The sequence below is a fragment of the Zooshikella ganghwensis genome, assembly GCF_018263875.1.
Taxonomy (GTDB): Bacteria; Pseudomonadota; Gammaproteobacteria; order Pseudomonadales; family Zooshikellaceae; genus Zooshikella; species Zooshikella ganghwensis.
This window is the reverse complement of record NZ_JAEVHG010000001.1, coordinates 1-57671: the sequence shown is the minus strand read 5'-3', so window position 1 is coordinate 57671 and position 57671 is coordinate 1. Positions and strand designations below refer to the sequence as shown.

At 40.7% G+C, this 57671-nt stretch carries 43 protein-coding genes (1 of these 43 running past the window's edge); 14 read left to right on the top strand and 29 right to left on the bottom strand.

Annotated elements, in window-relative coordinates:
• The 3 genes from KHS79_RS00215 to KHS79_RS00205 form a co-directional block, all read left to right on the top strand.
• Positions 1 to 641: the 3' portion of a phage tail protein gene (locus KHS79_RS00215; protein ID WP_212715641.1), read on the top strand. 520 nt of this gene lie to the left of the window's left edge; the window shows 641 of its 1161 coding nt (coding positions 521-1161); the start codon falls outside the window, past its left edge; its stop codon occupies positions 639 to 641.
• 588 nt (positions 642 to 1229) lie between these two features.
• Positions 1230 to 2483, top strand: a complete 1254-nt coding sequence (locus KHS79_RS00210) for an efflux RND transporter periplasmic adaptor subunit (RefSeq protein WP_212715639.1) — start codon at positions 1230 to 1232, stop codon at positions 2481 to 2483.
• 117 nt (positions 2484 to 2600) lie between these two features.
• Positions 2601 to 5735, top strand: coding sequence for an efflux RND transporter permease subunit (locus tag KHS79_RS00205; protein WP_212715637.1), 3135 nt, complete (start codon positions 2601 to 2603; stop codon positions 5733 to 5735).
• Positions 5736 to 5763: 28 nt separating this feature from the next.
• Here the strand turns inward: KHS79_RS00205 and KHS79_RS00200 are convergent, their stop codons facing one another.
• Positions 5764 to 6144 carry a VanZ family protein gene (locus KHS79_RS00200; protein ID WP_212715635.1) on the bottom strand — a complete coding sequence of 127 codons (381 nt, stop codon included), beginning with the start codon at positions 6142 to 6144 and terminating at the stop codon, positions 5764 to 5766.
• Between the two features lie 213 nt (positions 6145 to 6357).
• Here KHS79_RS00200 and KHS79_RS00195 point away from each other — a divergent pair, with 213 nt between their 5' ends.
• The 6 genes from KHS79_RS00195 (at position 6358) to KHS79_RS00170 (ending at position 14061) form a co-directional block, all read left to right on the top strand.
• Positions 6358 to 8412: a marine proteobacterial sortase target protein gene (locus KHS79_RS00195; RefSeq protein WP_212715633.1), complete on the top strand. Its 2055-nt coding sequence runs from the start codon at positions 6358 to 6360 to the stop codon at positions 8410 to 8412.
• Positions 8402 to 9016 carry a class GN sortase gene (locus KHS79_RS00190; RefSeq protein WP_094788450.1) on the top strand — a complete coding sequence of 205 codons (615 nt, stop codon included), beginning with the start codon at positions 8402 to 8404 and terminating at the stop codon, positions 9014 to 9016. Before KHS79_RS00195 ends, KHS79_RS00190 begins: the two co-directional genes overlap by 11 nt.
• A gap of 64 nt (positions 9017 to 9080) precedes the next feature.
• Positions 9081 to 9524, top strand: coding sequence for a hypothetical protein (locus KHS79_RS00185; protein ID WP_027707101.1), 444 nt, complete (start codon positions 9081 to 9083; stop codon positions 9522 to 9524).
• Between the two features lie 360 nt (positions 9525 to 9884).
• Positions 9885 to 11363, top strand: coding sequence for an ATP-dependent RNA helicase RhlB (gene rhlB / locus KHS79_RS00180; RefSeq protein WP_233468145.1), 1479 nt, complete (start codon positions 9885 to 9887; stop codon positions 11361 to 11363).
• Between the two features lie 526 nt (positions 11364 to 11889).
• Positions 11890 to 13290 (top strand): PhoH family protein, encoded by a 1401-nt coding sequence (locus KHS79_RS00175; RefSeq protein WP_212715631.1) that lies wholly within the window; start codon positions 11890 to 11892, stop codon positions 13288 to 13290.
• Positions 13291 to 13593: 303 nt separating this feature from the next.
• Positions 13594 to 14061, top strand: a complete 468-nt coding sequence (locus KHS79_RS00170) for a type IV pilin protein (protein WP_325167626.1) — start codon at positions 13594 to 13596, stop codon at positions 14059 to 14061.
• Positions 14062 to 14107: 46 nt separating this feature from the next.
• Here the strand turns inward: KHS79_RS00170 and KHS79_RS00165 are convergent, their stop codons facing one another.
• From KHS79_RS00165 to murJ, 19 genes are all read right to left on the bottom strand, one after another.
• Complete coding sequence (locus KHS79_RS00165; protein WP_212715629.1) at positions 14108 to 18709, bottom strand: VWA domain-containing protein; 4602 nt, start codon at positions 18707 to 18709, stop codon at positions 14108 to 14110.
• A gap of 14 nt (positions 18710 to 18723) precedes the next feature.
• On the bottom strand, positions 18724 to 19293 hold the full coding sequence (locus KHS79_RS00160; protein WP_212715627.1) for a hypothetical protein: 570 nt from the start codon (positions 19291 to 19293) through the stop codon (positions 18724 to 18726).
• The gene (locus KHS79_RS00155; protein WP_212715625.1) at positions 19290 to 20081 is read right to left on the bottom strand and encodes a PilW family protein; all 792 of its coding nucleotides are present in this window, start codon (positions 20079 to 20081) and stop codon (positions 19290 to 19292) included. The genes KHS79_RS00160 and KHS79_RS00155 overlap by 4 nt, the downstream gene beginning before the upstream one ends.
• 17 nt (positions 20082 to 20098) lie before the next feature.
• Positions 20099 to 20491 carry a type IV pilus modification protein PilV gene (gene pilV, locus KHS79_RS00150; RefSeq protein ID WP_212715615.1) on the bottom strand — a complete coding sequence of 131 codons (393 nt, stop codon included), beginning with the start codon at positions 20489 to 20491 and terminating at the stop codon, positions 20099 to 20101.
• A gap of 12 nt (positions 20492 to 20503) precedes the next feature.
• Positions 20504 to 20935 carry a pilus assembly FimT family protein gene (locus tag KHS79_RS26205; RefSeq protein WP_212715613.1) on the bottom strand — a complete coding sequence of 144 codons (432 nt, stop codon included), beginning with the start codon at positions 20933 to 20935 and terminating at the stop codon, positions 20504 to 20506.
• Between the two features lie 469 nt (positions 20936 to 21404).
• Positions 21405 to 23600 (bottom strand): selenide, water dikinase SelD, encoded by a 2196-nt coding sequence (gene selD / locus KHS79_RS00140; RefSeq protein WP_212715611.1) that lies wholly within the window; start codon positions 23598 to 23600, stop codon positions 21405 to 21407.
• Complete coding sequence (gene mnmH, locus KHS79_RS00135; RefSeq protein WP_212715609.1) at positions 23597 to 24721, bottom strand: tRNA 2-selenouridine(34) synthase MnmH; 1125 nt, start codon at positions 24719 to 24721, stop codon at positions 23597 to 23599. The genes selD and mnmH overlap by 4 nt, the downstream gene beginning before the upstream one ends.
• Before the next feature lie 68 nt (positions 24722 to 24789).
• Positions 24790 to 27927 carry a VWA domain-containing protein gene (locus KHS79_RS00130; protein WP_212715607.1) on the bottom strand — a complete coding sequence of 1046 codons (3138 nt, stop codon included), beginning with the start codon at positions 27925 to 27927 and terminating at the stop codon, positions 24790 to 24792.
• A 21-nt stretch (positions 27928 to 27948) separates the two neighbouring features.
• Positions 27949 to 28419, bottom strand: coding sequence for a PilX N-terminal domain-containing pilus assembly protein (locus tag KHS79_RS00125; protein ID WP_212715605.1), 471 nt, complete (start codon positions 28417 to 28419; stop codon positions 27949 to 27951).
• A 13-nt stretch (positions 28420 to 28432) separates the two neighbouring features.
• Positions 28433 to 29212 carry a PilW family protein gene (locus KHS79_RS00120; protein WP_212715603.1) on the bottom strand — a complete coding sequence of 260 codons (780 nt, stop codon included), beginning with the start codon at positions 29210 to 29212 and terminating at the stop codon, positions 28433 to 28435.
• 1 nt (position 29213) lies between these two features.
• Entirely contained in the window at positions 29214 to 29837 is a 624-nt protein-coding gene (pilV, locus tag KHS79_RS00115; protein ID WP_084611095.1) for a type IV pilus modification protein PilV, read from the bottom strand.
• Positions 29838 to 29887: 50 nt separating this feature from the next.
• Entirely contained in the window at positions 29888 to 30391 is a 504-nt protein-coding gene (locus tag KHS79_RS00110) for a GspH/FimT family pseudopilin (protein WP_051310875.1), read from the bottom strand.
• 561 nt (positions 30392 to 30952) lie between these two features.
• Positions 30953 to 31096, bottom strand: a complete 144-nt coding sequence (locus KHS79_RS00105; protein WP_212715601.1) for a hypothetical protein — start codon at positions 31094 to 31096, stop codon at positions 30953 to 30955.
• Positions 31096 to 32058, bottom strand: coding sequence for a 4-hydroxy-3-methylbut-2-enyl diphosphate reductase (ispH, locus tag KHS79_RS00100; protein ID WP_212715599.1), 963 nt, complete (start codon positions 32056 to 32058; stop codon positions 31096 to 31098). Before ispH ends, KHS79_RS00105 begins: the two co-directional genes overlap by 1 nt.
• A gap of 2 nt (positions 32059 to 32060) precedes the next feature.
• Positions 32061 to 32564, bottom strand: coding sequence for an FKBP-type peptidyl-prolyl cis-trans isomerase (gene fkpB, locus KHS79_RS00095; RefSeq protein WP_051310874.1), 504 nt, complete (start codon positions 32562 to 32564; stop codon positions 32061 to 32063).
• A 16-nt stretch (positions 32565 to 32580) separates the two neighbouring features.
• On the bottom strand, positions 32581 to 33090 hold the full coding sequence (gene lspA / locus KHS79_RS00090; RefSeq protein ID WP_051310872.1) for a signal peptidase II: 510 nt from the start codon (positions 33088 to 33090) through the stop codon (positions 32581 to 32583).
• Between the two features lie 114 nt (positions 33091 to 33204).
• On the bottom strand, positions 33205 to 36027 hold the full coding sequence (gene ileS, locus KHS79_RS00085) for an isoleucine--tRNA ligase (protein ID WP_212715597.1): 2823 nt from the start codon (positions 36025 to 36027) through the stop codon (positions 33205 to 33207).
• Positions 36028 to 36072: 45 nt separating this feature from the next.
• Entirely contained in the window at positions 36073 to 37008 is a 936-nt protein-coding gene (gene ribF, locus KHS79_RS00080) for a bifunctional riboflavin kinase/FAD synthetase (protein WP_325167627.1), read from the bottom strand.
• 92 nt (positions 37009 to 37100) lie between these two features.
• Positions 37101 to 38681 (bottom strand): murein biosynthesis integral membrane protein MurJ, encoded by a 1581-nt coding sequence (gene murJ, locus KHS79_RS00075; protein WP_212715595.1) that lies wholly within the window; start codon positions 38679 to 38681, stop codon positions 37101 to 37103.
• A gap of 464 nt (positions 38682 to 39145) precedes the next feature.
• On the opposite strand from murJ, the gene rpsT reads away from it, so the two are divergent.
• Positions 39146 to 39415, top strand: a complete 270-nt coding sequence (gene rpsT / locus KHS79_RS00070) for a 30S ribosomal protein S20 (protein ID WP_027707087.1) — start codon at positions 39146 to 39148, stop codon at positions 39413 to 39415.
• Positions 39416 to 39509: 94 nt separating this feature from the next.
• On the opposite strand, the gene proB is transcribed toward rpsT, so the two are convergent.
• The 4 genes from proB to rplU form a co-directional block, all read right to left on the bottom strand.
• Positions 39510 to 40652 (bottom strand): glutamate 5-kinase, encoded by a 1143-nt coding sequence (gene proB, locus KHS79_RS00065; RefSeq protein WP_027707086.1) that lies wholly within the window; start codon positions 40650 to 40652, stop codon positions 39510 to 39512.
• A 127-nt stretch (positions 40653 to 40779) separates the two neighbouring features.
• Entirely contained in the window at positions 40780 to 41973 is a 1194-nt protein-coding gene (gene cgtA / locus KHS79_RS00060; protein ID WP_094788477.1) for an Obg family GTPase CgtA, read from the bottom strand.
• 278 nt (positions 41974 to 42251) lie between these two features.
• Positions 42252 to 42509 (bottom strand): 50S ribosomal protein L27, encoded by a 258-nt coding sequence (gene rpmA, locus KHS79_RS00055; protein WP_027707084.1) that lies wholly within the window; start codon positions 42507 to 42509, stop codon positions 42252 to 42254.
• A gap of 21 nt (positions 42510 to 42530) precedes the next feature.
• On the bottom strand, positions 42531 to 42842 hold the full coding sequence (rplU, locus tag KHS79_RS00050) for a 50S ribosomal protein L21 (RefSeq protein ID WP_094788478.1): 312 nt from the start codon (positions 42840 to 42842) through the stop codon (positions 42531 to 42533).
• A 508-nt stretch (positions 42843 to 43350) separates the two neighbouring features.
• Here rplU and KHS79_RS00045 point away from each other — a divergent pair.
• From KHS79_RS00045 to KHS79_RS00035, 3 genes are all read left to right on the top strand, one after another.
• Positions 43351 to 44331 (top strand): polyprenyl synthetase family protein, encoded by a 981-nt coding sequence (locus tag KHS79_RS00045; protein ID WP_212715593.1) that lies wholly within the window; start codon positions 43351 to 43353, stop codon positions 44329 to 44331.
• Positions 44332 to 44683: 352 nt separating this feature from the next.
• Entirely contained in the window at positions 44684 to 45715 is a 1032-nt protein-coding gene (locus KHS79_RS00040) for a GIY-YIG nuclease family protein (protein WP_212715591.1), read from the top strand.
• Positions 45716 to 45908: 193 nt separating this feature from the next.
• Entirely contained in the window at positions 45909 to 46154 is a 246-nt protein-coding gene (locus KHS79_RS00035) for a hypothetical protein (RefSeq protein ID WP_094788481.1), read from the top strand.
• Here KHS79_RS00035 and KHS79_RS00030 read toward each other — a convergent pair.
• The 3 genes from KHS79_RS00030 to gorA all read right to left on the bottom strand — a co-directional run bounded on the left by KHS79_RS00030 (position 46116) and on the right by gorA (position 52453).
• A complete protein-coding gene (locus KHS79_RS00030; protein ID WP_212715589.1) occupies positions 46116 to 47441 on the bottom strand; it encodes a Na+/H+ antiporter family protein in 1326 nt (441 codons plus the stop codon). The genes KHS79_RS00035 and KHS79_RS00030 overlap by 39 nt on opposite strands.
• Before the next feature lie 427 nt (positions 47442 to 47868).
• Positions 47869 to 50640 (bottom strand): hybrid sensor histidine kinase/response regulator, encoded by a 2772-nt coding sequence (locus tag KHS79_RS00025; RefSeq protein WP_212715586.1) that lies wholly within the window; start codon positions 50638 to 50640, stop codon positions 47869 to 47871.
• Between the two features lie 445 nt (positions 50641 to 51085).
• Positions 51086 to 52453 (bottom strand): glutathione-disulfide reductase, encoded by a 1368-nt coding sequence (gene gorA / locus KHS79_RS00020; protein WP_212715584.1) that lies wholly within the window; start codon positions 52451 to 52453, stop codon positions 51086 to 51088.
• A 135-nt stretch (positions 52454 to 52588) separates the two neighbouring features.
• On the opposite strand from gorA, the gene KHS79_RS00015 reads away from it, so the two are divergent.
• On the top strand, positions 52589 to 53728 hold the full coding sequence (locus KHS79_RS00015) for a methyltransferase (protein WP_212715582.1): 1140 nt from the start codon (positions 52589 to 52591) through the stop codon (positions 53726 to 53728).
• A 70-nt stretch (positions 53729 to 53798) separates the two neighbouring features.
• Here the strand turns inward: KHS79_RS00015 and KHS79_RS00010 are convergent, their stop codons facing one another.
• The gene (locus tag KHS79_RS00010) at positions 53799 to 55331 is read right to left on the bottom strand and encodes a TolC family protein (RefSeq protein WP_212715580.1); all 1533 of its coding nucleotides are present in this window, start codon (positions 55329 to 55331) and stop codon (positions 53799 to 53801) included.
• A gap of 229 nt (positions 55332 to 55560) precedes the next feature.
• Positions 55561 to 57671 (bottom strand): beta strand repeat-containing protein (locus KHS79_RS00005; RefSeq protein ID WP_212715578.1); only part of this gene is annotated, 2111 nt, incomplete at its 5' end.

The following is a 57671-nucleotide window of genomic DNA, read 5'->3' as shown; positions in this document are numbered from 1 at the left end:
CACTAACACAAAATCAAGCGCTACATTACCCCTCCAAAATAGTAATCAACAACGAAAAAGAAAAAAAACAAAACTTCTCAAAAAGTGTTGTGGGCCTAAATGTGCCAAGTGAAGTAACACCTTCTCTATTTCAGAGTATTGACAGCGCTCCCGAAAACAGGTCTGAACAAGAAATCACTGTTCTTAAAGAAATAGAAAAGGATATCCAAGAACAGTTTCCTGATTTTGCAATTTTAAAAGATAACCACTACAAAAGCTCTTTTAATATCATAAAGTTAAACTGGGATAAACTTGAAATACACAGAAATAGGTGGTTAGCCTTTATGACATCTGCCCAAAGTGACTACGGCCATATTGCAGTCCCCCAAAACCTCTACAGCACAGTTGGTGCCTTTGTAAAAGTGCTTTCAGGTGATATATCTCACATGCATTGGGCAAATGGCTGGAAGCACCAAAAGTGGTGTTTTTGCACAACTCACCTAAAACCAGTTAACCGTTTTGGTAGTTATACACATACACACCCATTACGGCTTTCAACAAAAGGGCAAGTTCTTCTTGCACTGCCTGCAGTAGTCACTGGTTTTATTGATCATCCATCAGATTGGTTTCCCGTTGCATCCTTGGAATCTATTTTTAATTAAACCTTCGTGCACTGCCAGCCCTCTTTTTGCTATACCCAATGACTATTACATGGGCATATGTGGTATTTCTCTGTGATAAAAAGCAAATGGCAGGCAAAGGCTGGGTAACGTCCATCAAACTGTTTACCGCAAGGACACGGTAACCAAGTCTCCAGGGATGGATTTACGACGAGTTTGACGGGCGATTTGCAGGCTTTAGACAAAGATGCTTCAGAAGATGGCTTTTGTTAAGGATGCTGTTTGTAAAGAAAGATAGTTATATGTCTCCTGCCAGCACGACACATCAACCTCTGACTAATTAGGCTTGTTACGCCCTTCACATAAAAAACAAAGAATATTCACATAATTTGGGATCATTTTACCTACTTGCCTGTCTTATTTTGAAGCTTGTTGTGCATATTAAGTAAACCTTGTATTGCAGTCCTTATACCCCTTGTAGATATACTGTTATAGCCGCATTAAGCTGCTCATGAGATTTTCTGAATAAAGTGAAATGTTCTTTGGCAAAGACCCAGGTTCTTGCTAAGGTATTCGCCCATATTAAATGACCCAGTCAGTTCGATTTTGCATCGAGGAGTATCATCATCCATGAGGTGGCTTAAGGTTATCACCCCTATTGGTTTGTTAGCATTGGCGGCTGTCGCTACTTGGCAGTTAAGTAACATGAAACCTGAACCCGCCAAATCCGAAAAACCTGCAACACCTCTTGTTGTAGAGACAAAGCCTTTTGTTGAAGAAACCGTTCAGTTTCATGTTAGCAGCCAGGGCACCATCAATCCTCGTACAGAAACGACACTGATTTCACAAGTAGCAGGTACTGTACTCGAAATTTCTCCAACCTTTGTCAGTGGTGGCACCTTCAAAAAGGGCGATATATTACTTCGCATTGATCCCATTGACTATAAAGTAGCTGTCGAACAAGCCAAAGCTCAGCTTGCACAAGCCGAAGCGAAGCTGATGGAAGAACAAGGCAAAGCAGAAGCAGCTCGTACTGACTGGACCCAACGTGGGCGGTCATTAAAGCAAGCTAATGATCTAGTATTACGCAAGCCCTATGTGCAAGAAGCTAAAGCCGCAGTTCATGCTGCCAAAGCTGACTTGCACAAAGCACAGCAATACCTCTCCCGTACAGAAATTCGCGCGCCTTATGATGGTATGACGAAGGCACGACAAGTTGATGTGGGCCAGTATGTAACCACGGGTGCACAGCTAGGAGACACCTTTGCAACCGATTATGCAGAAATTCGCTTACCCATTAAACGCAGTGACATGCCTTATCTCGACTTGCCTCAATATGGACAAAGTGAGTTTCAGGGGCCAAAAGTCATACTCACCTCAATCCACAACCCAGATCATGAGTGGCAAGCTGTAATTACCCGCCAAGAAGCTGTAGTCGACACCAAAACACGTATGCACTATTTGGTCGCACGTATCAAAGACCCTTACTCACTTTCTGCTACAGCAAAACAAGAGAGTCAGCAGGTACCTTTACCTATTGGCTCATTTGTTAAAGCCACAATTACCGGGGTTGCTGCTGAAAATGTCATTAAAATTCCACGCCATCTACTGATCAACCGTCAGCAAGTACTCGTGATTGATCAAGACGACACATTGCGTATACGTCCTGTAAAACTAATTCGAGAGCAGCGTGCAAGTGCTTTTATTAAGAATAACTTTAGTGAGGGTGACAGATTGTGCCTGACCGCTATTCCTAACCCTATTCCAGGTCTGCAAGTCAGCATCACTGACTCCGAACAGCAATCGACCGTTGCCATAAAATCAACACAAACTTCAGCCAATAAAGAAACTTCATCAAACCTAACACCTTCTAGCGAAGGCTAAGTAAATGAAGACAGCTATAGGCTACATGAAATACTGGACGCGCAAGGATCAACTCCATGTGGTTTATGTGCGTAAGCACAAGGTTTATATGCTAGAGAAGGTTTTAGGCGAATAAGTATGCAAACGACCAAATCATCATCAGGAGTCATTGCCTGGTTCGCCGCTAATCCTGTTGCGGCTAATTTGCTTATGATGTTCTTACTTGCTGTAGGTATATCTTCAGCAATTAATATCAAAAAACAGATGTTTCCTGATTTTACCCTTGATAATGTTGTTGTTTCTATCAGTTATCCTGGTGCTTCCCCAACAGAAGTATCACAAAGCGTCACGCTCAGAGTAGAGTCAGCCATCCGGACTATCGCGGGCATAAAAAAAGTTGAGTCCTTTGCTATAGAAGGCTACACCAACATCACACTGGAAGTAGCCAATGGCTACAACGTCGACGATATTATGGATGAGGTAAGAACCGCTGTTGATGGCATTACCTCTTTTCCAGATGCCGTAGAAAAACCCCATATCAAAAAAAGTGAACGCAAAACCCGAGTAATTTATGTGTCACTCTACGGCGATGTTGACTATGCAACATTACATCGGGTCGGCGAAGAGGTACGTGATGAAGTACAAGCCTTACCCGAAGTCAGCAAAGCAGAACTTTATGGTATTCGTGAAGCTGAAATTGCCATTGAAGTTTCTGAGCAAGACTTACAAGCGTATAACCTGACCTTTGACGAAATAGCCAATGCACTCAAGCGTAGCTCAATTGATATTGCCAGTGGCGTTATCAAAGCAGATAGTGGACGTATTCAGCTACGTGCAGAAGGCCAAGCCAAAACCATTGCAGACTTTTCCCAACTTGTGATACGTGCCAATCAAGATGGTACCCAATTATTGCTGGGCGATATTGCAAAAATAACGGATGGTTTTGCCGATACAGGTGATTTCTCTCGTTTTAATCAAAAATTATCTGTTGGTTTATATGTTGAAGCCGCAGGTGATAATGAAATAGCCACAGCAGATGCAGTAAAAAAATACATTGCTGATAAACAAGCACAATTACCAACATCCTTACAAATTTCTTATTGGGGAGACATTTCTTTTTATCTTAAAGGCCGGCTCAACATGATGCTCGAAAATATGGGCATTGGTGCATTACTGGTTTTTATCGTATTAAGTCTTTTTTTAAGAATCCGAGTTGCTTTCTGGGTTGTGTTAGGTATTCCTATCAGTTTTCTAGGCGCGCTATGGTTAATGCCTCATGGTCCTTTCCCGGTATTTATTAATGTTGTTAGCCTTTTTGCCTTTATTTTAGTACTTGGCATTATTGTTGATGATGCCATTATTATTGGTGAGAGCGCCTACACCCATATTGTGAAATATGGTCACAGCCATCAAAGTGTGATCTCCGGTGTTAAACGGGTAGTGGTACCTGCAACCTTCGGTGTACTGACAACCATGGCAGCATTCGGGCCTATTCTGAACGTAGGGGGAAATGCTGCCCCCTTCTTCGAATCCATTGCGATGGTCGTTATTTTATGTCTGTTGTTTTCGCTGGTTGAATCAAAGCTCATTTTGCCTGCTCACCTTGTCAGCATGAAATATGAGCCTAACAAGAAAACCTGGCTCACCAAATTACAAGACCGTTTTGATGCAAAATTACAGTCTTTGATTCAGGGCGTTTATCAACCTTTATTAGCTCGCTCCTATAAACAGCGTTACACGACAATTGCTATTTTTATTAGCCTGCTGATGTTAACAATAGGTATTCTGCAAAGCGGTATTGTGCGCTTCGTGTTCTTTCCTAATGTGCCCTCTGACTTTATTCAAGTTAACCTGACAATGAATGATGGCACCTCCGACACCAGCCGTAATAATACGCTCAAACTTATCGAACAAAAAATTGCCGATATTAATGAAGACTATAAAAAGCAATATGCTGAAGATGATGGTTTCCTAAAACACCTGCTCACCTTTACCACAGACGAAACAGGTGGAGAGCTGGTTGTCGAACTCACTAAATCTGAGCTGCGACAGTGGGATGCCAATACCATCAGTGACCATTGGCGGAAAGCTGTAGGAACCTTGCCTGGCGTTAAAAAACTTAGCTTTGATTCCAGCACTAATGCCGGTGGTGGTGCGCCTATTTTCTTTCAATTTTCCAGCCGAGATCAGGATGCACTTATTCAGGCCGTGGCTGAATTTAAAAAACAGCTCACGACCTATGACGGCGTTTTTGATATAGAAAGCAGTTACAGTGCACCTCGCCCTGATTTTGTATTATCTCTGATGCCAGAAGCGATTGCTTATCAACTTCGACTAGCAGATATTGGTAACCAGTTGCGGCAAGGTGTTCATGGTGATGAAATTCAGACCTTCCAACGTGGTACCAGCGAAGTAAAGGTCATGCTCCGCTACCCTAAAGATGAGCGATCAGACTTAGGCGACTTAGCTAATTTTAAAGTACGGGTAGATGGTGAAAATACCATGCCACTCAACCAGGCTGTTACTTGGCGACAAGAGCCTGCGCCCAGTGAAATACGTCGAATTAATAGTACAAACGTAGTTACTATCAGTGCAGACATCGACCCAGGCAAAGTTGAACCACAAGAAGTCATCAGTGATTTGGAGGATAATTTTATCCCTTCACTCAAGCGTCAATTTCCATCACTTAAGACAGATTTGGAAGGTGCCAGCTTAGAGCAACAAAAAACAATTCAACGCATGATTCAAGCGGCTATATTTGGGCTATTGTTAATTTATGCTTTGATAGCCATTCCCTTAAAGTCCTACAGTCAGCCTTTAATTATCATGGCGATTATTCCATTTGGTTTAATTGGCGCTGTAGCAGGTCACTGGATGTTTGATATATCCATCAGCATGATGTCAATTTATGGGCTCATCGCCCTTGCAGGTGTATTGGTTAATGACAGTTTAATTCTGGTGGATTTTATTAATAAAGCCGTGAAAGAAGGAGGTAAAAGTGTCAGCGAAGCGATTCAGACCTCAGGCAAAGAACGCTTTCGTGCCATTCTACTTACCTCCCTGACAACCTTTTTAGGGTTGGCACCTATTATTATGGAGAAAAGTTTACAGGCCAAAATTGTGATTCCTATGGCTGTCGCACTTGGCTTTGGTATTCTTTTCGCCACAGTGATCACCTTGTTTTTGATACCATCACTGTATGGCGTTGTAGAAGATATAAGCCAATTAAAGAAAAAAGCTCGAGTTTATTTCACAAAGAAACAAACTGCTTAGAAAAAATCTCCCTCTTTGGTGACACTTACTAAAGAGGGAGGTTTCTTCTATAAAATGTATAAGGCACCCAGGAAAAAAGCGTTATGCCAACAATATCAGCCGTTAAGTCAACCAGGTCAAATGTCCTTTTAGGAAAGTAAAGCTGGCTTATTTCTTCCAGTAACGCAAAGCTGAAAACAGCCACCGCACCTAACAGTAAAGACCTTCCTCCCAGTTTTATAGATTTGTAGTTAAGCGCACTATTTAGCAACCAGGTTAAAATTCCATATAAAAATACATGACCTAATTTATCACCATAAGGTACACCAGCCATCATTTTCATAAAAATGATTTGCTCGCCGCTATCAGCACTTACAATTATCCAACAAATAAAACAAAAAAATGCAATAACTGGAAAATATCTTAACATTAAGCTCATTACCTTCATGATTATAAATAGATTCAATACTGCATATTATTTAGAGAAATAGCGAAAGAAAGTGCAACTAATTTAGTATAAAATGCCAAGTCCATCATTTATGCCACATTTCGCCATAATTGCTCCCAAAATCATCACATTCCACCAATAACAATGGCCTTTTTCTCTTGTTAAATAAGCCTTAACGAGGAAGGAGCATTCATAATGAAAGATGATTTCGCAGCACTTAACCAGTACTTAGGGTGGCTAGCCATTAGCTTGTGGTTATTTTGCTTTTTAAGCCTATTAACATTTACAACCGCTAAAGCCAGTACGTCAAATGACTACTATGAGGTCTACCAGAGTCCAGAAGAAGTTACCTCAGGCAGCTTGCTCCTTAAAAAGGAGGCATCATATACTAATGCACTACGCCTAGATAACCATGTAGACATTGATGTGAATGGTATCATTGCTGCTGTTACTGTCACTCAGCGCTTTAAAAACAGTAGTTCTGAATGGGCTGAAGGTATTTATGCATTTCCTTTACCTGAAAATGCTGCAGTTTATGCCATGGAAATGACGATTGGTGATCGAACGATTAAGGGTTTAATTAAGCGTAAGGACGAGGCAAAACATATTTACACAACAGCTAAAGCCTCAGGCCAACAAGCATCTTTATTATCTCAGCACCGGCCCAATTTATTCACCACACAAGTTGCCAATATCGCTCCTGAAGAAACCATAGAAGTCAAAATTTCCTATATGCAGTCAGTACCCTACGTTAACAATCAGTATCAGTTACGATTTCCCATGACGATCACCCCAAGATACCAAGGTGCCCAAACTGCTCAAACAAATTCAAACTCTCAGCCTGCCCCACAATCATCACCACTTCCCCCGTTACCACAACATGCAGCACATCAAGTGCCATTAAAAGTAAACTTAAGTATTAAAATCAATGCTGGGTTACCATTAACTCATTTGGCCAGTCCAACCCATAAGCTCAAAATTAATAAAAATGATCACCAATATACAGTCCAACTTAAAAATGATGCCGTTATTTTTGACCGTGACTTAGAGCTTATCTGGCAACCACAAACAGAACTGCAACCTCAGGCCACTTTTTTTACTGAAAATATAATGGGTGAAACCTATGGCCTGTTAATGGTTATCCCACCCAAAATACAAGACAGTAAAAAGCCATTGAGTAAAGAGCAAATTTTTATCATCGATACATCAGGCTCAATGGCCGGTAATTCAATGATCCAAGCAAAAGCGGCATTACAATTTGCATTACGACAATTAAACCCTAATGACCGGTTTAATATTATTGCATTTGACTCAACAACCAGAACACTTTTTGAACACTCACAGCGGGTATCCATGTTAAGTTTGGCTGATGCAATTAAGTTTATCGATGACTTGACAGCCGATGGAGGAACAGAAATTTTACCCGCATTACAAACTGCTGTAGCACTGCCACTTACTGACACAGAGCTCAGTCAGATGATTTTTATGACAGATGGTAGTGTTGGTAATGAAATAGAAATACTTCAATATATTAGCCAAAATCTGGCACCTCGCCGTTTATTCACCATAGGCATTGGCTCAGCGCCAAATAGTTACTTTATGAGTAAATCCGCAGAGTTTGGTCGAGGCACATTTACTTATATTCCTAATATTAGTACCGTTGAACAGCGTATCACGCATTTATTTCATCAAATTCAAAATCCTATCGCTTCAGGCATAACAGTGACCTGGCCAGATGGTCTTCAGCAAACGGTTGCTGATTTATACCAAGGGCAGCCTTTAATTATCACAAGAAAACTGGACTCGCTTAAATCTCCCCTGAAAATTAAGGCAAAAATGGGTAAACAAGCTTGGCAGCAAGTCATACCTGAAGCACAGCTACATCAACCAGCAAATGGCATTGGTAAGTTATGGGCAAGGCAGCAAATTGAAGCGCTTCAAGATGAGTACATTCAAACAAATAACAATGCGCTACCAGAGCAAATTACTCAAATTGCACTCACCCATCAGCTTGCTTCCCGTTATACCAGCTTTGTCGCTGTCGCAAAGGAGATTGTAAAACCAGCAAATAAACCAACCCAATCAGCAGTTATTCCTAATGCATTACCGCAGGGAAATGCTTATCAAACGACTGGATTTCCTCAAACAGCAACAGCTGCACCTTGGCACCAATTAATGGCTTTGATCACTGCCTTACTTGGCGTACTGTGTTTAAGCTGGAATACCTTGAGGAAACGTTATGAAATATAAATGTTTCAAGTGGTTAGGTGCCGCGCTACTGTTAATCTCAGGCTGGCATGCACTGCATGCTGGCTATATCATAGGGAAGGCGACACTTGCTCAGTATCTTCTTGAACAAGCCTGGCAAAACAGCAAGCAAGGTGAACAAGTAAAAAAACCTTGGCAGTGGGCAGACTCATGGCCTGTAGCACGACTTCATTTACCTCATCAACCACCCATGATCGTATTATCTGGCGCCACAGGACGAGCATTGGCATTTGCCCCAGGACATCTTTCCGCTTCAGCTTTACCTGGAAATCCTGGTACTGTGGTGATTAGTGGCCATCGTGATACTCACTTTAGTCATTTGGCTGAGCTAACAACAGGTGACGTATTAACCCTTGAAGCTCGCCAGCAAAAAATTCATTATCAAGTCATAAAAACGAAAATTGCTGATACCCGTACCGAAAAATTAGTGCTTAATAATAGCTTTAATCAACTTATTTTAGTAACCTGCTATCCCTTTGATGCTTTAGAGACTGGTGGACCTTATCGTTATATAGTGCAAGCAATACAGAAAAAAACAAAACAGCAACTAAAAACATTAACAAACGCACAGCACTTTACCATTTAATCTCTATACTGCATTACATAAGGCAAGGCCGGCAATTAAATTTTCTTTTGCAGCTTGACGACCCATGAAAACAACAACGCTTTACCGCCCAATTGGTCCAGAACAACTGGCACATCTGAAGCAACGGGACTTTGCTGCTTTTCCGGGTGAGGAGATGCAACAAAAGTTCTTCTACCCATTGCTTCATGAATCATTCGCTCGCAGACTGGCTCTCGAGTGGTATCTTCCACAATTTGGTGCTGCCCATATTGTCAGCTTTGATATTAATTCTCATTATCTTGAGCAGTTTGAAGTGAAGCGTATTGGTGGTCCCGAGCACACGGAATACAGAATTCCGGTGACACAGATTGATCGTTTAAATAAACAACTACTAGGTAAGATTCAGTTATTGTCCTCTTACCAAACAGGTGCACTCAATAGTGCAGGCCAGGTGATCACCCCCGTTCGCTCGAACTTTTTTCACCTTGCTGGTCAGTTAAGTAATAGTTCACTGAGCTGTCTAGCCTAGACCTGTCAATACTCCAGTGCTTGGACACAAAAGCCGTTAGGCTTTGATGGCTAAGCACTTCTCTTCCTCCTACCTGCTCTCTTTTGCCTCATAGCTACCTGCTCTCTTTTGTCTCATAGAATGTTAAGAGCATTCAGCGCCAGCATTTAGCTATATACTTAGTTTTACAGAGGTGATAGAAGTAGTCAGCGGGTCAATAAAAAACATGCACTTGCCATAAGGGTCACACATAAGTCATTTTTAAGCGTACCCTTACTCTCGATGACCCATAAAGACTACACAAAAATCGTGTCCAGACTTTGCAATTTCCTCCACTGAGGTAAACTAAGCACATCATACAATGCAATGGAAAGGTGAATTTTGTTAAAACGCATCAAACATATTCTAAAAAAACGCACAGACACTGCTCAAGAAAGCACAACTCATCACGCTAGTACGACGACACCAGGTAAAACCAACCCAAATCAAACAGGTGATCATAAAAAAGCAGCTCGTAATCAGCAAAAGACAACCCGTCAACATCAAAACAAACGTAAGCCTGACCATCGAGCACCTAACACGAGACGTCAAACTAATTGGGACATAAGCCAATTTGTCGTTCACCCTGAACCAGGTAAGACTCGTTTCCACGACTTTAACTTACCCTCACCACTTATGCATGCCATTCAAGACCAGGGCTTTCAGTATTGTACGCCCATTCAGGCAGAAGTTTTGGGAATCACCCTTGAAGGCTGCGATGCGATTGGTAAAGCACAAACTGGTACAGGTAAAACTGCAGCATTTTTAATCTCAACCATTAAGCAGTTGTTAGAAGTACCACCACCCGAGCCGCGCTATACCGGTGAACCTCGTGCACTTGTATTAGCACCAACCCGCGAACTAGCACTGCAAATCTGTAAAGATGCTGAAGCTCTGACCAAATACACCCCATTGAATGTGATTAACTTGGTTGGGGGTATGGATTATGAGAAGCAGCTCCGTCAACTCAATACTGATTACTGTGATATCGTTGTTGCAACACCAGGGCGTTTACTGGATTTCTTGCAGCGCAGAGATATCTTTCTTGATCTTATTGAAATCCTGATAATAGACGAAGCTGATCGTATGCTTGACATGGGCTTTATCCCACAAGTACGTCGTATTGTTAGAGCAACACCTCGTTGTGGTGATCGTCAGACGCTGTTATTTAGCGCCACCTTTACTCAAGATATTTTAAACCTGTCAGAACAGTGGACTTATAAGCCTACAAAGGTGGAAATTGAACCTGAAACAGTAGCAACGAATACTGTTGAACAAAAACTGTACTTAGTTACAGAGCAAGATAAATTCACTGTTTTATGCAATATTCTCCAGGAGCAAGGAGAGTGTCGCACTATTGTTTTTGCGAATAGAAGAGACGAAACTCGCCACATAGCAGACAAGCTTAAACATCAAGGTTTTAAAGCTGCATTATTATCAGGAGAAGTACATCAGCAGAAGCGTATTAAAACGCTGGAAAACTTCAAAAGTGGTGTGATTACAGTAATGGTCGCCACTGATGTTGCTGGACGAGGAATACATATCGACGATGTAAATCTAGTCATTAATTATGCACTACCAGAAGATCCTGAAGATTATGTGCACCGCATAGGGCGAACAGGTCGAGCAGGTAAAAAGGGTATGGCCATTAGTTTTGCAGGTGAAAACGACGCCTTTGCCCTTCCCGCTATTGAAGCACTTTTAGGCAAAAAGTTAGACTACCAACAGCCACCTGAAAATGTTTTCAAACCGCTAGATATTCCACCTCAAAAGATGCAACGACGTCCTCCTCGTAAGCATCATAAAAAATATCAACGATAAAACAAAACTGCTAACGACTGTAAAAAAAATTTACTTACATCTACAGTTGTTAGCCCTCACTGTCGATAAATATACCCAAAAAATGATCCGTGAAGGGTATACCTCTCAAAAAGCCACTCTTTTTAAAATTTTCAATATGTCAGTTTAGTTACATATTCTATTTATTACCGCTAACTTCAGAACGGTCCTTTGGTAAAATGCAGGTTACTATCACTATAGGCTAAAGTGAAACACAACTTATACCTTATCGTAATCACTTTTTTCTGTTTTCACATTAATTTAATTTTTCCTTCACCTTGTCAGCAACTCATTCTTAGTTAATATTTATAGTAGGGACTGAAATTAACAATCAGTTTATCCTTGCTATTGTTAATAACCTAAATAACTATGAATCACTGAATAATGGAGGAAAAACAAACCGAAAACGAAGGGTATATCCAATACGAAATATATGCATCCAACAAGGTATAAACTGGTAGAACGGATTGTTACTTTTATCACTAGCCCTAACAAGGTAACCATCACTATGGACAACCTGATTCAAGCAAGACCCGATTTGTCTCTGCCCATCAACTATGTCCTCGACACCAATGTTTTAATCCATGACCCTAACGCTTTATTCAACTTCGATGAACACCGTGTAATAATTCCAATGACCGTTCTGGAGGAACTGGACAAACTTAAAACGGGTAAACACACAATTGCAGCAGACTGCCGTCAGGCTATTCGAGCAATTGACACGATTCTAGGTTCAGCATCACCCCAGGAAATCGAACAAGGGGTTCCTATACAACGAAGTGACCGAAGCCCACCCAATGGCTCGCTCACCATCCTCATGCCGCAACAGGCCAATAACATTTCTTACTTGCCCAATCACATCAACGATAACACCATCATTAATACCCTCTGCCAAATGCAACAAGATCGGCCTGGTGAGCGCATCGTCTTGGTCACCAAAGACATCAATATGCGTCTTAAGGCAAGAGGTTGTGGCATTGACTCTGAGGATTATCATAATGACCAACTGGTATCTGATATCGCACAGCTTAGTAAAGGTTATTATGAAATTGCAGGAAGCTTCTGGGATAACATAGCAGAGGTAGAAACAGTTCAATTAGAGGGGAAAACCGTTCATTACCTGCCCCGTGAAGGTATTCTACAAGATGTATACCCCAACATGTTTATTCTTGATTCTCAAGGCATCGTTGGTCGTATTACTGAGGTCACAGATGACCAGGTAATTCTTTTACACCTTCATTACAATCAACTCATAGAGCAAGAAGCCTGGGGACTAAAACCACTGGATATTTACCAGGCAATGGCCCTCAACTTACTGCTTGATCCTGATGTACACCTAGTAAACCTAACAGGTGCAGCTGGCTCAGGAAAAACCATACTCGCGTTAGCCGCAGCAATAGAGATGACAGTGGTGACCAAACGCTTTCGTCGTATAATTGCCACACGAAGTGTTCAGGGGCTAGATGAAGATATTGGCTTTTTACCTGGCACTGAAGAGGAAAAGATGGAGCCATGGCTAGGGGCCATTACTGACAACTTGGAAGCACTACACTGTGATGATGAATGTACTACAGGTAGCGTTGATTATATTATGGAAAAGGTCCCTCTTCACTTTAAATCACTCAACTATATCCGCGGTAGAAGCTTCCAGCAAAGTCTGATCATTATCGATGAATCACAGAACCTGACACCTCACCAAATTAAAACCATCATTACCCGAGCAGGCAACGCCAGTAAAGTAATTTGTTTAGGCAACCTCGCTCAGATTGATACACCCTACCTGTCGGCCACCAGCTCAGGTTTAACCTATTTAACCGAACGCTTTAAAGGGTTTAAACATGGGGGAAATATCCAGCTAAAAGCTGTACCACGCTCACTCTTAGCTGAATTTGCTGAGGCTAATTTATAATCTTCTTCAGAAACAGCTTATTTCGTAAGTTTTGAAGTTGCATATCCCGCTCTCTTTGAGCGGGAAAATTGCCAATTCTTTTTTACTAATTTGAAGGTCTTGCACACAAGCAGATTTCCATTCTTGGCTTGCGGAACTCGCTTCGCTCAAACAGTCCTCGCCAAAATGAAAACCCGCTTGTTTTACCAAACATCATCTAAAACTCACCACCTGTCAAAAAGCAATATCTGAATATAACCATCCAAGGTATACCCACCTCAGATCAGTAAAATCAACCATCGCTTGATTACAACTGAAGTACTAATGGATAGTGATATAAATTTAGGTAGAAGTATTGTGATGAAAAAAAAATCAGCTGGTTTTTCGCTTATAGAACTAATGATTGTAGTAGCAATAATTGCCATTTTAGCGGCAATTGCTATACCTAATTACCGTGAATATATTCAACGAGGCAATAAATCAGAAGCTAAAACTAAGCTGCTTGAAATTATGCAAGTACAACAAAAGTTTTTCACTCAAAATTTGCAATTTGCAGGGAATTTGGGAAATATACAAGGAACTGACTGTAATGACCAAGGTGATTTAGGCTTTGAAAATAATTATCTGATCGTTCCAAACAAGTATGCAATCACATTAAAATGTCAGCAAAACAATAATAGAAATACAATCATCACTCTTTCAGCAACCCCTGTCAAAAATAGCTTTAGTTCTGAAAATAATAATGCAGTGACTTTAAGAAGTGATGACGCCAAGAGTGCTAATTGGGATTAAAAAAAAGCCCCTAAAAGGGGCTTTTTTTTAAGCATACTTTCCATGATTAGCTACCAGAAGGGTCAGCCGCTTTGCCACTAGCACTGCCAACATCTGCACCACTATCATCAGGACTAGCTGCACTGTCATCACCATCCTCAAATACTCTAGAATAGCTTTCATTAGTTTCTAACCAGTTTTTCCAATAGACCATTTCCATACTAACATCAATATCCTTACATTCCTCTACAGCACCTGCCGCTCCGAATAAGCAGTCTAATGGTTTTTTTACTATGGTTCCTGTAGTAGAACTTAGCTTACCATCAGCTGTTTCTCTTAGATATTTATCTTTACTATCTCCACTATTACCAGCAATATAATAAGTTCTAAACAACTGGGGACTTTCATAGAATCCAACACCAAGTCTTATTTTTGATTCTTCTATAGCAGTTTTTAGTCCATAACTGTATTCCCAGGACTGACCAAGGTCTGGATCACATGAGTTAATCATAGCCAAAGCTCCATTTGGTTTAAACCCAGTAAAGCGGATTTTATGGTCTCTTATCGTCACTGGTGACAAAGACTTCCACCCAGGTTCAAACATCTTTTTCCAACCGCCAGCTGCGAAAATAGCTTTCTCAATTTCTTTCGAATCTTTTAAGTCTATTTTCAAACCACTACTACTGTAAATATCTTTAAACTTATTTTCTGCATCTACATACTCATTTTTATACTTATTTAAAATTTGTGAATAAGCTTCATCAACTCGGTCAATCAACGAGCCTGAAGTTAGTTTACTAGAATCAAACTCACTATAGTAAGTATCGTCCATTAAAGCTTTGGAGAATTCAGCGAAGTCTATTGAAGTAACATCTGTATTCAGCTTACTATTGGCGCCCCAAAATTGACTCCAAAAAGCATTACGAATCTCAACATCTACACTAGCATCCAACAAGTTATTTAAATTTGATTTAACTTTATCATTTTCTTTTAAGTATTTATTTAAACTCTCTTTTTTAATTTCACCATCAACTGATACACTAAGTTTTCCAATCAGTTCATCTACTGAATCATCTGGAAAAATTAAATACAACTCATCCTTCTTAAAGGTGTCAGCTAAGCTAGCAACTGCATCATCAATATTTGCATACGACTTTTTACCCTTAAGATTTTCTACCACACTACCTAACTGTGCTGTTAACTCAGCAAGTGATGAACCACTTAGCTCAACATCTGTTAATGAGTTAATAGCTTCCATATTTGATCCAACTATAGATGATTTATCTATAGTTGCTAACGATGATATATTTTCTTTAAGCTTAACAAGTTTATTCCGCTTCTTTTTATAAAGATTGAGCATAACTTGCTGTATTTTAATATTGTCATCATGTTTAGACATCTCACTCTTAAACTCAGCTTTTTTCTCCTTTAAACTAGCTGATATCTTGTCCTTTTTGCTTTCATTATTTTTAACACTCTGCTCTTTTTGTTTTATTATTTCAGCATCTGTTTCTGTTGCAATTTCTTTTTTCAATTTAATTATTTCTTGATCTATAAACTTCTCACTACTCTCAAGATCAGCTATTTCTTTCCTAGATAACTGCTCACTATCATTCTTGATCTTCTTGTGTTCATCAACCAACTTACGATATTTATTAACTTCAATTGCGAGAAACTGTTCTTTAACACCAAACCATGCAAGCAAATCTCGCTTAAAAGCGGCTTTTAGATTTTTAATTTCTTTAATTTTACTTTTTGCGTCTGACATAGCGTTTTCAGACTTCTTAGCTTCAGCTTTAGCAGCCTTTTGCTCATCAGTTAAATCAGTATTTTTACCAACTTTCGCAATATCCAGTAAATTTTCATAACCCAGAACTTTACTTGTAGCTTTAGCAAAGTCTATGTCTTGAAATATAACAAAAATGCCATTTTGCATTGAGCTATCTCTTGGATTAGCCCTATTCCCTGATCCAATAGCAATAGCATATTGCAGAATGCTCTGAGGATTTTTAACCAAAGCTATTCGAGGTGAAGTAAAAAAGCGTGTATGTCTATTTGGAGCACCTAAACTAGCAATTGTGCTAGCTTTAATTTCTGCCACATTTCCATTAGGAATATTTATACGAAATATATTTCCTCGAACATCTGCTGCAAAAAGCTCATCAATAACACCATCACCATTTTTATCTGCGACTGCAACACCACCAGGAATACTATATTTCATATCAGGTAGGTGAACGCTTTGTTCTTCATCAGCTTTACCCGTAACCTTTTTAATAAGCTCACCTGTTTCTGCATTGACGATGAATATCGCATTACCCTTGCTTTCTGCTGTAAAGTTTGTTGGAGATGTATAATCTTTATTATCATTTACTGGATCATACCCTCCTGAAAAGATTAACGCTTTAATTGGCTTTGCAGCAGCACTAAGCTTTACTTTTCCGATAATTGGCTTTGACCATGTTTGTGCTAACTCTGAAAAACCTCGATGATATGTCAATATACTATTTACAGCTGTATTCGTTCCCTTGAAAACATAATTATTAGCGACTATACTTTCAACGCCTTTATTTCTCTTTTCAATTGCTCTTCCATAACGTTCTTTTGCCCCAAGCGCACTACCACGAATTACCCAATTAACGCGAGGTGCATCAATATTTTTAACATTTAGAGAATAATAAGCAGTTCCACCACGTCTCATACCAACAATTAAATTAGCATACTTAATTTTTTTAATATACTCTCTACTATTATGATCTGTGTTCGAATCACAGTCATTATTGGTACCTTTTTGTTTACAGGTCAGCTCATAATCATAGTCAGCTGTTATCGGTCCATCAAATCCATATAGCTTCTCATCTTCATTATTTTCCACATAACCACGAATATTTCTATAAAACTCCTCTGGTATGAAAGAAAACTTTTGCCTACCATTATTGGCATCAAATGCATGAATATAACCGTCATTACTTCCTGCAAATAGATATGCATTTCCATCCGTACCAGCATCTTTAAATACAGGCTGGCCACTATAAGAAATCTGATATGTTATTACTGTAGGTGTGCTATGTATAATATCGCCAAGCCAATTTAATATCTCACCACGTTCATTTTTTCCAACTAAAAAGTTTTTTATTTTATTACAGCCCTCTCCATCAGCAAGATTAAACTTATTGCATTCAATATTATCAATATCGATATTTGTGAAAAGATTATTGTCTGCATTTTCATCAAATGTGTAAAAACTCCAGTCCTGAGCAACCATAGCGGATCTCACACCACCAGAGTCAACTTTCCCACCATCATTAACATCAGTTTTATTCCATAAATCTTGAGTTTCTTTTCTCACCTTACCTGCTTCATCTAAAATATTGTCATTGTTTTTATCTTCAAGAAATAACTTAACATCAAATATATCTTTTGCATTTTTTACAGAATTCAACTCTTCATTACTCGCTAACGTACCATCATCTTTGACAAATCTTGCAGCAAGTTGATATTTTTTTATATTCCCTTCCCATTTTCCAGAAGATGAAGGCTTAAACATTGCATAGAACGTATAGTTTTCATGACTTGCTTTGGAAAACTGGTTTACTGTAATTGATGGAGAGGATACTGTTGAAGTGTCAATAGTTGTATCACTTATTGCTCTTTTAATTGCAGTAACAATTTCTGCAGTATTATTTGCAGAGGCATACTTTCCACCTGAGTAAGCTGCTGTACTTTTAAGCAACTTTACTTCAGATGAGTTTTCATCCATACCAAATCCACCTATAGTGTGAACTTTTATTACTTGCTTACCATCCATAGTAGGATCAACATCAGTATTACCTAAATACCAACTCAACTCATCTAAGCAGTTATTTCGATAAAACTTATTTCCCCAACCATTATCCTCCCAAACTGAAATTAACTTTCTTTTCTCTTCGGGTATTTCATTTTCATAAAATGCTTTACATTCTTTAAATAATGGATCATTTCCTGATATATAGTTAAAGTTTCGACCAGCAACTAGAGACTCAATTTTGGAATTCGCCTCTGTGTCATCTGTAGGCTCACCGTCAGTAAATAATATTATACTATCCTTTACTTCACAATTTTTTTCTCTTGTCCCAATCACTGGTGACTTATATTTATTACCGGATATAATACCAGAGCTAGAAGTATAACCTTCAGCAAACAAAGGTTGTTTACCGTAGAAATAAAGATATGCTTCGTACAAGCTTTCTGAAAGAGGTGTATTTGTTTCTGGTTTTATTTTATTTACAACATTTATTAAGTCATCTTTGTGAGTAGTAGATAGGTTTTTTACTGCAGCCCTTATTTTTCCACCATCATGATACCATCTATATCTCCAATCTCCTCCCCTCTTTTCTTGAGATGGATCAGTATCAAAAGTCATAATACCTATATTTATACTATCATTAGGTAGACTATTAAAAATGCTTTTCGTTGCCATTTTCAACGAATTCATTCGTGTTTTATATGCCCCACCCTCATAAAATCTATTACTCATACTTGTTGAGTTATCTAAGATAAAAAGTATATTTGACTTTTTATCTTCCGCTGTACCAGTCGATTTGTATAACTCCAAGTCATCGCCATAAGATGCAATTGAAATACTCAATGCAAGTAACTTTACTGCAAATAATGTTGCATATTTTTTCATTTTTTTATAAACCATTAATCCAATCTTTTTATTACAAATCCTGCTTGTTGTTCTTCCTCACCATAAATATCATCTTGTTGAGGATTAGTACTGGAAGATAAGAATCCACTAGTTCTTAAACTAAACATATGAAATGAATCTGTGGAGCCTTCACCAACATTTATTTGGTTTCCGAGGTTTAATGCTGGTACTTTTTTTTCATATCGTAAGTAGCTCTGAAAACAGTTAGTGTATCCACCATAATCTTGACATAATTCCCCCTCCAATTTTGCACCACTAATTTTAATAAATGGCTTATCTGGTTGGCTTGTATCAAGTCTAGGCTCCCAATCACTTCTTGGGAATTTGCTCTCAACTCTTTGCATCGTAACTATATCATTTGCTAGTCTGTCCTGCTGGGCATACACTTCTGTTAATGTATTTTGCTCAGTTACTGTTTTATAGTAATTATATGCTGTTGCTTTTTCAGATGTTTGTGAAAAATAAAAAGCAGACATACCCGCCGCACTTAACAAAAACATAATTATTAAAGCAACTACTAGCAATGCACCTTCTTGTCTAGCTAAAGAAGTTTTCATCATCATAGCTGCTTAACTCCGTAGTTCACTGCTTGCACTGTTGTAGCAAATACTTTATTAACTTTAGTCTGATAATTAACAGGAATATTAAAGTTTGTATTATTACCAAATACATTAACTGTCTGCTGAGCTCCACCTACTTTCCTATCTGGAGAGGTTACTATTACAGCAATTTTTACACCTCGAACATTATTCCAATCTATTTCCCTCTGATTAAAAGCTGTTTTACCTACTCCACTTTTTTTATAATAATAAAACAACTTCACCCCAATTATATTTTTAACCAAATCAACGCTATTACCTTCTTTAATGTATCGATTTCGACTTTTATCAAAATAATAAGCTTGACACATTAGCTGATCATTCACCACAAAAAATGAAACTGCTATTCGCATTGAAGTGACAAAAGTTTGAGAGCAACTAAATTGGTTTTCGTTTTCATAAATATAACTTACGGTTAGCGTGTCACTGTCATCAGCACTTTGTTGATTACAATATCCTCCCTCAATTCCTTTATCACTACAATCTGCAGTTTCATGAGGAAAGCCAGGCAATTGGGACAATTCAATAGGTACTGCATTATTATCAAAGGGAACATAGTGAGCATTCCGAATTGCCTGACGAATATAGCTTAGTCCAAGACGGCCTGCCTCTTCATGCTGCATTTGGCTTTCTGCACTCATTAAAGTCTGCTTCCCTAAACTAAATATTTTAGTTATTCCCATTAATAGCATGACACTGAGTGCTAATGCTATCATCAACTCAATTAATGTAACCCCTCGTTGAGTATTCATAGTTACTTCCATTACTCTTAATTTAAAAGCAGTTTTATTGCCTGGTCATCTGAATTTTTACATGACGTACAATTCCATCTAATTTCAATAGCATTTTCATCCTTATCATATTTTGGCTTGGGGTTTTGGCCAGCTAATTTTTGGTCCAAGCTATGCTCAATATAAATTTGACTTTGCACATTATTTACAAGAGAAGAGCTGCTAGCATATGCTTCAATTTCCATTCGATAACGCTCTACAAAATCATTAGCCGCCCATACTGCTGTTGTACGCTGAGACGCATCGAAAGTACTTTGCATTGATTTAGTAAGTAGTGCGGCCAATCCCAATAATGCAACACTGGTAATTACAATGGTAACTAAAACCTCAATCATGCTAACACCAGTTTGATTTTTTATTTTCGTTTTCATTATCATCCCTAATTAATTTTTAATAATTTGCCCAGAACGATTAATTGTAATTGTCCTTGTGGCAATACCTGCATGTGTTGAATTGATGTTAATTTGAACCACTTTTAGACTTGATGGAGTTAAAAACCCATCTTTATCAAATCCCACCCCTCTACTTGGTGTCATTTGATACGTTAGCTCACTTGGAAGTGTTACTTTTTTTATAACCCCATTATTAATAATATTTAATTCTTTGTTTCTTATTATGATTGTATACTCTCTACGTCTTGTCATTGCTTCTGTTTTAATTTCTTTAAGTGCACTTAATACTCTATTGGTACCCTCAGCAGCCTTTTCACGACGCATCATGTCAACCATTGATGGCATTCCAATAGCCGCCAAAATACCGAGTATGGCCACTGTCACCATTAACTCTATTAACGTAAACCCTTTAATTTTGCTCATTATTTAACCACTGCAGTACAATAACTGATGATGCTTTATACAACAGGTTTTGGCTATGTGTGACGAACTCGTGACAGGTGGGGGATTTGTATTGATAAAACGGGATACGACACTTCAATTGTAAAAATAAACAGGACTAATCAATCTACAACGCTATAAAGATTAATTTCTGTTGGTCGAAATGGAGAGAACAAAGGCTGGGTAATGCTCGTCGAACTGTTTGCCGCAAGGAAGCGGCAACCAAGCCTCCAAGGATGGATTCACGGCGTGTTCGAAGGGCGTTATGTAGACTTTGGATAAAGGTAAGCTCAGAATTTGCTTTTAAAATATTCGATTACCCTGGCATCTCAGGCGAGCACCTAGAGATAAAATTACAACACGATCCGTACAATTTGTCTGGTTTTAGTACACATATATTTGTATCTACCAGAGTGTATGCCTTAAAAATAATTATTAAAAGATAAGCTGTCTATTTTTTTAGATAAACTGTTGTTGTCGTCTGTTTATCCTTTGAAAGAATGTTTCCTACAATCGCTGCTTGCGGATAATCAACTTGTAACGCATTGAGACATTCATTCGCTACATCCTTACTCACTGCAATTAACAATCCCCCTGATGTTTGTGGGTCAAACAACAAAGGATAATGAGCCTCTTTTAACCATTGATTAACTTCATACAAATAAAGTCGGTTATTTTCATTTGCTGTTTGAAGTGTACTTTGCCAACCATAACGAAATAAGTCTGTAGCCCCCTCTAAGACAGGTAACTGTGCCATATCCAGTTCAACACTGAGTTGCTCAGGTTTTAGCATTTCTAACAAATGCCCTAGAAACCCAAAGCCAGTGATATCAGTTACAGCATGAGGTTGAAATTTTTTAACTATAGGTACAGCTGCTTGATTACTGAGGAGCATCATTTCTAACATGTGTTCAACCCTGTCACCCTTGGTTTGAGCAGCTTTGTTAGCCGCAAGTATCACTCCGGTACCGAGGGGTTTGGTAAGGATTAATACATCACCTGGCTTGGCTCCTGTTTTTTGCCATAATTTACCCAGCCCTCGTCGTCCATTTACGGTGACAGCTACACTTAATTCTGTCCCTTCTGCTGTATGCCCTCCAACCAACACGCATTCAGCTTGGTTTAACTCAGATTGAATGCCATTCATCAATAACAGCAACTCTCGTTTCAAACTGCTCGGCTGTTGATAAGGTAAGGTAATCGCTACCTGTACACTGTGGGGCTTACCACCCATTGCATAAATATCACTTAAAGCATGTATTACTGCTATCCGTCCAAATAACCAGGGATCATCAATAAAAGCTCTTAACTGATCTACCGTTTGCAGTAAATAGTTTGCTTCCCTCCAGGGAATGACTATAGCATCCTCAGCCTGATCATTTACGCCTATTGTTTGTAGTGTTTCAGCTAGGATATCCTGACTAATTTTTGCTCCACAACCATCACAACGCATCACTGGAGTTGTGTTTTCATGAAGATACCGATTGATCAGGCTTGGCATTTCATTAAAAGACAACTGCTGAAATTTTTTCATAAACTGGCGATCTAAGAAATCCTTCCATCGCCATACCCAAGTCCCAGAAAAAGAAAATGGTACTCGCTCGCCAATTGCGCTTTTATCTCCACAAGCTAACAGACTTAAGAAGTGCCGTTGAGGCTTAAATTGTTTTAACCTTCTGCCAGTTAATTGAGCAGAAATGTTATGAAAGAGTACAGGAGCCATGCGTACTGCATACACCCCCGCTTTAGCGTTTGCTTTAGGTGTTAAGTGAGCAACATCACCTGCTGCAAAAATGTTATCAAACTTCAGCGTTTGTAATGTGTCTTTGACCAGCACAAACCCTTGCTCGGATAAATCAAGTGATGTGTTTTTTAACCAACTCACCCCTTTGCCATGGGTGCACCAAAAAATCTTATCTAGTTTTACTTCATTATTATGCTGATCATAAATCGAACTACTACAGACATTACGCACTTTAAAATTTTCATGGATACAGACCTGTTCCAGAAATAACTTATGCTTAACGTGTTGTCTCGTTTTAGGCAAATAGTTTGGCAAAATATATGGACTTGCGGTAAAAAGATGTATCGTGAAGTGAGTAGTTACATACTTTAAACTATATGAAATTGCAAAAGCCAGCTCTATACTTCCAGCGCCTCCACCCACAATACCTATTGTGTAGTGTGATTGTTGCCCAGCTTTTACTGTTTGTTTTAAAGACTTCCATTGTCTAAAAAAATCACCTATGGGCTTGACGGGTATTGCATACTCAGCGGCCCCAGGAATGCTCAAATCGGGTGTTAAGCCAATATCTAATGAGAGGATATCGTAATTGAGCTGAGGATAGCGCTCTAAAGACAAGTGTTGTGTATTCGGGTCTATATCAACGACATGGTCTTGAATAAAGCGTACACCAGCCCATTGGCACAACCTTCGCAAATCTATATGTGTTTGCTCAAAGGTATAATGCTCAGCAATAAGGCCTGGCAGCATACCTGAATAAGGCGTGTAAACCTGAGGTGATATTAAAGTTAAACGAGTATCTGGTAGAGGTTTCATTTTCCAACGTCGGATAAATAGCACATGAGTGTGCCCCCCACCAACTAATACAATGTCTTTTGCATAAACTGTTTGAGGTGTATTCAAACTATATGCAGCTCCTTTCCTGAACTATTCAAAGCCCTTGGTTCCTTTTGTAAATGAGTCATCAGCCAATCCCTAACTTCTCCAGCACTCCCTTGAAACAAAGGCTTTCTTTTATATTTTTGCTGATGGTAATAATACATAGGATCATAATACTCCGTAAGCATCAGTTTTATGACACAACGAAGTAAAGACCCATCATTCACCCGCTGAAGCTTTGCTACTCCCTCTTTAACCATTTTGCTAAACAGTGAATAACGCATTCCACCCAAACGACTTTTTATTCTAGTTAAAGCAGACATTAAGTGCTGTACAACTAACTCCATTGGGTAAGGACTATTTTCAATATAATCCTGAAATGCATTGTCGATACGCTCTTCAATCGATGCTGTTAACTCAATATAAGATGATTGCCACATAACACGTTGCAAGGTTTTTGGTAGCGCACAACGACCTATTAAATGACTTTCATCCTCTACTAATATAGGACAACGATACTTTTCTTTAAGTTGCATCAGATTGACTGCCAATGCATTTTCAAAGCTAGCCTGTGATGGTTGCTCTACATTCAAAGTACCAAAGGCTGAGCCTCTGTGTTTTGCTATTCCCTCTAAATCCAGATGAGCAGAAAATTGTCGTAAAAATAATGTTTTACCCACACAGCTCAAACCTGAGAGAACAATAAAAGATGGATAATTGTCTTCTCTTTCCAGGTACGTTAATAAACAGCTCCTAAGTGTTTTATAACCACCGACAATTCGAGGATAATCAATACCAGACTCCGCTAGCCACTGTTGAGTGATTGTTGAGCGTAATCCTCCCCGTGCGCAATACAAAGCTCCATGAGGGTTTTGCTGAATAAATTGCAACCAGCTGTTTATTCTAGTTTGTTTAATGGCTGGCGTTGCGAGTTGATAACCAAGAACAATAGCAGCTTGCTGGCCACGCTCCTTATAACATTTTCCCACTTTCTCTCGCTGCTCATTATCAAGCAAGGGAAGATTGACTGAAAAGGGAAAGCTTCCTTTTCGAAACTCAATTGGAGCACGCACATCAAGTAGGGGAATATCTTTTAATAACAGTGTTCGCCACTGTGCTTCATCCAGTAAAAACAAAATAGCCACTCCATGCTAATGAAGTGGCTATTGTATTGGTTAGGTTTTAGATTGTCTTGTATCTTACAACTGACTCATTATGGAGTAGTAGTTGGAGTACCTCCAGTACTTGAACTTGAACTTGTGCCAGCGTCTTCCAGATTTTCACGCCAAAACACCTTTTGTAAAGGGTTTTCACTCGGTGGTGTTAAACACTCACCAGGTCCACCACAAACCCGCTTAACAATACCACCTGATGAACCACCACTTGTACCACCAGGCTGTTGAAGAACTGCAGGACGTCCAGGAATACCCGTCGTCGAAAGTACTATATGCCTTTTAGACCTTTGGGTGGGATCACTAATCAAACTAGCAGGCGTTGCTGCATCTTTTATGCTTATCGCATACATTCGAGCTTTACCTGTAGTTGGTTCACATGGGTTGGATGGAACAACTACATTTGGCTGATAAGTCGTGAAAAAGATAACCCCTGAAGTTATTGAAGCTTTTGCCAGAACTTTTTCGCCCTTAATATCAGCAGTATCATTTAAATCATGAACATTTATATACCATCCATACTTACTTAACGAATTATACTTCTGAACAGTTGTATTACTGGAATCTGCTTTATCAGAATCAGATAGCCCTTCATAACTAGAAACTAATGCAGCTACATTATTTGCTGTGGCATCATATAAGTTACTTTCTTTAATAACCTCAGAACCAACATATGAATAGTCAGGACTTGTTGAGCTGCCAGAACTGCTCGCAGGAGGAGGAGAATACACATTATAGTCTTTTATTAAGAAAAACTTATCTTGAATGACTTCATTCAAAGGATTTGATCTAACACCAGAACCAACAGCTATTGCCAAATATTCCTTTTGCCCTCTTTCCCTCATTAAAGCAACACTAGGCGCATTGAAAAAATGCCGTGAATTGGGAGAATCATCTCCTGAAAATTTAGCAATAATTCCACCTGTAGCAAAATCACTCACGCCCGAGTTTTCATGATTAAGATCAAAGCGCCATAGCTGACCTGCAATATCAACAACAAAAATCCGATCTGCAAGCTGATCACCATCAATATCAAAAGCGGTTAAATCAGCAGGTATACTATATTTCATTTCTGACAGTTGAAGTCCATTTGTAGCCGTTGCTGTACTTGACGCCCACCATAAACGATCTCCTGTTTTAGCGTCAACCATATAAATAGCTCTTCCCATTGAGCTTTTTGATGTCAAAGCCCCAGCTGAATCAACATTATTTAGCTTATGAGTAGCAGGATCTCCAACATCGTTCGCAGGGTCATATCCCCCAGCAAAAAATAGAACATCCTTGACGACTCCATTTAATTTAACTTTTGCTAAGCTTGGTTTTGACCAAGTTTGACCAAGCTCAGAAAAATCCCCTGTTGTTCCACCACCACTGATAGTCCATTTTAATGTTGGTGCCGAACGGTTTGTAACATCTAAAGCATAGTAGCTTCTTCCACCACGCCTTTCTCCCACATACAAATAAGCAAAGTCAGTGGTTGCAGGAGAAGTTGAAGAGTCAGTATCAGCAGTATTTCCATTAATAGTATTAACAATTTTTCCATTTCCATTTCCATCATTAACCCATGGGGTAATTGGCCCATCTAAACCATACACTTTTCCAGACGTTGCATTTTTATAAGCTACAATATTTTTCAAGTGCTTACTTGGAATAAATGCAAATTTTTCGATACCTGTTTTCGTATCAACAGCATGTAAAAAGCCTTGATTTGTTCCAAAGAAAACAGTCGAGTCATAGTTTTTTATCGTTGTAGAGCCAGTTGTAGTTTCTTCCGTAAAATAAGTAATCACGGTTGGGTTAGTATGTAATGGATCACCAATTTTTTTACTTGTATTTAACCAGTTAACAACTTCATTAACTTGATCAATAGTGTCAATTCCTGGACCAAACTGACTCACCAAATTTGAGTTATCGGCAACTATTTTATTTGCACTTACATTTATTTCTGCAGTAGTGACATTGGTGTATAGTGTTCGGCTAGCTGGCAGTACACTAATCATCCCTCCTTTTGTTACATCATTTCCATCAGGATCACCACTTGTACTAGTCCAAAAGCTACGTGCTGTATCCTTTATTTTTCCATCTACAAGAATGGAGTTTGCTGCTGTGACACTTGACTCATCCCCAGTAAAAGTTTGATCTGTTAAAATACCATTTACTAGTTTGTATTTTTTTAAATTACCTCCCCAGTCAGCATTTTTACTAGCTTTAAACATAACATAATATTGCTCATTATTGTGCTGCAGAGGATTAAAGTAGTCTAAAGATACTGAGGGTGTTACAAATGTGGAAGTTTCTTCTTTAATAGATACTAGCGCTGAGCTAAAAGCTGCTTCAATTTCAGATGTAGAACTCGCTAAGGCAAATGTTCCTTCAGAGTACTCTGCTGTACTTTTTAATAATCTTCCTTCATTAGAAGTTTCTGTTATACCAAATGCAGCTATAGTATGCACAGGAATCTTTTGGACACCATCAACAGATGAGCTATTGTCTTGACGACCAAGGTACCAACCTAACTCATCAAGACACGATCCCTTGCTGCACTTTTTGGCTAATTTATTAAGACCTGTCTTTTTAGCTGGGTAATCTGAATCAGGAATAGGTTTTATAAGCTTCTCAATCTCATCATTTGCTTCATTATCCTGGGTTGGAGCACCATCAGTGAATAGTATAATGCTGTTGGATACTCCACAAACACCTTTATGTTTAATTGGGCTGACATAGTTACCACTACTATTTAGTACGCCAGAAACACCCGTATAACTTCCACCAAACTCAGGTTTTTTTCCATTATAATATAAATATGCTTCGTATAACGTTTCTGATAATGGTGTCCAAGTAGTAGCGTTCAATGCATTAACTGCATTCACTAGCTCAGTTTTGTAACTAGCTGTTAGCTCTTTTACAGGCTTATAAATTTTACCACCACTACTATGATTAAAAATCATTAACCCAACATTTACACTACCATTTTTTTGCTTATTGATAATGTTTGTAGTAGCCGTTTTAAGTTGAGTTAACCTACTACCTCTCATACTTCCAGAATTATCCAGCATAAATAGCACATTTGACTTACTTTCATCATCTGGTGTTTCAGCAGTATACGTAAAAATTTCCGTATCATCAGCTATCACAGATAACGATAAAAACAGTAAAGGGGTACATAATAACTTCTTCATAGTTAAAATCCTTTATGACTACTATCCACCAGTTCTAATTTCGTACTGAAAACCCAGTGTTTGGTCGGTTTGCACATTTGCATTAATTACTTCAACTTCTGTATCAAGGTGATAACGATAGGCTCTTGTTTCAGGTAAATCCTCACCATCAGGAATACTTGCATCAGATATATAAGTTAATTCTGTATCAACATTAGAAACTTTTTTATCTGTAGCACCCACTGTTACTTTATCCTCAACTTTTGCTGTTTGAGCCTGCGGGTTACCTTTACTCTTAATCGCTTTTACTAACTCACTAGGATCAGAGCGCATTCCTACAAATTGAGCATTAAGCTCAGAGATACCAAGCTGATAAACCTTAAGTTTGTTTTGTGAGTTTGATGCCATTCTCTCTTCTAAAACTGTTGTTCGTGAAGCAGAAAACCCAATAACTGTTAAAATAATTAATATAATCAGACTAACAATTAATGCCGAGCCTTTTTGTTTTTCCATCACTTTATTACTCCTAAAGAAAGTCTGATGAAGAGTTATTAATCACCACCGTTGTTGTATAAATGTAACGAGGAATATTATCATTAATATCAATTTTCCCACTGTCTAATACTGTATAGCTTCTACTTTTCGATTCTATTGATCCTCGTATAGCGCCCGTGCTGACTAACAAACCGATACGCACCGCTCTTACTTTGGTCCAATCAGTGACATCATTTCTATTAACATATTGCTGAATAGCATTGCCTGCTGTATTAGTTACACCATAAAGAACTTGCATTCTTTCAATGCCATCCACAAGTGGCTGAGGTGTACTGACCCATGCACTATCTGTTCTATTCCAACCTCGACAATATAGGCTCGCAATTCCATCTTCTTCATCAATATAATAGAGGTTAATAATTACATCATCGGCATCAACACCATTTCCTATACAATCTGCGTTATTGATTGGATCAAACACTACTGCTAGACGATCTGAGTTATTTACATCATCTGCATTCGTTGAGCAGTTATTATCGTCACTTTCAGGACAATCCGCTGAATCTACTGCAAAAAAAGGTAAAATTTCACCTTTATCCGGGTCACTGTAACCTGCCATGCGAATATCTCTCGCCAAAATATCTAATGCGAATCTGGCATTTTCTTGTACACGTGCAATATCACCCGTTAAGCGATAGGTTTGGGAGGTACCTAAAAATATCTGAATGACTCCTGCCACTAATAAAAGACCTAATACTAAAGCGATCATTAACTCGATTAGCGATAATCCTTTCTGTTTATTCGCAAACATATTAGAGTCTCACTTTTAAATTAACATTATTATCATCTTGCACAGGTGCATCAGCATCGGTTCCAAGACGCTGAGTAGAAAACCAACGAAGATTAATATTAATATCAGAACCAGCCGAACAAGGAAGAGTATCCCCAGTATCTGCATCAGCACATGTAATTGTCGCTGTTAACTCGGGTAACGTATCAATGACAGAAGAATTCACTGTTTTCTCAGTATAAGATTGACCACACATTAGTTCCCACGCATCGTAGCTTGCCATTTCTTCAGCAGAACAATCTGTTGCAGCAGCTGTCGTAGCAAAACCAGCTCCATTGTTAGAGTATGCGCTACACATTTTGGTTGGTTTTGTTCCACACTTTGTGGAGTTATTAGGTGTTCTAGCACCAAACTTATTTGTAGTGCCCGTAGTACTATAAAATCCAGCCTCTTTCCCTGCTGGATTTGCACGCATTCTTTCTGCTATTTCTTGCGCCAACCACATCGCCTGTGAACGTTGAGAAGCTTGATAAGTATTTTTCATGGATACAGACTGCAATCCTGCCAACCCGAGCAAACCAATGCCAATCACTAAAATAGTGATTAACACTTCTATTAGCGAAATTCCTCTAACGTTTATTTTCATGTTAATAATCCAATAACACTTGGTAACTTTTATCAGCCCAAATTAACTATTTAACGTACTCGCGTTTGCCCTGATAAATTCACATTTACAGTACGGTTTTCTGTACCAACAGTCACTGTAAATGCAGCACCAGTATTCGGTGCACTTAATCTACCATTTCCTGCAAATGCTATTTCAGTAATATTTGTTGTAGTGGTTGAAGGTGTTCCAGATGTACCTGAAGTTGATGTCGTAGTTGTGGTTGCATTTACCGTAGCACCCGCAACCTCTTCGAAAACACGAACTTCCTCTGTGCCTCTACTTATTACCCAACCATTATTCCAGCTTTGATCGGTTCCAGTTCCTGAAGCCTCAATTGTTATTACTTGATTGCTACTAAGCGCAGTATTTCTGGCTAAATTAATGCTGTCGACTAGCTGACTCGTCGCACTTTGCAGTCTGTAATTCCTAATCATTGCATCAAAAGAAGGAACAGCAATAGCAAGGATGATACCTAGTACAGTGACAGTAACTAGCAACTCAATTAAGGTAAATCCATTATTTTTTTTGAACATATATTCTTACTTCTTTGCAGAACATCATTATTCACACAGTATAGATTGAAGCAGAAAATATGTTATAGAAAGGCTATCGATCGATAATCAATCAATTTTCAGGACTGAACTAACAATAAATAAAAGCAGAATCTAAGCAATTAATAATTTATATCAAAAAGAAATAATCACATTATCTTTACAAATCATAAAGTTAATAAAAAATCATAGATAAAAGGCACAAAATAAATACCAAAAGGTTCCTCTTTATAAAATCTTATCTGAAGATAAGCGGCATTTTTTTTAACACTAACGGAAAACCAGTTTCATAAACTTAAAAGGAAGCTATTTTTTATTTAGTACAAATCTTATTTTTGAGAAACAGAGCAACAATCTAAATCCGATAGATCTTCTTCCACAATAAATAAAATGTTTTCTTATACTTTTTTTGCCTGTGCGAATGGCTTTTGGCGAGGCCATCTAACGATTAATCACTTTTATTTATAGTATGTATAACTCACATTTAATACGCGGTAAATTCTTCCTTGTAGACTTGGTTACCGTACCTTGGCAGCAAACAGTTTAACGCAGGTTATCCCTGCCTTTGCCTTGTAATTGGGTAATTGCAAAAAGTGGGTTTGCTGTACTTGAGTGAGGTTGTGAAGGAAGTGTTGAGAAAACCATATGCTGCAGAGACCAAGGATGGTCTTCTGCAGCAAAAGTCATTAGGTATTTTCTATCGTTTTTACTCTAAGTTCTCTAGGCATTGAAAAAACTACATTTTCCTCTCTGCCTTTTAATTCATTGGGGGCTTCTTTTGCGCCAAGAGCTTGCAGTCGCTCAATAACATTTTTTACCAGTATTTCAGGGGCTGATGCCCCCGCAGTAATACCCACTGATGACTTACCCTTCATCCAGTGCTCACTAATTTCATCTGCGGTATCAATAAGGTAGGCCTGAGCTCCCATTCGTTCTGCAAGTTCTCGTAGCCGATTAGAATTAGAGCTATTAGGTGAACCTACTACCAAAACTAAGTCGCAATCACTAGCAAGGCTTTTTACTGCATCTTGGCGATTTTGGGTGGCATAGCAAATATCATCTTTACGAGGACCTTTAATTGATGGGAACCGGTCTCGTAATGCATCAATAACCTTAGCAGTATCATCCATCGAAAGCGTTGTTTGGGTTACATAAGCTAGCTTTCCTGGATTATCAATCTGTAACTTTTCAACGTCTTTTTCGTTTTCAACTAAGTAAATACGGCCACCAAAACTGTGATCAAACTGGCCCATTGTCCCTTCAACTTCAGGATGCCCATTGTGTCCTATCAATACACACTCAAAACCATCCCGACTATAACGAGCTACTTCCATATGGACTTTTGTGACTAATGGACAAGTAGCATCAAAAACTTTTAAACCTCTATCTTTTGCTTGTTGCTGAACAGCTTTGGATACACCGTGTGCACTGAAAATAACAATCATGCTATCAGGAACTTCATCCAGTTCATCAACAAAAACTGCTCCCCGGTTACGTAAATCATCTACCACAAACTTATTGTGTACAACTTCATGACGTACATAGATTGGTGGCTCAAACAACTCTAAGGCTCTGTTAACGATAGCTATAGCACGATCAACACCTGCACAAAAGCCGCGAGGATTGGCTAATTTCACTGAAAAAGTCATGACTAGTCACTCACTTTGTCTGCTGGGTGCACAGCAATGATCTGCACATCAAAAGTAAGGGTTTTACCTGCTAACGGGTGATTAAAGTCAACCCACACCCATTGCTCATCAAATGTCTTAATTACGCCAGGTAATTCAGCTTTATTGGCATCTGCAAATGACACCATCAACCCTTCAGTTAATTCCATATCTTGTGCAAACTGTTCTTTCTTTATTTTTTGCACATTATTAGGGTTAGGCATACCAAAACCTTGCTCAGGCTTTATGAGCAGCTCTTGTCGAACCCCTTCAGGCAAACCTAATAATGCCTGCTCAAACCCTGGTAGTAAGTTACCATCTCCCATTGTAAATTTGGCAGGTTGCTTTTCGAATGTGGAATCCACTACTGAGCCATCTTCTAGCTTAAGGGCAAAGTGCAGCTCAACAACGCTATGGCTACCGATTCGGTTTACCACACCACTGATAGCCGAGACCTCTTCATTTATTTCACGACCAGATGTTGTCATCTACACTTTTCCTTTCTTAGCGTGAGGGCTTACGAAATAAGTCAATAATCAACATAAATGCGCCAATAGTAATAGCACTATCTGCAATATTAAACGCAGGAAACATATGGTTTTCCCAATGCACAAGCAAAAAGTCAACTACATGCCCTAACACCAAACGATCATATAAATTCCCAAGCGCACCGCCTAACAAAAGCGCGAAAGCAACCGCTTGCCAACGATCATTTTTAGGTAACTGCTTAAGCCAAAAAACCAGAATTGCACTAACCCCCACAGCAATTAGACTAAAAAACCAACGCTGCCAGCCAGAAGCTTCACTCAAAAAGCTAAAGGCTGCACCTGTGTTATAGGCTAAGGTAAACCCAAATACAGGTAACACTGGGACAAACTCATGCATTTCCAGCTGACTCTGTACAAATACTTTTGATGCTTGGTCCAAAATGATGACCAAGACAGATAGCCACAACCAGTGCAGCATACCTTTTTCTACCTGTTCTGCTTTTTCTGGATTCAATGCTTGCTCCATTATTCGTCTAGTCCTAAGTCATCGTACTTAAGTAAAAAAGGGGCTCTCCTTTAGGAGAAAGCCCCATTTTATGCGTAAACAACTTATACAAAAAACCACGTCTCAATGCTGAGATCAACAGTACTGTCTATGTTCACCTCTGCCTGTGACATTGTCTACACATCGACCACAAAGCTCAAGGTGTTCATGATGATGGCCCACATCTTCTCGCTGATGCCAGCAGCGCACACACTTATTGTGTGCTGAAGATTTAACAACAACAGATAAGCCATCAAACTCAGTGGCAACTGCATCTGCGGGAGCACTATCAATGTCTAGCAGTGTGGCTGATGAAGTAATTAGCGCAAAGCGTAGCTCATCTCCAAGCTTGCCCAATTCAGCCTTTAGACCAGGTGAGCAGTAAAGCTCAACTTCAGCAGCTAAGCTTCCACCTATTAAGCCTTCGACACGTGCATTTTCCAGTGCTTTGTTAACAACCTGCTTAACGTCTTGAATCGTACGCCAATAGCCAGCACCCATTTCGCTGCTATCTGGCAGAGGTTGTAGCCCCTGATACCAGGTTGAAAACAATACTGACTCAGTATGCTCACCGGGTAAGGCTTCCCAAATCTCCTCTGCAGTGAAACTCAGGATTGGTGCAACCCAACGCACAAAGGCTTCAGCAATATGGTACATCGCGGACTGGCAACTACGCCGAGGCAAACTATCCGCTTGCGTGGTGTATTGACGATCTTTGATAACATCCAGATAAAAGCTACCTAAGTCTAGGCTGCAAAAATGGTGAATCGCCTGGTAAACCGCAATGAACTGATAGTTATCATAGGCCGCTTTGACTTCTTCCTGTAACTGCCAAGCACGATCAACAGCCCAACGGTCCAGGGCTAACAACTCATCAACTGGCAGTAAATCTTTAGCAGGATCAAAGCCATTCAGGTTAGCCAATAAGAAACGTGCTGTATTTCGAATACGACGATAAGCATCGGCGGTACGCTTTAAGATTTCATCAGAAACCGTCATTTCGCCACTATAATCCGTCGCAGCTACCCATAGACGGAGAATATCTGCACCTAACGTATTCATCACTTGTTGAGGCGCGACCACATTGCCCAGCGACTTTGACATCTTACGACCATGCGCATCAACCGTAAAACCATGGGTCAGCACTGCACGATAAGGTGGCTCATTACGAGTAGCGATAGCCGTCTTCAGTGATGATTGAAACCAGCCACGATGTTGATCTGAGCCTTCTAAATAAAGGTCCGCTGGAAAGCGAAGCTCATCTCTATGCTCTAACACAGCCGCATGAGTAACGCCAGAGTCGAACCAGACATCCAACGTATCCGTCACTTTGGTATATTGCTCTGCCTCAGCGCCCAGAAGTTCCTTAGGATCCAAGTCAAACCAAGCATCCATTCCTTGCTGCTCAACTTTCAGAGCAACTTGCTCAATGAGCGCTTCAGTATTTGGGTGCAATTCCTGTGTTTCTTTATGTACAAATAAAGTGATAGGCACGCCCCAGGTCCGTTGTCGAGAAATACACCAGTCGGGACTACTTTCCAGCATGACTTCCATGCGATTTTGTCCCCAGGCTGGGGTCCACTTCACCTGTCTTACTGCAGCTTTAGCTTTATCTAACAAGCCATTCTTATGCATACTGACGAACCACTGAGGTGTCGTACGATAAATCAATGGCGTTTTAGTTCGCCAGCAGTGAGGGTAACTATGCTGCAGCTTACTTTGACGCAGCAATGCGCCACGCACTTCAAGTTCAGCAACAATTTTTTCATCTACTTTATAAACGTGCTCACCTGCAAACTGCCCAGCCTTTTCGCTGAATACACCATGATCATCCACCAGTTTAAGTGTGCCTAAACCATAGCGCTGTCCCACTACGAAGTCATCAGGACCATGATCTGGCGCAGTATGAACAGCACCTGTACCACTATCCGTAGTGACATGATCAGCCATCATCAGCATAGAAACTCGATCGTAGAAAGGATGCTTAACCCGCAACTTATCCAGTTTGCCGCCTTCAGCAGTACCAATGACTTGATAATCACTGACGTCATAACGTGCCATCACCGACTCAACCATTGGCTCAGCCAGCATGATCACTTCCTGCCCCAGACCAAAGTCGGCTTGAACCAAGGCATAGGTTAAGTCCGGATGAAGTGAAATACCTTGGTTAGAAGGTAATGTCCAAGGGGTTGTTGTCCAGATTACCGTTGACACCTTGCCTACTGGTGCTTGCTTGAGGTCAAAGGCAGACAAAAATGCTTCAATATCCTCTGGCGCAAAGCGCACATCGATTGAAAACGAAGTTTTATCCTGATATTCAACCTCTGCCTCAGCCAATGCCGAACCACCCACTACACTCCAGTAAACAGGCTTTTCACCTTTATGTAGGTGACCATTTTTAGCAACACGCCCCAGAGCACGAATAATATTCGCCTCAAACGTGTAATCCATTGTTAAGTAAGGATTATCCCAATCGCCCAAAACACCTAAGCGCTTGAAGTCCTTACGCTGCCCTTCCACCTGTTTCATGGCATATTCACGACACTTTTGGCGAAATGCCTTGTGGTCTATCTTAGTACCGGCACGACCGACTTTACCTTCTACCTTGTGCTCAATAGGTAAGCCATGGCAGTCCCAACCAGGTATATAAGGTGCGTCATAACCAGATAGGATTTTTGACTTGATAATAATATCTTTAAGTATCTTGTTGACTGAGTGACCAATGTGAATATCACCGTTGGCGTACGGTGGGCCATCATGCAAAATAAATTTGTCTCGACCTTTGCTGACCTCACGAATTTTTTGATACAACCCTGTTTGGTACCAGCGCTTGAGCATTTGAGGCTCGCGTTGCGCCAGGTTCGCCTTCATAGGGAAGCTCGTTTTAGGTAGGTTCAGCGTCGATTTATAGTCAGTCATGATTGTTTATACCAAGTACTCAAGTTTGCTTTTACCTATTGATGATCATCGGTGGAACAATTGTTGAGCCATCACAATGTCCTTTTCGATTGCCTCGCGTAAGGCATTGATAGACGAGAACTTTTGTTCATCTCTCAGTTTGCTGACAAATTCTACCGCAAGCCGCTTACGATACAAGTCACCAGAAAAATCCAATAAATGTGTTTCCAGCATGGGCTGTTTACTGACAACGGTTGGTCGCCAACCGATATTCGCGACACCGTTTAAGGGGTGCCTGCTATACCCATGAACTTTTACCGCATACACGCCCTGAAGTGGTAACTGGCAACGCTTTAACGCAATATTGGCAGTAGGCACACCAAGCGTCCGCCCTAACTGTTGCCCTCGAATAACGCGGCCTTGAATGGCATAGGGTCGCCCTAAAAGCTGTGCTGCAAGCTCAAAGTCCGCTTCCTGCAAAGCTTGCCTAACCCAGGTACTACTAATCCGTTTGCCCTGAAACAGCACACTACAGTTGCTTGCTACGCTAACACCATGCTGTTCACCATACTCTTTCAGGAGCTGGAAGTTACCTCTCCGATCACAGCCAAAACGGAAATCATCACCCACTACAAGGTGCTTCATCGCCAGCCCGCTCAATAAAATACGCTGGATAAACTCATCTGCAGTGAAGGCTCGGAGTTGACGATTAAAATGCAGGCAAAGCACTTTATCGACATCGTATCGCTTAAGGAGGTCAAGCTTTTCGGTTAAGGAGGTCAGTCGAGCGGGAGCATTTTGACCATCAAAAAACTCTCTAGGCTGTGGCTCAAACAATACGACAACAGATGGAAGTCCAAGCTGCTCAGCCTGATCTTTCAATTGATTTAGAATAGCCTGATGCCCTCGATGCACACCATCAAAGTTACCAATGGTGACAACACTGCCATACTGTTGTTTGAGGTTATGTAAACCACGGATGAGTTCCATTGTTTTACTCACTTACACTCCAGGGCCAGCCATTATATAGCAGGGTCCTAGTGCTGAACACCTGGAATTCAAAAGCACAACCATTGGAACTATCAATGCAAGCTTCAGTGGGCTAAATGTCGGGGTTTAAATCCGCTGAGAAATAATGCGGCAGCATATGCCAATACTCCAGCAGATACTAGCAAGGCAATCTGTAAAGCACGGTCAATCCACCCCCAGCTCAACCAAAGAGATACATCAGCCATTAACTCATAAACCACGAATACCATCAGGCTGTTTGCCAGAAGCATACGCAAACTCAGTAGCCGCCAACCAGGCTGAAGCTTAAACACGCCTATACGATGCAATCCCCAATAGAGCATGCCAGCATTCAGCAGTGAAGAAAGCGAGGTTGCTAGCGCCAAACCTGCATGTTTAAGCGGAATAACCAAAATGACATTTAAAATCATACTGGCAAACATTGCTTTAATAGCTATACGAACAGGGGTTTTGGTGTCATGCCTCGAAAAGTAGCCAGTCGCCAGTACTTTAATCAACATAAAGGCAACTAACCCCAGAGTATAAGCACGAAGGCTTTTCGCGGCATTAAAGACATCACTGTCTTGCATTGCTCCATAGTGAAATAAGGTAGCAATGAGTGGCTCTGCCAAAATAAATAGCGCCAGGGCCGATGGAATTCCCACTAAACAGACTAGTTTCAAAGCCCAGTCAATGGTTCGCGAAAAACTCTCTGAAGATTGTTCTGCATGTTTACGCGATAAGCTAGGCAGGATAACCGTGGCAATGGCAATACCAAAAATACCTTGAGGAAGCTGAGTCAAACGCTCAGAGTAATACAACCAAGAAATACTGCCCGTCTCCAGCAATGATGCTAAGACCGTATCAAACAGCACACTTATCTGATAAACCGATGCACCAAACAAAGCTGGAACCATCAGCTTCATAATCCGCTGAACGCCCTCATGGTGCCACCCCCAACGCGGCCATGAGAAGAGTTGCAGCCGTACTAAAAATGGTAGCTGAAAGCACAGTTGCGCAATACCAGCCAACATCACCCCATAAGCCAGCGCCATAACTGGCTCATCAAACCAGGGTGTCATAAACAATGTGGCCAAAATTAATGCTACATTAAGAAGAACAGGCGTAAACGCAGGAATAGCAAAACGGTTAAAGCTATTCAATACACTGCCACATAAAGCCGTTAGCGATATCAGCATCAAATAGGGAAAAGTGATTTGAAGCATTTCTGCCGTCAATGAGAGTTTCTCTGGCATTTGCCGAAACCCTGGTGCAAAAATGGTAATAATCAACGGAGCAGCCAAAACACCAATACTGGTTAGTATTAATAAGGCTCCACCTAATGTCCCCATGGTTCTTTTTACAAGCTCTTGCACCTCACTATGCGAACGCTTTGTATGATATTCAGTCAGCACAGGAACAAAGGCTTGTGAAAAAGCACCTTCTGCAAAAAGACGCCGAAAAAAATTGGGGATTTTAAAGGCTACAAAAAAAGCGTCTGCGGCTGCCGTAGAGCCAAAATAGTTGGCAACAACATTATCTCGTGCCAACCCCAAAACCCTGGACAAAAGGGTCATCACACTAACAATGGCACTGGAACGCAGCAGACCAAATGACTTAGAAGGTTTAGCAGGTTTTTCTTGACGTGAAGGTTCAGTTTCACTCATTGCATGGTATCCAAACAGGTAGTAACTATACCCTCTGCGAAGGGTATAAACTAAAAAAGGAACTTATTATAACTTTTTCTTACATCACAAAAGTGACTTAGCCATCAACCCATAGCACTTTGTAAAAAAGGAGGGCTCTCACAAATGCACTGTATTTTATAAAAATCGTCTTTCTAAAACCCTATTGCCCAAAGTCTGCCCAGCTATGCTCAAGCACACAACAAACTCGCCAACTTTGTATTCAATAGACGCACATTGAAATACAGCAGCTGTTCTTTTAGCAAGACTTGACTGATGAGCTTGGGTAAATAGCGTGAGTCTCGTTTGTAGCAAGCCAAGGTTCTCAACCTTAAGCTCAGTGATAAAAGCGCGCGTTTTACTGGACAAATATTGACAATGACAGACCAAATGGGCATAGTTGCGCGTCTAATTTTATATGGTGATAGCATTCAAGGAGCAAGACGGTGGCAAATACCCCCTCTGCTAAAAAACGTGCACGTCAGAATGAGAAGCGCCGTCAGCATAACGCCAGCCTGCGCTCTCATGTACGTACAGTAATCAAGAAAGTCATTGCTGCAGTTGAAGCCAAAGATATCGAACAAGCTAAGGCTTCTTTCACTGCTGCAGTACCTGTGATTGACCGAATGGCCGATAAAGGCATCATTCACAAAAACAAAGCAGCGCGTCATAAGAGTCGCTTGTCTGCTAAGGTCAAGGCTTTAGCTGAAGCTTAAGGCTAACTAGCCTGATAAAGCCGGCTGTCGCCGGTTTTTTTTTGCCTGCCAAATTTCACTCAGCTAAACAAACCTTGATCCTAACCACTTCACCTTACCCATCCGTTAGTAATACAAGGTTATCCCGATGAATCAACTCTGGCTCATCCACATACCCTAAAATCCCTTCTATCTGATGACTCGGCTTGCCAATAATCTGCCTTGCTTCATCTGCACTGTAGTTCACCAGGCCATTTGCAATAGGCACACCTTGCAAATCTACACAGGTCACCATCTCCCCTCGCTGAAAGCCTCCCTCTATAGCAGAGACGCCAACTGGTAGTAAGCTCCGCCCTTCTTCTAGCAATACTCTTACAGCACCAGCATCAATGACCAAACGTCCTCGAGTTTGCAGGTGTCCTGCCAGCCATTGCTTACGAGCAGCTAATCGTTCTTGCTCAGGTGTAAGCAGTGTGCCAATGTCTTCACCAGCCGCTACTCGCGTTAAAACATCAGACTGAGCACCACCCACTATAACGGTATGCGCCCCTGACCGGGCAGCTAGCCTTGCAGCACGCACCTTCGTCATCATGCCACCACGACCTAATGCACCGGCACTTCCAGCAGCCATATTATCCAGTGTTTTACTGGCAGCCGGTGCTGTACTTACTAGCTTGGCATCCTTATTAGTTCTGGGGTCTGCATCATAAAGACCCTGCTGATCTGTCAAAATGACTAAAAGATCTGCCTCAACTAGGTTAGCTACCAGTGCTCCTAAGGTGTCATTGTCGCCAAAGCGTATTTCATCTGTAGCAACCGTATCATTTTCGTTGATGATTGGAATAACACCTAGCTCTAACATAGTACGTAAAGCACTTCTGGCATTTAAATAACGCTGCCGATTAGATAAATCAGCATGGGTGAGAAGCACTTGTGCGGGAGAGATATTATGCTGCCGGAAAAAGCTTTCATAAGCCTGAATCAACCCCATCTGCCCTACTGCCGCTGCCACTTGTAGCTCATGAATGGCTCTCGGTCGAGAAGCCCAGCCCAGTCTAACCATTCCTTGAGCTACTGACCCAGATGAAACCAGCACAACTTCTATGCCTTGCTTACGCAATGTAGCTATTTGCTCTACCCACTGCTGCATTGCTTCAGTGGCTAAGCCTTTACCATTTGCGGTGAGCAGGGCACTGCCTATCTTGACAACCCAGCGTTTCGCTTTAGTCAGTTTTTCTCTTTGATTATCTTGCTGCATGAAAGTTAACTACATGAGAACGTTAGCCTGAACTTGACTAATAAATCATTGCCTGACAGCCATTTAATTAGCCAAAAAAATTGTTAATTCGTGAAAGGCAGACAAACACGAAAACAGTCTTTATTGTTTAGGGTACATATAAAACTTCAACATCATCGTCATCATTATCATCATCGTCTTGCTGTTTAGCCGCTTGCTTACGCGCTCGCCGCTGCTCAACCAGAATGCGCATTTGCTCTCGAGCTTCAGCTTCCATTTGCGCTTTAAAGTCTGCTTCTTCAGCAGCTGCATCAGGGTTAGATGCTTCTTCTTCAGCTTTGGCTTCAATGTAATTCATAATGTCCTGACAAAGCTGCTCAGTACCTTTTCTAGCCAAAGCTGAGACAGTATAAACAGGCCCCTGCCAGCCCAGTGCATCCACAATATTTTGCTTTATTACAGCCAAATCTTCTGCAGACACAACATCAACCTTATTCAGCACCAACCATCGCTCACGCGCCGCTAAAGCTGGGCTAAATTTTTCCAGCTCCTGAATAATTGCACTGGCTACCTGCACAGGATCACTACCATCCATAGGTGCAATATCAACCAAGTGCAGCAAAATACGGCAACGCGCCAAATGCTTCAAAAAACGTATACCAAGGCCAGCTCCCTCAGATGCACCTTCTATTAATCCTGGAATATCAGCAATCACAAAACCACGGTGCTGCTCGATTTTTACCACTCCGAGGTTAGGCACCAGCGTTGTAAAAGGATAATCTGCAACCTTGGGCTTCGCATGAGATACTGAACGAATAAAAGTAGACTTGCCTGCATTAGGCATCCCAAGTAGGCCAACGTCAGCTATAACCTTTAGCTCTAAACGTAAATTACGCTTCTCGCCTGGCGTCCCTTTTGTTGTCCGCCGAGGAGCACGGTTAGTACTGGACTTAAAATGAGTATTACCTAAGCCATGATGACCACCTTTGGCGACTAACAGTTTGTCACCCACACTAGTCAGGTCACCAATAACCTCTCGCGTATCTTCATCAATAATTGTGGTCCCAACTGGAACTTTCAGGACAATATCACCGCCTTTTTTGCCAGAGCAGTTGCGACCACGGCCATTTTCTCCACGCTCAGCACGATATTTAGGCTGATAGCGATAATCTACAAGCGTGTTGAGGTCATTATCAGCTATTAAATAAACACTCCCCCCATTACCGCCATCTCCTCCATCTGGGCCACCTCTCTCGACAAACTTTTCACGCCGAAAACTCAAGCATCCATCACCACCGTTTCCAGCCTCAACATAAATGGAAGCTTCATCGACAAACTTCATGTTTTAACCACCTTTCACAGATCGCACCCAAATAGGAGACAGTCATCCTACTCGCGCCAAAAAATATTGCCACCATCTTTTCTATACCTAAAGCGAAGGATTTTTAGGGGCAGCCGTCAAGTGATGAAGCCCCAGAAGCTTATATAAATAAGTGACTGAGGTGAAAAATGAAGGCAACAAACCCTAAAGTTGATTCGCGAAGGGTATACTTGGGTTTAGGTGTTGAAATTAAAAAGCCCCGACAGAGCGGGGCTTTTCTTGAAAACTGGAAGGCGATTTTATGCCGCTTCAATCCGTACATATTTACGGTTTTTAGGGCCTTTAACCTCGAAAACCACTCTGCCTTCAGCTTTAGCAAACAAGGTGTGGTCTGTACCCATACCTACGTTTTCACCAGCATGAAAACGTGTGCCACGTTGACGCACGATAATGCTGCCTGCTGGTACCAGCTGTCCACCAAAGCGCTTAACACCTAAGCGTTTACTCTGGGAATCGCGTCCGTTACGGGTACTACCCCCTGCTTTCTTGTGAGCCATGCTTCAGTCTCCTATCGTAGATTACGCACTAATGCCAGTAATTTTAACTTGGGTGTACCACTGACGGTGACCCATTTGCTTGCGATGGTGCTTACGACGTCTGAACTTGACGATTTGCACTTTTTTACCGCGACCATGCGCAACCACTTCAGCAGAAACCTTGGCCCCTTCAACTTGAGGTGCACCGATTTTGATTTCTTCACCGTTAGCAACCAACAGCACTTTATCAAACTCGATAGCCTCACCTGTGGCTACTTCCAGCTTTTCTAACTTTAGGGTATCCCCTTCAGCGACTTTATACTGTTTGCCGCCACTTACGATTACCGCATACATGTATCTATCTCCGAAAATCCACAGCCGCCTTTTTGTTAAAGGCATCCAGTTAGATCTGGAATTTATAAAATCGAAAATACCCATGCGTAACACACACTAAACAAGCGTAACGCATACTAAGATTACTTCCCATAAACAGCTACAACAGCATATTAGCAGTGGCATATATCTGCCTTAGCTTGATGTTTATAGCGTTTATAACAAAAAGAAGAAATCTAGGATTTTCGCGCGTGAGCGCGCAATTCTACGGAAATCACTTGAGTCAAGCAAGTATTACCTGCTTTCATTTTAGCCTATAACTTTAACTCGCCACAGCGTCTAACGAGCGCACTTTTAACTCAGGCTAGAATAGAAAGCAGTTAGCAAATAAGTAAGATAAAGCGTATTGTAAGTAAAAATCATTCCCAGCGGGTATATCTCACAGGGTATCCGCGTTATCATTCTTGACAGAATGTTTATACCCCCCTAGCATGCGGGCGGTTTTCTTTAATCGTGCACATAAAATCTCATGCCTGAATCCAAGCTTGTTCAAGATATCTACGCAGTCGTCGCTGATGACTTTACTGCTGTTGATAAGTGCATCAACATCCAGCTCACATCACAAGTTCCTCTGGTCACTAAAATAGCTGAATATATTGTTCAAGCTGGTGGTAAACGACTCAGACCTTTGCTCGTCCTTCTTGCAGCCCGTGCATGTGGCTACCAGGGGGAGCAGCAAATCTCTTTGGCCGCTATTATAGAGTTTCTCCACACTGCCACACTTTTACATGATGATGTGGTAGACACTTCGGATCTAAGACGAGGCAAATCCACCGCAAATGCTAAGTGGGGTAATGCCCCCAGCGTCCTCGTTGGCGACTTTCTCTATTCCCGCGCTTTCCAGATGATGGTGCAGTTAGGGCATATGGGCATTATGGATACTTTATCTTCAGCGACCAATGTCATTGCTGAAGGTGAAGTCATGCAGCTCATGCGTATCAGAGATGCGAATACGTCAGAAACAGACTATATGCAAGTCATTCATGGCAAAACCGCCATGTTGTTTGAAGCGTCTACTCATACAGCTGCGCAATTAGCAGGAAGTGATCCAGAGGTATGTGAATCACTGCGTCATTTTGGCTGTCACTTGGGCATGGCATTTCAACTGGTTGATGATGTGCTGGATTATCAAGGTGATACCAAAGCCATGGGTAAAAACATTGGTGATGATTTGGCTGAAGGTAAACCCACACTGCCCTTGATTTATACTATTCAAACTGGCTCTCCTGAAGCAGCCCTGCGCGTTAGACAAGCTATCCAAAAACCTGAGCAGGTGAACATTGAAGAAATCATTGCAATCATCACTCAAAGTGGCGCGCTTGATTACACTCTCGAAAAAGCCTCTGAGCAGCAAAAGCTAGCAACAGATGCCTTAGCTATCCTTCCTCCTTCCACCTATAAAACAGCCCTGCTTAACCTAGCTACGTTTGCCATTAAGCGGAGCTATTAAAGTCTGCAGCATAATACTATTGCCGCCTATTTTTTTAAGGCGGCTACAGCCAGCATATTGCTGCTCATCACTAGGCAGAAAAATGATAAAGTTACACCATACAGAATGCCTTCTACCTTGCAGCCATACTGATCAAAATACGTACTACCCTTATTAAGGCTTCATTAGAGCTAGTGATCTATTTTTGTGATCAGTGAGCGTGACAGAACAACAGTTTTCGTATAATTATTCCAATCCTTTTGCTTTTTATCACTTTTTTTCAAAAGAGCAGTGTCAACCCCTACCAACATAAAACTTCCTCTGTATAATTTCGCTCTTTTTTTGGGGTCTATTCAGTAACGAAGGTGTCACCTTGTTAATCTTCACGGTAACAAACAAGATCACTGGTCAGGTTTATGTTGGTACAACACGTAACCAACTTGAGGTGCAATGGGCAAAAATTATTGCCGCGGCCGAAATGGATCTTGATTTTCCTCTATACAAAGAGATTCTTCGCTACGGCACTGATGAGTTTAGTGTTGAAGAATGGGATTACGCGGAAAACAGAGATGAACTTGCTGAGCTAGAGCAAGAAGCCATCAACACTTACAGCGCATTGAGCTTGAAAGGTTACAAACTTGGCTCATCCAGTACGATTTCTCGCCCTATACGGAGAAAAGCACCCGCAAAAGCTAAACCCACCACGAGTGAGCAAGCAGTAACAGCAAAGCAACAGCCAGCACCTGCTGCGCCAGCTCAACCGCCATCGCCCTCAGCCGAGACAATGGCTAAAATAGAAGCTCATGAAGGACCTTCTATTTTACAGCGGCTAACGGCTATGGCTAAGTCTTATGATGCTTACACACACCATAACGGTCGTAATACCGCAGAAACGGCTGTGCCGCCAAGTAAAGAGAACACTGCTACGTGCAGTCTCGCGCCATCTTTTGAAGAAGCGCCTGCAACACCAAAGAAAGCGAAAGAAAAAACTGCTACAGCACGGACACAAACAACTCCAGCTGAAGATAATGAAAGCACATCTACGGTGGGATCAATCCTTAAGCAGCTAACAGAGCACGCGAAAGCTTATAATAGTAGTGCAAAAGCAAAGGATGATAATCAAGTAGCTCAGTCACTATCAGAGATAGAGCAATCTCATGACCTAGTGGCAGCAGTTACGCCTCCTGAACCTGAGCCAAAACCATTAACAGAAAAAGAGTTACGTATGGTTGCTGCAATTGAGGCTCAACGTGAATTGACCAAGCAACGTACACCCGCTGAAATTGAAAACGAAAAGCAGTCTCAGTTATCAATAATCGAAAACCTAAATGAGATGGCTGAACAACTTAAAGCTCAGTATTTACGTCCTCAGAACTGCTGGCAGCCTTTAAAGCAGACCGCTTAATTTGAGTGCATTTAGCCAGTTTTTTTAAATTTGGCGACTGACTATCACTTCAAGCATATCACTAGACGTTAACAATTCCCCCAGAGCAGGGTTTACCTGCTTCTGGGGGACACTAATTTCTATCTTTTCATCAAACGAACTATTCAGCTGGTCTTCTAGTCAAAGCTCTTATAGAGCCAAGAGTAGGCAAGCAATGTCCATTCTCACAGACTCATCATTGAAGCAACTGCAGCAGGCTGTCGCTGAGATGCAGCAGATGGAAGCAGCATTAGCCCTCAGCCACTACCAGTGCAGTGAGGTCATCAAGCAAATGCAGCAGGTTCGAAAAGCCTTTAGAGCCCCCTTCACCGCGGCTTCTTATCTTGCTCCTCCTGCCCCTTCAATCTTCGATACAGCATTACTAAAGAGTGATTGCAGCCACCCATCCAAAAACAAGTAATGGCAAGTTATAGTGAAGAAAAGTCGGTACTACAGTATCCCAAATATGATTGTGCTGCCCGTCTGCATTCAAACCTGCTGTTGGACCCAGTGTTGAGTCAGAAGTAGGCGAACCTGCATCACCAAGGGCTGCAGCTGTACCAACTAACGCTACAATAGCCAATGGCGAAAATCCTAGCTGCATGGCAAGTGGCACATAAATGGCGCTGATAATTGGAATTGTTGAAAATGATGAACCTATCCCCATGGTAATCAGTAGCCCTACCGCTAGCATGACCAATGCCGCTAAACTTTTGTTACTACCAATCAATGCAGCAGAATTATTCACCAGGTTAGCTATGTCTCCTGTCTGCCTAAGAACTTCAGCAAAGCCTGCGGCAGCGATCATAATAAAGCCCACCATTGACATCATTTTCATACCATCAACAAAAACCCCATCAGAGGCTTTCCAGTTAATGACGCCACTCAACGAAAAGACAAGAAAACCAATCATTGCACCAAGAATCATTGAGTCAGTTAGTAGCTGAACAACAAATGCAGCAGCAATGGCAACAACAGACATACCTAAGCTTTTTGGTGAATATGAAACAGAAATACTCTCAGCTTCCTGAAGTTTTTCAATATCGTACTCACGTTTACCACGATACGTGACAAAAACAGCAACCAATAATCCAGCCAACATTCCCAGAGCCGGAATCAGCATAGCTTGTGTAGCATTAATTCCTTCAATAGCTAACCCATTATCAGCCAAGTTTGCCAGTAGAATTTCATTAAGAAAAATACCGCCAAAGCCAACAGGTAAAAACATATAAGGGGTAATCAAACCAAATGCCAGCACACAGGCAATTAAACGGCGATCAAGATGCAGCTTCGCCATAACCATAAGCAGTGGAGGAATTAGCAAAGGGATAAATGCAATGTGGATAGGAATAATATTTTGAGAGCTGATGGCAACCAGTACCAAAACACCAATCAATCCATACTTCAAGTGTTTTACTTTTTGTGGATGGTCTCCATTCTTCCCTAGCATAGCTACGGCTTTATCAGCAATCAAATGAGGTAATCCTGATTTGGCAATTGCCACCGCAAAAGCACCTAACAGCGCATAACTAAGTGCAACCTGGGCACCTCCTCCTAACCCTTTACTAAATGCATTAATTGTCTCTTCTAATCCTAGCCCCCCTAGTAGCCCTCCGGCAATAGCCCCAACAATAAGTGAAATTACCACATTAGTGCGCAGTAAACTGAGCACTAACATAACCAACACTGCAACCACCACTGAATTCATAGTTCGTTAACCACTTCATTAAGTCTGTTGTTTGTCAAAAGAGCAAGATCATAACCGATCAGCATTTGATCACCAAGGCTGAAAACCCGCTAAAATACAGACTATTGATCTCTGAACAGAAAATGAAATGTGTATACAAAGTTTCTTTCTAAACGTTAAATACAGGCTATGTATAGCCTCCAACCAAAAAAAGACAGAAAAAGCTAAGCCGTCAGCGATTAACTTATAACAATAATTTTTTTAAATAATTTCATTTTGCCGGGAAACTTTTTATCACTACCCCTGTCTTACTAATTACCATGATGCAACCAGATAGGGAGTTATCTGGTTTTCATTGAGTCTCCCCGGATACAGGCAGCTTGCATGAAAATGCAACTGTCTGTTTTTTTATGGCAAGAAATGAGTTGAAACGACTGAACCAGCATCACTATACAGTTTCAGCAGGCGTATTTGCACAAGCGTGCTCACGCACCTCATCCACCAGCTGTTGGAAGTCAACCAGTTTTACAGGTTTCGTTAAATAGTGATCCATTCCCGCTTGCAAGCACTTTTCGCGCTCTCCTTCCAAAGCATTAGCGGTTAAAGCCACAATATAGATATGTTGTTGACCAGACTCTTGTATTCGAATTTGTCGAGTCGCTTCATAACCATCCATCACGGGCATATTGCAATCCATAACAATAAGATCAAAGTCCTGGCTCTGCCAGGTATTGACTGCTTCTTGCCCATTATTTGCCACACTTACCTCACACTGTAGCTTACTCAGCATTCTTGCAGCGACTTTTTGGTTAACGGGATTATCTTCGACCACTAATACTTTGAGCTGACCAATGTTTTCATTTGTTATTTGGCTACTGCCAAGTCCCTCGGGCAAGCCTATATCAGACTGAATGTGACGGGTAATAAACCCATGAGATTTACTCATTAAGGCATGTCGGAGCGTTATAAAGTCTTTATACTTAGTTGGGTGTGATAAATACCCCCTAAAACCCGCTACTTTAAACTGGCTCGCTTCACCACAACGTGGAAACAGGCTGTACCAAATCGTTATTAACTGACGTATAGCAGGATGAACTGCGTGAATATTCTGCAGTAATTTAGGATAACTCTCACTCATCAGCTCACTACTGACAAGCAAACACTGATACTCCTGTACATTATTTTTACCGACCCAATTCGCTAGCTCTGTTAATGAAGCTAAGTGGACTAAATGTAAATTTACCTTTTTAGCTAAGCACGCAATATAATTATAAATAATAGGGCTTTCACCCAGCCAAATACCTCTAAATACGGTTTGCAAACTTTGTTCTGGCTTTTCAATAACAGCCCCAGTAGCACATACGGTGGGTAAAGATAGCGTTAAAGTAAATCGGGCAGGATTATCAACGGTTGCGTTTTCCAGTTTCCCCCACATTAATTCCGCTAACTGTCGTGCTATAGCAACGCCTATTGAGTCTGTACTTTCACTTTTTTGACTCACTGACGTATAGCGCTCATCAAAAAGATCCCAAGTGATTAATTGCCCACTATCATGAATAATAAATTTAACCACAGCTTCATCAACACTGGTGTGACCTTTTATATCTAGCGCAATATAACCTTGATCTGTGTGCTGAATAGTATGGCTGATTAAGTTAAGTAATACCTGACGAATTCTAGTAACATCCCCCTCTAACTGTTCAGGTAAATAATTCGCAATATCATAAAGTAGAACTATCTGCTTTTGTGCCGCTCGAAACGCACTTAAAAAAATGACTTCTTCAACAAGCGAGTGCAAACTAAAGGGTTTCCGCTGAATAGATATACGCCCTGTTTCAAGGGTCGTGTAATCCAGCATATTATGAATCATTGCTAAAGTGGCATCTCCTGACTTGGACGCGTAGTCAATATATTCTTTCTGTTCAAGTGTTAATCGTGTTGCGTCCAGTAGGCTTAACATGCCTAAAATACCGCTTATGGGTGTTTTGAGTTCATGTGTGACATTAGTAACAAACAAACTTTTTTGATAGTTTGCCAGCTCAGCAGCTTCTCTGGCTTTTACCAAGTCATACTCTACTTGCTGTCTTTGCTCTATTTCTCGCGTTAGTGCTTTATTGGTTGCTTCCTGCTCAGCTACTAATCGTTTTGTGTTTTCCAATAACGTGACTGTTTGTTTGCTTTTCTCAATTAGAACATTTGCAGCAAACGCTAAATCCCCTATTTCATCTGTACGATGCTTACCCGGAATATCTATATCAAGCTCACCAGCGGTTAATCGCTTAAAAGCATGAGTTATTTTTTTGAGCGGAATAACAATAGTCAAAATAAGTAAAGTCGCTATTAATACACTGAGTAAGCTGACTACAATGACCACAAGCCATTTACTCATTATGACTTCACGAAATTTATTGTCATAAGTTAAATTTAACTGCTCAATCTGAAGTAACGATTGTCTCAATAGATCTCGATAGTTGCTTTCAATAAGGTATATATCATTTGTTAATTGCTGCCAAGTTGACTGAACCTTAAGCTGTACTTGGATTAATGTATCTATATCATTTGCTAAACCAATTACAGGTAACTGACCCGACTCATTTTGCAGTCTAAATCGCTCTAATTCCTGTATATATTTACCAGCATTTACTAACCACAAGTTACTCACACTATTGGACTGGTAAACTACAGTTTCAGATATGAGCCATTGTTTTAAAGCTAAGAGGGTTTGTTTTTCTTCAGCACTTGATAACGGCAGTAAAGGTCGGCTCATTAAGCTATTAACATCAATGAGTAGTTCTGAGCGAAGTTGCTGAAAGCGCTCATTTATAGTTTGTAATGTATCAACATGCTGAAGGATTGAGTTAAATAATGCAGCTTGTTTAGTCAGACTATTGGCTATAAAGGGAGGATTTACTAACTCTATATTTTCACGGCTTATGTACTTATTACGAATGTCCAAAACAACTTTTCTTAGCTGTTCCAAAGTGACCTGATGAGTATAATTTTCTGTTTGCAAAAGAGCTCGAAGATTACGAACTTCTTCATCAACACTCTGTAACATTTTTATACTAGCTTGAGTCTTTCTAACCTCATGCAATAACTCACTCACGCCATTCACACTTTTTAAGCCATTTGTAACTAACAAGCCTACAGATAGCAACAAACATAAAAAGAGTGCATATATTTTCCCTTTAATCGTTAAACCATTTCGCATAAGGTCCATTTGCTGTGTGTGCACCCCCAACAATAGGTATTCCTTGCTTTATTTTCTTTTATATTTCTCTATGATTATCGGTTTTCAAAAAACTTTAAAGTCATTGATAACGTTTATATACCCAAAACAAAGGGTTTTTAGGGGTCGCTGTTAAATGCTCCTCAGCAATAGCTCCTGCATTGCTCTACTATATGACATCCATGTCATTATGCATAAACTGCATTCCCACCATCCTTGGAGCGCTGACAACAAACCCTAAAAATGATTCATGAAGGGTATATTAAGACGGGAGTTTATGTCCTTTATACTATAGTAGTCTACTTCAATGACACTGAGGTCTATATGTAATATAAAATTAATACAATATAAACTCCGCTTAATCATTATTAGACCATTTCAACTATCTCAAAACACTTTATAGGATTGTTAGGGCCTGTTATTTTGCTCCTATAGCTTAGCTTTCAACTACAGGTTCACGCATGGTGACAAACTCTTCTGCTGCAGTTGGGTGTATGCCTATTGTTCTATCAAAAACTGCTTTTGTCGCACCAGCTTGGATTGCGACAGCCAGTCCTTGCATTATTTCTCCAGCTTCCGCACCCACCATATGACAACCAATGACTTTATCAGTCACTTTATCCACAATAAGCTTCATCAGCGTTTTTTCATCGCTACCGCTGAGTGTATGCTTTAAATGACGAAAACTGGTTCGATAGATATCCAGCTTACTGTAACGATCCCTTGCTTGCGCTTCTGTTAGCCCGACGGAGGCAATATTAGGGTGAGAAAATACAGCAGAAGGTACCAATGAGTAATCTAACGGCTCATAGCTGCCTTGGTACCAGTGACGAACCAAGCTCATGGCTTCAGCCAGTGCCACAGGCGTTAGCTGCACTCGATTAATGACATCCCCCAACGCATATATTGAAGGTACAGAAGTTTGAAAGTGCTCGTTAACAACAATTGCACCTTGTTGGTCAGTTTCAACGCCTACCTGCGCTAAATTCAAGCCCAATGTATTTGGTACACGACCTGTAGCGTATAGCACCAAATCAGTGTTAATTTCACCACCTGTTTTTAACTGGCACTGGAGAGTGCCATCTTGCTGTTTGTCTAAACGAGAAATATCTTCACTAAAGCGTAACTGAATACCTTTTTTCTCAACCTCATCACGCATGAAGTGACGTACATCGTCATCAAATCCCCGTAAAAAAAGCTCTCTTCTATAAATTAATGTGGTTTCAACACCCAACCCATTAAAAATACTCGCAAACTCCAGTGCTATATAACCGCCTCCAACAACGACTGCCCGCTTTGGTAACGAGTCTAAATAAAAGGCTTCATTTGACGTAATCGCATGCTCATGCCCAGGAAACTCAGGAACAAAAGGTTGTCCACCTGTCGCAATTAAAACTCGCTCAGCAGAGTAATGGCCATCACCCACTTCGACAGTATGCTCATCGATAAAACGTGCTTGCCCATTAATGATGGTAACACCAGCATTTTCCAGTAAGCGCTGATATATGCCATTCAGCCGTTGAATTTCCTTATCTTTATTCTGCCTTAACACTGACCAGTCAAAGTCTTTTTCACCAATAGACCAGCCGAATCCCCTGGCATCATGAAAGTCTTCAGCAAAATGCGCTGCATAAGAAAACAGCTTTTTGGGTACACAGCCTACGTTGACACAGGTTCCTCCCAAAAAAGTTGACTCAACAACTGCTACTTTTGCACCCTGCGATGCAGCCATACGACTGGCTCGAACCCCACCAGATCCTGCACCAATAACCAGTAAGTCATAATCATAATTCGAGTTCGCCATAAATAGCATCTCTTTTAATTGCGCAGATAAAAACAAACTTCAGTATAATGCCGCCATTATAGGTCAGCCACCAAATGCAGCAACTCCCTATATGCATGAGCTGAATCTGTTCAAATATATTTATTGACCGGCAACATGATGAAAACATTTAGTAATGCCATAACTGACTTACAGCTTACCCGCTACCCAATAAGCTCCCAAGATACTTTGCAAGCTTGGGATGCTGCCGATGAATACTTGATTGAATTTATTGCACAGTCAGCTAAAAGCTGGCAAAACCCCATCATCCTTAATGATCAGTGGGGCGCACTCTCACTCACGCTTCACCAGAAACATCCGACGGTTATCAGCGATTCTTTTCTCAGTCATCAAGGCATCATTCACAATGCTCAAGTCAACCAGATCGCCAGTGCAGATGTCTCAGTACTCACACCATTATCAGAACTATCTGAAAGTTATGACCTTGTCATACTTAAAGTCCCCAAAAATAATTCATTGCTCATTGAACAGCTAACACGTTTATATCCCTATCTTTCTCCTAATACCACATTTGTTTCAGGAGGAATGATAAAGCATCTTCCCCCAACGCTTATCGAAACATTAGAGCAGTTTATAGGTCCAACCCAGGCATCGTTAGCACAAAAAAAAGCACGCCTTTTCCACACTGAAGTCAAAACTGGCTCAGCTACAAAAAAGTCTGCCCTAAGTTCTTACAAGTTTACTTTTCTTAATCAAACACTCACCGCTTATGGTCATGCCAATGTCTTTGCTCGACAGAAGTTAGATATCGGTACTCGATTACTTTTACAACACTTACCGTCTTTAGCCCTAGAAAAAGCCCAACACATTGTTGACCTAGGCTGTGGTAATGGTGTGCTTGGTGTCTGTGCAGGCATCATAAATACTGACGCCAGTATTAGTTTTACTGATGAATCATTTATGGCCGTTGATTCAGCTAAACGGACGTGGCGGAACAGGTTTGCTAATAGGCAGAATGTGCAGTTTATTGTCAATGACTGTTTACAAGGTATAACAACGGAAGCTGACGAAATTCTGTGTAATCCACCCTTTCACCAACAGCATACGGTCGGAGACCAAATTGCCTGGCGCATGTTTAAACAAGCAAAACAGAAGTTAGTAGCAGGTGGTGCTTTGACAGTCATAGGTAATAGGCATTTGAATTACCATATGAAACTAAAACGGCTTTTTGGAAATTGTACATTGATCGCCAACGATAGAAAATTTGTAATTCTTGGCGCTACAAAATCACTTTAACTAAAAAGGACCTGCGCCAAGGTCCTTTTTTGTTAAAGCAAGTATAGCTCATGTGCAGGGTATCATTTTGTTACCGACTTGCTACTTTCATTGTCTTGGCTTCAGCTAATACTTCTTGTAATTGTTTTGGTAATTGCTCTTGAAAATACCTTTTCATGCTTGATGTTAAAGCAGGTAAGTTATGACTGGCTACCACTTGTGGCAATGGATCAATGCCTAAGGAATTTACTACAAGACCAAATTGTGTTTGCATCTGAGCATACTGAAAGTGCTGATCTAACGATGCTAGCAGCATATCCGCTTTTGCCTGAGTAAGCTCTAACCGAGCAGCCATACCAGTATCTCCTTGCGCTCGGTATTGGCGATAACGCTGGTTTTCAATATCTGTAGCCGCTAAAGATAACTCATAATCTTTTTTTGCAATTAAATAGCTACGCACAGCCAGCTCCATTTGAGCTAAAATAGCAGAACTTAATGCCCTACGTTGTAAATTAACTAATTTATTACGTGAGTCTTGTAGTGCATTAACATCAGGTATCGTTGCTAACTTAACTAAATCATAGGAAACCTGTATACCCGCCTCTGCCCAACTTTGATTTAATAAGAAACTGTTGTCATCATAGTAGCCGCCCAGGGTAAATGATAAACCAGGCAGTAATTCCAGCTTAGCAATCGTACCCTCTTTCTCAACTATACGGGCATTATAATCCATTTCTCTTAATTCAGGCCGGTAACGTAATGCGGCTAACTGCAACGATGCCAATTGCTGTACATTAAACGCAAAAGGGCTTTCATTTTTAGGCATCGACATCACCCGGTAATATGTACCTGGGGGCAAGTTCATCAGTCGTGCCAAGTCAGCCTTAGCCAAAGCTAATTCATCAGTTTTCTTCAACAATCCGCGATAAGTTTTTAATAAATCACGCCGGAACTCAAGGGTTTCTATTGGCCGCTGTAATCCATCAGCCTTCATTCGCCTGGCTGTATTAAGTGAGTTTTCAATGTCACGAATGGCTGTATGTAGATTTTGTTCAATCGCTTGTGCAGCAACCACCCGCCAATAGGCTTGCCGAACCTCTTGCACAATATTCTGCACAACTTTGCGACGTTGCTCTTCAGCTATAAGTACTTTATCTGCATGCTGTTGCTGTCGGAGGTAACTAACACCAAAGTCCAGAACGTTCCAAACAACCTGAGCTTGAGCTGTCCACAGTTCTTTATCCTGTGATGTTGAAGTTTCCAACGACTCCACGCCTCTACTCACGGAAAAGCTATTTGAGGCATTTTCATTATCCCGATGTTTATAACCTGCGGAAGCCGCTAATCTTGGAAGCAAGTCGTACTTAGATAGATCAAGCTCTCTATTTTTGACTACTTGAGAAAGCATTTTCAATCGATGATCAATATTATATTTTACTGCTCGGGCCATTGCTTCATAAAGACTAATTTCCCCCGACACAGGTATCTGCTCTCTAAACATCTGATCAATGTCGTTCATTACTCGTTGTGCTGTTTTTTCTGGATTTATGGGTTCTGGAGTCACTACGCACCCCCCCAATGTTAATAACCCAAAAAAAAGCATCCATCCGTGGATAATTTTCATGGCGCAACTGTCCCCGCGAATATAACCAATTAAATGTTATTCAATTTATACCCTGCATTATGAGTATTGTTACAGAAAAACTAGCATTGGCATCGTCTACCCCAAATCATTTCAGATACCAAAAAGCAGGTAATAAGAACATTTTTGTCTTATTACCTACATATAACAACTATAGCTAACTCACTGCTTTTTTTTAGATAGAAATATAATTTATTTTTGTAACGATTTACTAACTCACTTTTTTATGATCATTTTTTAAATCGATAACTTGCTCACTTTCTTGGGATTGTTCATTTAATGGTGTACCAAGCAGTGCTGCCAACAATGCTTGTTTTTGATTTGCATTATTCGCAAGTTGTAACTGCTCAGTAAAGTTAGGTCTAAATGTCGTATCATTTGCAGAAGCATCATCACGGCTGCTATCAGGGGTATCACTATCGCCAGGGGTTCCACTATTTGCAGGCTCTTCATCTCCCTGATTATTAACATCATTACTGTCAGTATTTGCTGGCCCAATATCTTGATTAAAACCAGGCGGAGTACCAAAGTCAGTTGGTGAAGCAAATGGTGTTGAACTACTCACTCCAAACCCTCGACCGATAGCAGTATAAAAGTTATAGGTCGGTGAAAATGTTAAAGGAGGTGCTACCTGTGTACTAGTTACAATATGGCTTAGCGTTGTATTATAGGTGCGCTGATTTGCATCGATAACATTATTTACCGCAATCGCTTCCCTTGGTAATACCACATTGACTGTCGGTGGTTCTGGCAGTAGAGGGTTATCTGGCTCAAAAGCCGGTTCACCAGCTCCAATAGGCTCATTATTTACCCTCGGGCTATCAGCGCCAATGTTATTACCATTTTGCTGGGTATAGTTTAAGGATGCATCATCAGTAACCGTTATGGTAAAGGATCGTTCGTAGGTTCCTCCTGCACGATCAATCGCTTGCACTCGAATGGTATACACACCACCAGACAAATTAGCAGTATTTGCCGCTTTAATTACATTATTTTCAACCACAAATAAGCCATTATGGTCACCACCTACACCACTGACTAATGCATAAGTATGTGTATCGCCAATATCAGCATCTGTCGTTGATAATGAACCCACAATGCCTGTTGTTGAGGACAAGTTTAAGTCTGCATTCGATAAACTCATGGCAGTCGGTACATCATTTACTGATGTAACACTTACCGTAGAAACAACCGAAATATTCTTCGTATCACTACCACCATTTGCAGTACCTCCATCATCAGTAATTTGTTTCAAAGTCACTACACGAGATGTTGTATTGGGGGATTGACTATTATTTTGATAGGTTATGCCATCAACCAATGTCTGAGTTTGTGCAGTTGTTAAACTGCCTCCGGTTAATACAACTGTTGCGGTAGAGCCAGAAAAAGTCACTGCATAACTTAGTCCATTAATAGTAGTGGAACCGGAAACCCCATTAACCAGTAAAATCGAAGCACCATCAATATTGATTATTTCTTGAGAAATATTCGTGATGTTGGTGATTGTTAGGGTTAAGCCTGTGATATTTTGGCCAGCTTCGACTGTGCTAACTGTTGTGCCATTAAATACATTAACCGCACTGCCATCTTCAACAAAGTTGGGATTATTCGCATTAGCGCTTAATGTGGGGGCATCATTATTACTAACAACAGTTACTGTAGATGCAATAGCCAATGATGCCGTATTATCACCACCATTTGCAGTACCACCACTATCCTGAATGCTGGTTAATGTAACCACTCGGTTACTTGTATCTGGTGTATTACTATTATTTTGATAGCTGATACTATCCACCAGTGACTGAGCAGAAGCCGCTGAAATACTTCCCCCCGAAAGAGAAACTGTTGCGGTATTACCTACGACAACAACCGTGTAACTAAAACCATTTCCTACCGTTGTACCATTTGTACCCTGAGAAAGGGCTATTGATGTGCCATCAATATTCAGTACTTCACTTCCTCCATTAATGACATTTGTCACTGTCAGGGTAAGTCCAGAAACATTCTGTCCTGTTTCAATGGTTGAAATACTCGTTCCGTTAAATAAGCTGGCGGCGGCCCCCCCTTCGGTAAAGGTCGGGTTGCTGGCATTGGCGGTTAAGGTAGGCTCATCGTTCACGCCCACGATGGTTACCGTCGACGCCACGGAAATAGACGCGGTATCATCCCCTCCATTGGCCGTACCACCACTGTCTTGAATACTGGTTAAGGTCACCACCCGGTTGCTGGTGCTGGGGGTATTACTGTTGTTCTGATAACTCATGTTATCGATCAAGGTTTGCGTGGTGGCGGTGGACATCGTGCCCCCGGTCAAGGACACAG

Coding starts and splice junctions, on each gene's coding strand:
- rplU (WP_094788478.1), bottom strand. CDS start 42,842: ATGTATGCGGTAATCGTAAGTGGCGGCAAACAGTATAAAGTCGCTGAA.
- KHS79_RS00030 (WP_212715589.1), bottom strand. CDS start 47,441: ATGAATTCAGTGGTGGTTGCAGTGTTGGTTATGTTAGTGCTCAGTTTA.
- ileS (WP_212715597.1), bottom strand. CDS start 36,027: ATGACTGACTATAAATCGACGCTGAACCTACCTAAAACGAGCTTCCCT.
- KHS79_RS00165 (WP_212715629.1), bottom strand. CDS start 18,709: ATGAAAAAATATGCAACATTATTTGCAGTAAAGTTACTTGCATTGAGT.
- KHS79_RS00175 (WP_212715631.1), top strand. CDS start 11,890: ATGGACAACCTGATTCAAGCAAGACCCGATTTGTCTCTGCCCATCAAC.
- pilV (WP_084611095.1), bottom strand. CDS start 29,837: ATGAAAATAAACGTTAGAGGAATTTCGCTAATAGAAGTGTTAATCACT.
- fkpB (WP_051310874.1), bottom strand. CDS start 32,564: ATGACAACATCTGGTCGTGAAATAAATGAAGAGGTCTCGGCTATCAGT.
- ispH (WP_212715599.1), bottom strand. CDS start 32,058: ATGACTTTTTCAGTGAAATTAGCCAATCCTCGCGGCTTTTGTGCAGGT.
- KHS79_RS00120 (WP_212715603.1), bottom strand. CDS start 29,212: ATGTTTGCGAATAAACAGAAAGGATTATCGCTAATCGAGTTAATGATC.
- KHS79_RS00205 (WP_212715637.1), top strand. CDS start 2,601: ATGCAAACGACCAAATCATCATCAGGAGTCATTGCCTGGTTCGCCGCT.
- KHS79_RS00130 (WP_212715607.1), bottom strand. CDS start 27,927: ATGAAGAAGTTATTATGTACCCCTTTACTGTTTTTATCGTTATCTGTG.
- lspA (WP_051310872.1), bottom strand. CDS start 33,090: ATGGAGCAAGCATTGAATCCAGAAAAAGCAGAACAGGTAGAAAAAGGT.
- KHS79_RS00210 (WP_212715639.1), top strand. CDS start 1,230: ATGAGGTGGCTTAAGGTTATCACCCCTATTGGTTTGTTAGCATTGGCG.
- KHS79_RS00160 (WP_212715627.1), bottom strand. CDS start 19,293: ATGATGATGAAAACTTCTTTAGCTAGACAAGAAGGTGCATTGCTAGTA.
- murJ (WP_212715595.1), bottom strand. CDS start 38,681: ATGAGTGAAACTGAACCTTCACGTCAAGAAAAACCTGCTAAACCTTCT.
- pilV (WP_212715615.1), bottom strand. CDS start 20,491: ATGAAAACGAAAATAAAAAATCAAACTGGTGTTAGCATGATTGAGGTT.
- KHS79_RS00190 (WP_094788450.1), top strand. CDS start 8,402: ATGAAATATAAATGTTTCAAGTGGTTAGGTGCCGCGCTACTGTTAATC.
- KHS79_RS26205 (WP_212715613.1), bottom strand. CDS start 20,935: ATGAGCAAAATTAAAGGGTTTACGTTAATAGAGTTAATGGTGACAGTG.
- KHS79_RS00035 (WP_094788481.1), top strand. CDS start 45,909: ATGTCCATTCTCACAGACTCATCATTGAAGCAACTGCAGCAGGCTGTC.
- KHS79_RS00155 (WP_212715625.1), bottom strand. CDS start 20,081: ATGAATACTCAACGAGGGGTTACATTAATTGAGTTGATGATAGCATTA.
- KHS79_RS00110 (WP_051310875.1), bottom strand. CDS start 30,391: ATGTTCAAAAAAAATAATGGATTTACCTTAATTGAGTTGCTAGTTACT.
- rpmA (WP_027707084.1), bottom strand. CDS start 42,509: ATGGCTCACAAGAAAGCAGGGGGTAGTACCCGTAACGGACGCGATTCC.
- KHS79_RS00185 (WP_027707101.1), top strand. CDS start 9,081: ATGAAAACAACAACGCTTTACCGCCCAATTGGTCCAGAACAACTGGCA.
- cgtA (WP_094788477.1), bottom strand. CDS start 41,973: ATGAAGTTTGTCGATGAAGCTTCCATTTATGTTGAGGCTGGAAACGGT.
- KHS79_RS00170 (WP_325167626.1), top strand. CDS start 13,594: ATGGATAGTGATATAAATTTAGGTAGAAGTATTGTGATGAAAAAAAAA.
- KHS79_RS00200 (WP_212715635.1), bottom strand. CDS start 6,144: ATGTTAAGATATTTTCCAGTTATTGCATTTTTTTGTTTTATTTGTTGG.
- KHS79_RS00045 (WP_212715593.1), top strand. CDS start 43,351: ATGCCTGAATCCAAGCTTGTTCAAGATATCTACGCAGTCGTCGCTGAT.
- KHS79_RS00010 (WP_212715580.1), bottom strand. CDS start 55,331: ATGAAAATTATCCACGGATGGATGCTTTTTTTTGGGTTATTAACATTG.
- KHS79_RS00125 (WP_212715605.1), bottom strand. CDS start 28,419: ATGGAAAAACAAAAAGGCTCGGCATTAATTGTTAGTCTGATTATATTA.
- KHS79_RS00015 (WP_212715582.1), top strand. CDS start 52,589: ATGATGAAAACATTTAGTAATGCCATAACTGACTTACAGCTTACCCGC.
- gorA (WP_212715584.1), bottom strand. CDS start 52,453: ATGGCGAACTCGAATTATGATTATGACTTACTGGTTATTGGTGCAGGA.
- KHS79_RS00025 (WP_212715586.1), bottom strand. CDS start 50,640: ATGGACCTTATGCGAAATGGTTTAACGATTAAAGGGAAAATATATGCA.
- proB (WP_027707086.1), bottom strand. CDS start 40,652: ATGCAGCAAGATAATCAAAGAGAAAAACTGACTAAAGCGAAACGCTGG.
- KHS79_RS00105 (WP_212715601.1), bottom strand. CDS start 31,096: ATGACTTTTGCTGCAGAAGACCATCCTTGGTCTCTGCAGCATATGGTT.
- KHS79_RS00195 (WP_212715633.1), top strand. CDS start 6,358: ATGAAAGATGATTTCGCAGCACTTAACCAGTACTTAGGGTGGCTAGCC.